Raw genomic sequence first — 57,671 nt, forward strand, 5'->3', positions numbered from 1 at the left:
TCGTGCTGTCGCAGGCGCAACTGGCAGCCAAGGTTTCCGTCAGCGATGCCGAGGCCCGCAAGTATTACGAAACGCATGCGGCCGAGTTTGCCAGTGAAGAGCGCCGTGTTTCGCATATTCTGCTGACGGTCGATCAAGCAGCCAAGCCGGAAGTCAAAGCCAAGGTCAAGGCCGAGGCTGAGGCGCTACTCAAGGAAGTGCGTGCGAATCCGGCTCGCTTTGCCGAGCTGGCCAAGACCCGCTCGCAGGATCCGGGTTCGGCCGCCAATGGCGGGGATCTGGGCTTCTTTGCCCGTGGTGCCATGGTCAAGCCATTTGAAGATGTTGCTTTCAGTCTGAAAAAAGACCAGATCAGCGAGGTCGTTACGACCGATTTCGGCTATCACATCCTCAAGCTGGACGAGATCAAGACTACCGATTTTGATGCCGTCAAAGCGCAAATCATCGAGCAGATGAAGCGTCAGAAGGCGACTAGCGAATATCGTGCGGCCGCTGAAAAATTAGCCGATCTGGCTTATCAGCATGGCGACTCGCTCAAGGCGATTACCGATGCGCTGGGGCTGCCGGTGGAAAAAACCGGCCTCTTGGAGCGTGGCAAGCCGGGGGACGGCATGGCCGCTAACCCCAAGCTGCTGGAAGCGGTGTTCTCGGATGACGTGCTGAAAAAGAAGCACAATAGCGAACCGGTCGAGGTGGGTAACAATACGCTGGTCGTGGCACGTGTGGCCGAGTATCAGCCTGCGCATCAGCAGACGCTGGCCGAAGTGACACCGCTGATCCGTAGCGAACTGCTGCAAAAAGAAGGGGCCAAGCAGGCTGAGGAGAAAGGGAAGGCTTTGCTGGCCGAACTTAAAGCCGGCAAGGCGGCTTCGGTCACGGGCTGGGGTGAGATGGTGCCGGTTTCGCGCCGCGCGCCACAGGGTTTACCGCTGGCTGATTTGCGTGCCTTGTTTGCCGCACCGGCCAAGGTGCTGCCGGCCTACGTGGGTATCAAGCATGATAACGGTGACTATGTGATCTACCGTATCGATAAGCTGGTACCGGCTAAAAATGATAACCCGGCGGAACTGGCCCAGCTGTCGGCCGTGATCGGCGAGATGTCATCCAATGCGCTGGTCAGTGCCTATCTGGAGAGCTTGCGCCAGAAGTATCCGGTGACGCTGAGTCAGCAACCCGCCGAGTAAATCTTGAGCGGGAATGCAAAAACGGGCGCCAGAAATGGCGTCCGTTTTTGCATGGTGAACCGGCCTTAGAGCGAGGGGAGCAAGCCGGGCAGGGCGTAACGGTTGTAACTGGCGCGCGCGATCAGCGCGACCGCGCGTTCGATATCCGCTGCGAAATAACGGTCCTGATCGTAAAACGCGACCTCGGTGCGCAGTAGCGCCTTGGCGTCTTCCAGTGGGGGCGAACTGGTGGCCGGTGCGCGGAAGTCCAGCCCCTGGCAGGCGGCCAGCAGTTCGACCGCCAGAATGCCGGTAGTGTTGTCGGCCATGTCGCGCAGGCGGCGTGCGGCAAAGGTGGCCATGGAGACATGATCTTCCTGATTGGCCGAGGTTGGCAGGCTGTCGACCGAAGCGGGATGGGCCAGTGACTTGTTTTCCGATGCCAGTGCTGCACCTGTGACCTGAGCAATCATAAAGCCGGAATTGACGCCGCCGTTATTGACTAGGAAGGGAGGCAGCTTGGACAGGTTGCTGTCTATCAGCAGCGCCATGCGCCGCTCTGACAGGGCGCCGATTTCGGCAATGGCCAGCGCCAGATTGTCGGCGGCAAAGGCAACCGGTTCGGCATGGAAATTGCCGCCGGACAGGATGTCGTTATCGTCGGCAAAAACCAGCGGGTTGTCGGACACGGCATTGGCTTCGATCTGCAAGACGCCGGCCGCATGGCGAATCTGATCCAGGCAGGCACCCATGACCTGCGGCTGGCAGCGCAGGCTGTACGGGTCCTGCACCTTGTTGCAGTTGGCATGGCCTTGGGCGATGGCGCTACTCTCGCCCAGCAAGCTGCGATATAGACGGGCGGCGTCCATCTGCCCCTGATGACCGCGCACCGCATGGATGCGTGCATCAAACGGGCGGCGGCTGCCTTGCGCCGCTTCTACCGACAGGCTGCCGGCTACGCTGGCGGCGATATACAGATCTTCGGCGGCGAACAGGCCTTCCAGCGCAAGCGCGGTCGAAGCCTGTGTGCCGTTAAGCAAGGCCAGCCCCTCTTTGGGGGCCAGCGTGATCGGGCTCAGCCCGGCCAGATGCATGGCCTGCGCGCCGCTGATGCGCTCGCCGGCAAGCAAGGCTTCACCTTCCCCTATCAATACGGCACTCATATGTGCCAGCGGCGCCAAATCGCCCGAGGCACCGACCGAACCCTTTTGCGGAATCAGCGGGTAGATTTGCTGGTTGAACAGTGTGATCAGCGCTTCGATGACCTCCAGGCGCAGGCCGGAGTAGCCGCGTGCCAGCGAGTTGATCTTGAGCGCCATGACCAAGCGCACGGTGCTGAGGGGCATAGGCTGGCCGATGCCGGCGGCGTGGGACAGCACAATAGAGCGCTGCAGCAGTTCCAGTTCTTCGGCGGCGATCTTGGTATTGGCCAGCAAGCCAAAGCCGGTGTTGATGCCGTACACGGTACGTCCTTCGGCCAGTACCTGTTGTACGGTTGCGGCAGAGGCGTGGATGGCGGCGTGGGCTGCAGTATCCAGCGATAGTTGTAGTGCCGGCTCACGCGCGATCTGGCGCAGCTGAGCCAGGCTTAGCTGGCCGGGGATGATGTTCAGGCAAGTCATGGTGTCTTCTTAATCGTGTCTGTTGGCGCTGCCGGTGCCGGCTGCGTATTTTATCTAGGATTGGTGCGGCTCTTGCAGCATCGGCAGATCCAGCCCTTGCGCCTTGGCACAGTCGCGGGCGATGGCGTAGCCGGCGTCGGCATGGCGCATCACGCCGGTGGCCGGGTCGTTGTGCAAGACCCGCGCGACGCGGCGGGCAGCCTCATTGCTGCCGTCACAGACGATGACCACACCGGCGTGCTGGGAGAAGCCCATGCCGACGCCGCCGCCATGGTGCAGCGATACCCAGGTCGCGCCGCCGGCGGTGTTAAGCAGCGCGTTCAGTAGCGGCCAGTCGGAGACCGCATCCGAGCCATCCAGCATGGCTTCGGTTTCGCGGTTGGGGCTGGCGACCGATCCCGAGTCCAGATGGTCGCGCCCGATCACGATCGGTGCTTTGAGTTCGCCGTTTTTCACCATCTCGTTAAAGGCCAGGCCAAGGCGGGCACGGTCTTTTAATCCGACCCAGCAGATGCGCGCCGGCAGGCCCTGAAAGGCGATGCGCTCTTTTGCCATGTCCAGCCAGTTGTGCAGATGTGGGTTGTCCGGGATCAGCTCTTTCACCTTGGCATCGGTCTTGTAAATATCTTCCGCATCGCCGGACAGCGCGACCCAGCGGAACGGACCGATGCCTTCGCAAAACAGCGGGCGCACATAGGCCGGTACAAAGCCGGGGAAATCAAAGGCATTGCTGACGCCTTCTTCCAGCGCCATCTGGCGGATATTGTTGCCGTAATCCAAGGTGGCCGCGCCGCGCGACTGCAGTGCCAGCATGGCGCGTACCTGTACCGCCATCGACTGGCGCGCCGCAGCAAATACTTCGCCGGGGGCGCTTTTTTGCGCCTCGCGCCATGTGCTGATGCTCCAGCCCTGCGGCAGATAGCCATGGATAGGGTCATGGGCCGAGGTCTGGTCGGTGACCACATCCGGTGTAATGCCGCGCGCCACCAGTTCGCTAAACACATCGGCGGCGTTGCCCAGCAGGCCTACCGAGACTGGCGTGCCGGCCTGCCTGGCCTCTTCCAGCATGGCCAGCGCCTGATCCAGCGTAGCGGCTTTGCGGTCTACATAGCGGGTTTTCAGGCGGAAATCGATGCGGGTCTCGTCACACTCGACTGCCAGCATGGAAAAACCGGCCATGGTGGCCGCCAGCGGCTGGGCGCCGCCCATGCCGCCCAAGCCGCCAGTCAGTACCCAGCGCCCTTTGGCCTCGCCCGCGAAATGCTGGCGGGCAACGGCGACAAAGGTTTCGTAAGTGCCCTGTACGATGCCTTGCGAGCCGATATAGATCCAGCTGCCGGCCGTCATCTGGCCGTACATCATCAGGCCTTTTTTATCCAGCTCGTTAAAGTGCGCCCAGTTGGCCCAGTGCGGTACCAGATTGGAGTTGGCGATCAGCACCCGTGGTGCATCGGCGTGGGTTTTGAATACGCCGACCGGCTTGCCGGACTGCACCAGCAGCGTTTCGTCGTCTTCCAGCCGGGTCAGCACTTCAAGAATCTTGTCGTAACTCTCCCAGTCGCGGGCTGCGCGGCCGATGCCGCCGTAGACCACCAGACTTTGCGGATGCTCGGCGACTTCGGCGTCGAGGTTGTTCTGCAACATGCGAAATGCCGCTTCGGTCAGCCAGCTCTTGCAGCTGAGGGTGGTGCCGCGCGGGGCACGGATGTGGCGGCTCGGGTCAAAACGCGCATCGTTCATGCTTGCTCCTTGGTATCGTGTCCGCGCGCTAAGTGGCGGGTAATGGTCCAGGCCAGCCGGGCGGCGGTTTTGGCGCCATGGCTGTCCTGATCGTATTTGGGGTTGAATTCAACAAGATCGGCACCGGCAAGCTTGCCGCTTTGGGCAATTTGCACGATCAGGGTTTCAATGACCGCACTGTCCACGCCAAAGCCGGCCGGAGCGGATACGGCCGGCATTTGTGCCGCCGGCAGGACATCCAGATCCAGCGTCAGGTAAAGAAGATCGACATTGCCGATAAATTCGGCCAGTTGCTGGCGGATTTCGGGCAGTTGCCATGCGGTCATAGCCGTATCCAGCCGCCACTTGGCCCCCAGTGTCAGTGCAGTATCGAATAGCGCGCAGGTGTTGGCCGGTTCGGCGACACCCAAGCACAGATAGTGGAAGTCCAGGCCTTTTTGCGCGCAGTCGGCGGCGATTTGTGCAAACGGCGTGCCGCTGCTGGCGGCATCTGCATGGCGCAAATCGAAGTGGGCATCAAAATTGATGATGCCGATACGCTTATGCGGGTAGGCACGAACGAGCCCAAGCCAGTGGCCATAGGCGGTTTCATGGCCGCCACCCAGTACCAGCGGCAAGTGTCCGTCTTGAGCGATGGCGCAGACGCGTTCTGCCAACGCTTGCTGAGCCGCTTCAAGCGCTTCGCCTTCGCAGCGAATGTCTCCTGCATCGTAAAGCGGCAGGGTCGGATGCCAGGCCAGATTGGCTAGCATCTGGCGCAAGACGGCAGGGCCGGCGGCGGCGCCGGGGCGCCCCTGATTGCGGCGTACCCCCTCGTCACAGGCAAAGCCCAGCAAGGCGATGCCGGCGGCGCCGTTACTGCTTAGCGGATGAACCGCCTGATGCCAGCGCCGTGCGCGCTCGCCTTCCGCTGCGTCTATGCGTCCGCGCCAGACGCGCATATCGATTTGCATGGTCATCCTTTGCTGTATTGCGCTTTGCCGCGAAATACGCGGCAAGCCAGAGGGTTGGTGCCCAGGCTGTAGGCGAGCTCGGCCGGGTGTTCGATATCCCACAAGATGAAATCGGCGACGCAGCCTGCAGCCAGACGGCCGTGGCTGGCGCTGCGTCCCAGTGCCTGTGCCGCGTGGCGGGTGACGCCAAGCAATGCTTCTTCCGGACTCAGTCCGAATAGTACGCAGGCTTGGTTCATGGCCAGCCGGATAGAGGCAAACGGGCTGGTGCCCGGATTCAGGTCGCTGGCCACCGCCATGGCGACGCCGGCTTTACGCAGTTTGGCGACCGGCGGCGCCTGAGTTTCGCCAAGGAAGTAATAGGCGCCGGGCAGCAGTACGGCGACGGTGCCGGCAAGTGCCAGTGCTGCGACACCGGCATCATCCAGATATTCGACATGGTCGGCCGACAGACCTCCAAACTCTGCCACCAGCGCGCTGCCGCCCAGGTTGGAGAGTTGTTCGACATGACCTTTGACACGCAGACCATAATGCTGCGCGGCCAGAAAGAGTTCGCGCGCTTGCGCCAGGCTGAAGCCGACGCTTTCGCAAAATATGTCGACCGCCTCGGCCAGGTTTTCCTGCGCCACGACCGGCAGGATAAACTGGCACACATGGCGGATATAGCCGTCGGCATCGCCGGTAAACTCCGGCGGCAGGGCATGAGCCGCTAGCAAGGTGGTGGCGACTTCGACCGGCAGGCTGGCGCCCAGCTTGCCGGCGGCGCGTAACTGCTTGATTTCATCGCCCAGCGTCAGGCCGTAGCCGGACTTGATCTCGACCGTGGTGACGCCTTCGGCCATCAGCGCCTTCAGTCGCGCCAGGCTGGCGAGCGCCAGTTCGTCTTCATCCAGTTGGCGCGTGGCGCGTACGGTGGAGAGTATGCCGCCTCCTTCTGCCGCAATTTGCTGATAGGGCACGCCTTGCAGGCGCTTTTCCCATTCGGCGGCACGGTTGCCGGCGTAAACCAGATGGGTGTGGCAGTCGATCAGGCCGGGCGTGATCCAGCGTCCCCGTGCATTGATGATTTCCCCGCGTTGGGCAAAGGCGCTTTGCGCGGCTTTTTGTGGCAGCAAATCATGAATCAGCCCGTCACGCAGCCAGAGTGCGTACCCCTCCAGTGCGCCATAAGGCGCGCGCTGCCGGGCATCGCAAGTGGCGAGACGGGCATTGATCCATAGCGTATCGCGGGAGGGCGGCATGATGCTTTTCCGGCTGTTTAATTGTATATACAATTGCGCAAATGGCGAAGGCAGTCAAGTTTTCCGGTTTGATCGTCGTGAGGGCGACGGATTGCTAAGCGGTTTGCAAAGAGGAGAGGTCGGAACGGGGAGGCTACCGCCTGCTGTTGATGGCTTTCAGCCAAGCGGCCGGTTTTTTAGGTACTAAAGCGCGCCCGGGCCGACTTGCGGCGGCACGCATACCTGAGCGTTGTTTTTTTGTCTGTGCATTACTTCGGGACGCGTGCTTGCGAGCGCAGCTTGTATTTGTTGCCCGGGTGCAGCAGGCGGGCGAAGCTGACTAAATGTTTGCCCGACCAGGTACGGCGCAGTACGCGCAGGCAGGGACTATGTGGCGGCAGTTTCAGTAGCGCCTGCTCGGCCTCGTCGGGCAGCACCGCCTCGACCGTATGTTCAATATCGGACAAGGGGCAGGTGTGCAGCAGATAGGCGCCAGGGGTCTGCAAGGTAAAGTCCTGCGCCAGATAATCGGGTACCCAGCGCGGATTGAGATAGCGGTCTTCTATCTGCAAGGGGGCTTCGCCTTCGAAATGGACGATCAGCGAGTGAAAGACGGGTGCGCCGCTTGGCAGACCCAACCGTAATGCCACCTCATCGCTGGCGGCTTCTGTTCGTACGAAATGGACTTCGGCGTGATAGCTGTAGCCGCGCGCGCTGATTTCATCGGCAATATTGCTGATGCCCAGTAGCGGAGACTCGGCCTGACGCTTGGCGACATAAGTGCCATCGCCGGCGTGGCGCACCAGAATGCCTGCTTCGGCCAAATCGCGCACGGCTTTGTTGACGGTCATGCGCGATACGCCGAACTGGCGCGCCAGTTCGACTTCGGCGGGGACTTTGGCGCCGGGCGTGAAACGGCGTTCGCGGATGCCGTCGAGAATAAAATCGCGGATGTGCAAATATTGCGGCTTGCTGGTGTTTGGGCTCATGCCCTGATTGTAACGTGCCCGCCGCTGTTCTGCCGTAGCTGAGATATGTGTGGAATTGGCAGTTTTTTGTTTTTAATTAAACGATTTAACAATAAATTATCATAATATAATCTGATAGTATTTAGTGTGTATGCCAGCCTTGCCTTGTAGCCTGACTCTGACAACGATTGCCTATTGGAGTATTCAATGTTTGTTTCTATCCGAAGCCTGAAGCAATTCCTGCGGCCATTAAGCACAGCCACGCAGCGTGGGGTCGATCTGACCTTGGCTTTACCGGAAGAGCGCTCTGCGCTTTCGGATATGGCCGGCCTGATTAACCGTCTGTTTCGCCATCTGCATCAGGCGATAGGTAAAATTGCTGGCCATGCCATCAATTTGTCGCAATTGGCGACGCCCTTGTCGGACATGGCCGGCAAGCTTGAAGTTCGTGCCCAAGCGCAGCAGCAGTACGCCGAGCAAATAGGCCGCGCCAGTCAGGAGCTGTCGGTCACGGTGCAATCGATTGCCAATAGCGCGGCCGAGGCATCGGCTTTTTCTGGTGAAGTGGCGCAGGCGGTGAGTAATGCCAACGCCAGTGATCAGCAAAATCGCCGGCAAATAGAAGCCATAGGCAGTAGCACCGAGACACTGACCCAGCAAATGGGTTTGCTGAAAACCAGCTCGGACTCGATCGGTGAAGTCGTCGAGCTGATCAAGAATATTGCCGACCGTACCCGTTTACTATCGCTGAATGCCGCGATTGAAGCGGCGCGTGCCGGTGAAGAGGGGCGCGGCTTTGCTGTGGTTGCGGATGAGGTGCGCAAACTGGCTGACCAGACGACACAGGCTACCCAGAGCGTGGAAGCACTCTTGGCCAATATCCAGCAGCAGGTGGCGACTTCGGGCGAGACTATGCAGCAGATGGCTTGTCTGGTGCAGCAGGGTATTGTGGTGTCGGGGGAGGCCGGCGAATCGATCAAGGCGGCTTCGCGCGATATTACGGTTCTGATCGAGCATGTGCATGTGATCGCCGACGCCAGTGGCGCGCAAAATGCCAAAGTAGCAGCCATCGCCAGCCAGATAGACGGTGTAGTGGAAGGGGCAAGGCAGCAACTGGATGATGCCCATGCCTTGGCGCATAGCGCTGCCAAGGTACGTGAAGACAGCGATGCCTTGCTGGGGGAAGTCGGCAAATTCCGTCTGGAAGGCCACCAGCAAAGCCGTGACCGGATCGCACAAGCGCTGCAAAGCTGGCAGCTGGAGCATCTGGATGGCGAGGATTTGGATCGTAAGCTGGTGGCTTTGTGCCGGCAGGAGCCCGCGCTGGAAATGGCGTGCGTGACCGATGCCAGAGGGCGTCAGGTTTCCGCCGATGTGGCGCCCGGCCATTTCGATGTGTCCGGCCGCAATAACGACTGGCATAACCGGCGCTGGTTTCAGGACGCAGTCAAGGCGCAGGCCTTGGTGGTGTCCGATCTGTATCGTTCCGTTGATACCGACCAGTATTGCTTTACCCTGTCCGCTCCTTTGTTTAATGCGGCCGGGCAGCTCTTAGGCGTCTTTGAGGGCGATGTGCGCTTTAACCATATTGTTGCTTAAACACTAAAAGGCGAGTGCCGGGAGCTGGCTTGTAAGTATGCCCTGCATCAGCTCACGCATGAGTTGCGCGAAACGGTGGCTTCGTTCCGTCTCTAACGCTGGTTGGGAAAGCGTGCGCGTAAGCGGCAAGTTTAACGTCTGTGCAGCAGGCACAAAAAAGCGGCGGGCTGAATGCCCGCCGCTTTTATCTTGCCTTGCGCTTATAGCTTGCCGGCAACAAAGCTTTCGACGCTGGCTACGGCTTGTGCCAGGTTTTCGACCTGGGTGCCGCCGGCCTGAGCGAAGTCCGGACGACCGCCGCCTTTGCCGCCAACTTGCTGGGCGACAAAGTTAACCAGTTCGCCCGCCTTGAGCTTGCCGGTCAGATCCGCCGTTACGGCAGCGACCAGCGACACCTTGCCCTCGCCGGCGGTGGCCAGCAGGATGATGCCCGAGCCCAGCTTGTCCTTGAGCTTTTCGGCGGTTTCCTTCAGGCCGGCATTGTCGACGCCTTCCAGTTCGGTCGCGATCAGCTTGATGCCTGCAACTGTCTTGGCGTTGTCGGCCAACTCGGCGCTGGCCGCCGCCGCCAGCTTGACCTTGAGGCGGGACATTTCCTTTTCCAGCGCCTTAAGATCCGACTGCAGGGCACCGATCTTGGTCACGACTTCGCCCGTGCCTTGTGCCTTGAGCGCGGCAGCGGCCTGCTTCAGCAGGGCATCCTGTTCCTGCGCCCAAACCACGGCGCCCTCGCCGGTGACCGCTTCGATGCGGCGCACGCCGGCGGCGATGCCGCCTTCGGACACGATCTTGAAGAAGCCGATATCACCGGTGCGGTTTACATGGGTGCCGCCGCACAGTTCCATCGAGTGCTCGCCCATCTTCAGTACGCGCACTTCGTCGCCGTACTTCTCGCCGAACAGGCCGGTGGCACCAGCCTTCATGGCATCATCGTAAGGCATGACTGTTGCCGATACTTCGGCATTATGCGCCACCATGCGGTTGACGATGCGCTCGATCTCGGCGATCTGCTCACTGCTGAGCGCTTCGCCATGCGAGAAGTCGAAGCGGGTGCGCTCGGCCGTGACCAGCGAGCCTTTTTGTGCCACATGGTTGCCTAGTACATGGTGCAAGGCGCTGTGCAGCAAGTGGGTGGCCGAGTGGTTGCGTGCCGTTGCGAGGCGGGTATGCAGGTCGATGGTGGCGGTTACGCTGTCACCCAGCTTGAGTTCGCCGCGCGCCAGTATCCCCTTGTGGCCGAAGACGGCCGACTGGATTTTCTGGGTATCGGTGACATCGAACAGGGCATTGATGCCGCCGGTTACCGCGATCGTGCCGCTGTCGCCAATCTGGCCACCGCCTTCGGCGTAGAACGGGGTATTGTCCAGAACGACAATGCCTTCCTCGCCGGCGACGAGGCGTTCGACCGGCTGGTTGTCCTTGTAAAGGGCCAGTACGCGGGCATCGGTGCTGTCGTGGCGATAGCCTTCAAAGCAGGTGTCGGCACCGCTGTAGTCGACATTGCCGGTCATCTTGAAGCTGGAGGCGGCGCGGGCGCGTTCGCGCTGGGCGTTCATTTCCACTTCGAAACCGGCCAGATCGACTTCGATATTGCGTTCGCGGCCGATGTCGGCGGTCAGGTCAACCGGGAAACCGTAGGTGTCGTACAGCTTGAATACGGTGGCGCCATCCAGAGCCTTGCCGTCTTTCAGTGCAGACTCCAGCAGGCCCATGCCCTTGTCCAGCGTCTCGGCAAACTTGATTTCTTCTTGCTTGAGCGCGTCTTCCACTTCGGCCTGCTTCATGCGCAGTTCCGGATAGGCATCGCCCATCTCGGTGGCCAGATCGGCTACCAGCTTGTGGAAGAACAGGCCTTTTTGGCCCAGCTTGTAACCGTGGCGGATGGCGCGGCGGATAATGCGGCGCAAGACATAGCCGCGGCCATCGTTGGACGGGATCACGCCATCGGCGATCAGGAAAGAGCAGGCGCGGATATGGTCGGCGATGACCTTGAGCGAGGGCTCATCCATGCTGAAAGCGACGCCGGTTTCACGGGCAGCAGCCTTAAGCAGCGCCTGGAACAGGTCGATTTCATAGTTGGCGTGCACGCCCTGCATCACGGCCGAGATGCGTTCCAGGCCCATGCCGGTGTCGACCGATGGCTTGGGCAGCGGATGCAGCGTACCCGACTCGTCACGGTTGAACTGCATGAACACGTTATTCCAGATCTCGATAAAACGGTCGCCGTCTTCTTCCGGGCTTCCCGGTGGGCCACCCCAGATATGGTCGCCGTGGTCGTAGAAAATCTCGGTGCACGGGCCACACGGGCCGGTGTCGCCCATGGTCCAGAAGTTGTCGGAGGCATAGGCGGCGCCCTTGTTGTCGCCAATGCGTACGATCTTGTCGGCCGGGATGCCGATTTCCTTGTTCCAGATTTCGAATGCTTCGTCATCCGTCGCGTAGACGGTGACCATCAGCTTTTCCTTGGGCAGCGCCAGCCAGTCTTTGCCGGTCAGAAACTCCCACGCGTAGTGGATGGCATCGCGCTTGAAGTAGTCGCCGAAGCTGAAGTTGCCCAGCATTTCGAAAAAGGTATGGTGACGGGCGGTGTAGCCGACGTTTTCCAGGTCGTTATGCTTGCCGCCGGCGCGTACGCATTTCTGGCTGGTGGTGGCGCGGCTGTATGGGCGCTTGTCAAAACCGAGGAATACGTCCTTGAACTGGTTCATGCCGGCATTGGTAAACAGCAGGGTCGGGTCTTCCCACGGTACCAGCGAGCTGGAGGACACGATCTGGTGGCCTTTGGAGGCGAAGAAGTCGAGGTACTTCTGGCGGATTTCCGAAGTTTTCATTTTTGGATAGTGTCGCAATGCAAAATTGAGAGCCCCAGTATGCCGGGGTGCAGAGTAAGCTGGGCTTGATTTTGGCAAGGCTGATGCGGCGGTGCAAGCCTTGCGCGGTGCTGGAGCGCGATTTTTGCGGCAAACCGCGAAAAATAGGCGCTGAAAGTGCGCCCGTCAGTCATCCGCGCCATCGTCACCGGCAAAATCATCCAGCGCAGAGCCGGATAAAACCTTGCTGATCACATCCATGGGGAAGCCGCGCGCGGCCAGAAAGCGCATCTGCTTGGCTTTTTCCTGCTGGGTTTGCGGCAGGCTGCCGAATTTGCGCTGCCACACATCGCAGGCCACGGCCAGGTCATCATGGCTTTCGATGGCGCCGGCGATGGTGTCCTTGTCCACGCCTTTTTCCCGCAAGGCCTGGGTCAGGCGCCGGCTACCCCAGCGCCGGCCCTTGATTTCGGCAAACTGGCCGGCAAAGCGCTCGTCCGACTGCCAGTGGCGCTCGGCCAGTTCAGTCAGTACCGCTTCTATTTCTTCCGGGTTTTCGGCATGGGGTTTGAGGCGTTGCTGTAATTCGCGCCGCGAATACTCGCGGCGCGACAAAAGCTCGACAGCTCGCGCTTTCAGGCTTTTTTCCATGCGGCTACTTTAGAATGCGTCGTTGGCAAGTTCGTCGCCATCGGCCGCATCTTCGGTAATCTCGACCTTGATGCCGACCGTGTCGCGGATCTTGGCTTCGATTTCCTGTGCCACAGCGGCATTGTCCTTCAGCCACAGGCGCACATTGTCCTTGCCCTGGCCGATCTTGGCGCCGTTATAGCTGTACCAGGCACCGGACTTCTCGATAAAGCCGTGTTCCACGCCCATTTCAACGATCTCGCCTTCGCGGCTGATGCCTTCCCCGTACAGGATGTCGAAGTTGGCCTGGCGGAAGGGCGGCGCCACCTTGTTCTTGACCACTTTGACGCGGGTTTCGTTACCCAGCACTTCGTCGCCTTTTTTGATGGCGCCGATGCGGCGGATATCGAGACGGACCGAGGCGTAGAACTTGAGTGCGTTGCCGCCGGTAGTGGTTTCCGGGTTGCCGAACATCACACCGATCTTCATGCGGATCTGGTTGATGAAAATCACCAGCGTATTGGTGCGCTTGATATTGCCGGTCAGTTTCCTGAGTGCCTGGCTCATCAGACGGGCTTGCAGGCCGACGTGGCTGTCGCCCATTTCGCCTTCGATTTCGGCCTTGGGTACCAATGCCGCCACCGAGTCGATCACGATCACATCCAGACCGCCGGAGCGTACCAGCATGTCGCAGATTTCCAGTGCCTGTTCGCCGGTGTCAGGCTGCGAGATCAGCAGATCTTCAACCTGAACGCCCAATTTTTGCGCATAGATAGGATCGAGTGCGTTTTCCGCATCGATATAGGCGCAGCTGCCGCCCAGTTTTTGTGCTTCGGCGACGACCTGCAGACACAGCGTCGTCTTGCCCGAGGATTCCGGACCGTAGATTTCAACCACGCGGCCGCGCGGCAGACCGCCCACGCCCAGCGCCAGATCGAGACCGAGGGAGCCGGTCGAAATGACTTGCAGGTTTTCGTTGATCTGGTTGTCGCTCATACGCATGATGGAGCCCTTGCCAAACTGCTTTTCAATCTGGGCAAGTGCTGCGGTCAGGGCTTTGCTTTTTTCTTCGGCGCGCTTGTTGTCGTTGGCCATGCTCTCTCCAAAACGGCGGTGGGTCATCAAGTGGACGATTATCGCATATTTGGCCGTGACGCTTCAGGGCATTGGACCGGATGATATTTAATCTTATTCGCGCGCTTGTACCGCGCTTGATTTTACCGGCCTTGCGCCCATTTATAGGCATAACTAATGCTGTGCCCGAGAGCCTCTATGCTGAATGAACGTGCCCAACGCCTGCTCAAGACCTTGGTTGAGCGCTATATCGCCGACGGCACACCCGTGCCCTCGCGCACTTTGGGGCAGTTGTCCGGTTTGGAGCTCTCCAGCGCGTCGATACGCCATGTATTGTCGGATATGGAGGCGATGGGGCTGATTTCTTCGCCGCATACCTCGGCGGGCAGAGTGCCGACCGCGCGCGGCTATCGTGTTTTTGTCGACAGGCTCTTGACGCTGGGGCCGCTGGAGTCGGCGCTGGTGCGCGAGCTGGAGGACAATCTGCATCCGGACAGCCCGCAGCAACTGGCGCAGGCCGCCTCCAGGCTGTTATCCGATCTGACGCAATTTACCGGCGTGGTTGTGACGCCCAAACGCGCGGATGTGGCGTTTCGCCAGATGGAGTTTTTGCGCCTGTCCGAGCGGCGGGTGTTGCTGATACTGGTGACCATGGATGGCGATGTGCAAAACCATATCATTGCCAGCGAGCGCGATTACAGCCCGTCCGAGCTGACCGAAGCCGCCAATTTCATCAATATGCATTATGCCGGACAGGCGCTATCTAGCGTGACGGTGCGCGTCGAACATGAGTTGCGTGAACTTCAGGGCGATATCAGTAGTCTGATGGCCCTTGCAATCAATCTTGGACGGCAGGCCATGGTCGAGCAGACCGGCGCGGTGGTGATTGCCGGTGGCAATAATTTGTTGAATGTGCGGGACTTGTCCGAAGACCTGACCCGCTTGCGTGAATTGTTTTCGGTGTTCGAGCGCAAGACCGAACTGCTTAAGCTGCTGAACCAGAGTCAGACGGCCCAGGGTGTGAGCCTGTATATCGGCGAGGAGTCGGGGGTGACCACACTGGGCGAATGCACGGTGGTCAGCGCGCCTTACAAGATCAACGATCAGGTGGTCGGCGCGCTTGGCGTGATCGGCCCGACCCGGATGAATTACGAACATATCATTCCGATTGTCGATATCACCTCGCGTCTGGTGTCCAGCGCACTCTCTTATAAACATTAAGCCAGGCAGCGCTTTTGCCTGGTGTGAATGCGGATACTTCCGATGAAAAAATGGCTTTTCTTTCCGCTGGCGGCATGCTCGCTGTTGGCGCATGCCGACGCGGCCTTGCTGGCGCGCCCCGATGTCCAGCGCTATATCGACGAGCAGGTGGCCACGGGTGAGTTTGCCCGCCCCGATCTGGAGGCGCTGTTTGCCAACGTAGAACTCAAGCCTTCCATTATTACCGCGCTGGATAAGCCTTCCACTTCGCGCCCGTGGTATCAGTTTTATCCCAATTTCCTGACCGGCAAAATGGTTGATGGCGGCGTGGCATTCTGGACGCAGCATGCCGCGCTGCTGAACAAGGTCGAGGCGCGTTATGGCGTGCCGCCGGAGATGGTGGTGGCCATTTTGGGCATAGAAACCCGCTATGGCGGCAATACCGGCAGCTTTCGCGTGGCCGATGCGCTGACCACCATCGGTTTTGATTACCCGCGCCGCGCCGCCTATTTCCGCGGCGAGCTGACCGAGTTTCTCAAGCTGGCCAAGGAAGAGGGCAAGAATCCGCTGCTCTTGAAGGGGAGCTACGCCGGTGCCATGGGTTGGCCGCAGTTCATGCCTTCGAGCTACCGCAAATGGGCGGTCGATTTCGATGGCGACGGCAAGCGCGATATCTGGAGCAGCCCGGCCGATGTCACGGGCAGCATAGGCAACTACTTCAAGCTGCATGGCTGGCAAAAGGGCGACGATGTGGTGATTCCGGCTGATGTGGTGCCGGGGCCGCAGATCGACAAGCTGGTGTCGGACAAATTCAATCTGCACTACACCGTGGGCGAGTTGAAGAAAATGGGCGTGATTCCGCGCGCCGAAGTCGCCGACAATGTGCCGGCGGTGCTCTTCCCGCTGGAAGTCGCGCCGGGCGAGGTGCAGTACTGGCTGGGTCTGGGCAACTTTTACACCATTACCCGCTATAACCGCAGCACGCTGTATGCCAAGGTGGCGCAGGAGCTGGCCGAGCAGATACGCGAGGCCTATCTGGCACAACAGGCGGCCGCAGCGCCCGGGGCAAAGTCTTGAGGCGGGTGCCGTGGGCGCTTAGCGTGTTTTCGCCTGCGCTCTTCTGCTAGAATCGCTCCCCATGAGCTATCAAGTCCTCGCCCGCAAGTGGCGTCCCAAGCGGTTTGCCGATCTGGTCGGCCAGGAGCACGTGGTGCGTGCATTGTCCAATGCACTTGGCAGCGAACGCCTGCACCATGCTTATCTGCTGACCGGTACGCGCGGTGTGGGCAAGACCACCATCGCCCGGATTCTGGCCAAGAGCCTTAATTGCGAGACCGGCATTACCGCCGAGCCTTGCGGCGTGTGTGCGGCTTGCCGCCAGATTGACGCCGGACGTTATGTCGATCTGCTGGAGATCGACGCCGCGTCCAATACCGGCATCGACAATATCCGCGAAGTGCTGGAAAACGCGCAATACGCGCCGACGCTGGGGCGCTTCAAGGTTTACATCATCGATGAAGTACACATGCTGTCCAAGAGCGCGTTCAACGCCATGCTCAAGACGCTGGAAGAGCCGCCGGCGCATGTGAAATTCATTCTCGCCACCACCGACCCGCAAAAAGTGCCGGTCACGGTGCTGTCGCGCTGCTTGCAGTTCAGCCTGCGCAATATGACCCCGCAGCAGATCGCGGGCTATCTTGCCCATGTGCTGGAAGTGGAGGACGTGCCCTACGAGACGCCGGCCTTGTCCTTGCTGGGGCGCGGTGCCTCCGGCTCCATGCGCGATGCCCTGTCCTTGCTGGATCAGGCCATTGCCTATGGCGAGGGCGATGTGAAAGAAGAGGGCGTACGCGCCATGCTGGGTGCGGTCGATTGCAGTTATCTGTTCGGCCTGTTGCGCGCACTGGCCGATGCCGATGGTCCGCTATTGATGCGTGAGGCCGAGCAACTGGCCGAGCGCGGCATTGGCTTTGATAGCGCGCTGACTGAAATGGCGGTGTTGCTGCAGCAAATTTCCATGGCGCAAATCGTGCCGCAGGCCATTTCGCCGGATGAACCCGAGTACGACGCCATCTTCGCGCTGGCCGGGCTGATGACGCCGGAAGATGTGCAGCTTTACTACCAGATTGCCGTGCATGGCCGTCGTGATCTGGCTTTGGCGCCGGACGAACATGCCGGCTTTAATATGGCCTTGATCCGCATGCTGGCGTTTCACCCGCTGAATCAGCGCGAGCCAGTTCCCACTGCTGCCCGTACCCAGGCACCGCTGGCGGCACACACGGCCGTTGCCGGGCGTGAAGCCATGGATCAGGCGCGTGCCAAATTGGCGCAGCAGGTCGGCGGCGCACGCGCGCCGGCGAGCCCGCGCTCAGCCGCAGCCGTAGCGCCTGCTGGCAGCCAGCCTGCGCCCGAGCCCGAAATAGAGCCCGAGCCTGCGCCTGCTTTGCCGCTGCCGGCCAAAGCGCTGCCAAGCATCGCGCTCAAGGGCGAAGATAGTGGCGACGATGGCGACGAAAATGGCCGCGAAGGTGATGTCCTGCCGCCGGATCTGCCCGATTACGCCATGCAGGACGATGACGAAATCTATATCACGGCTGACGAGTTGCCGCAAAAACCGGCGGCTTTTGATGGCAACTGGCTGGCGCTGGTGGCCGAGATTGGGCCGCGCATGGGAACCGTGCGCATGCTGGCGCAAAACGCCGTGCTGAAAAGCTGGCAGGGCGGGGCGCTGGTGTTGGCCGTACCGGAAAGCTTCCGCCATCTGGCCAGTCGCGACTATCAGGATAAACTCAGGGCGGTACTGGCCGAGCACTTCGGCCATGCTCTGGAGCTGAGCGTAACGGTCGAAGAGACCGGTGCAGAAACCCCCGCCATGCGCGATGCGCGTAACCGCCATGAATTGCGGCAGGAAGCGCGTGTCGTGCTGGAAAATGATCCCGTGGTGCAGCAACTGGTGCGCGAATTCGACGCGACCTTGCTCACCGATACTATCCAACCCGCTCAGGAGTAAGTTTTATGTTCGGTAAAGCCGGAATCGCGGGCCTGATGAAACAGGCTCAGCAAATGCAGGAAAACATGAAAAAGGCACAGGAAGAACTGGGCTCGGTCGAAGTCGAAGGCCAGTCCGGTGCGGGTCTGGTCAAGGTCACCATGACTTGCCATCACGACGTTAAGCGCGTGAGTATTGATGATTCCTTGCTGGACGATGTCAAGGAAGACAAAGAAATGCTGGAGGATCTGATTGCCGCCGCCGTCAATGACGCGGTACGCAAGGCCGAGTCCACCACGCAGGAAAAGATGGCCGGCTTCTCGCAGGGTCTGAACCTGCCGGCTGGCATGAAGCTGCCATTCTGATCTGAATCAGGGCGGGCGGCGGAGTCGGGGATTTCGTTGCCTGCCCTTTGTTGTGCCGGCTGTAGGCCACCGCGGTGCCTTGCCTGCTGCCGCGTATGCGGATCCCCGAACCCTTATCCCGGATCCCTTCTTATGAAAAACCCGCCCGCTCTCGACCATCTGATTGCCGCCCTTAAAGTGTTGCCCGGTGTCGGCCCCAAATCGGCACAGCGTATGGCCTACCATTTGCTGCAGCGCGATCAGGAAGGGGCCGGGAAACTGGCGCGCGCCATCGACCGTGCGCTGACCCACCTGACCCATTGCGAACGCTGCAATACCTTTAGCGAAACGCCCTTGTGCAATCTGTGCAGCGACGCGGCGCGGCGCCAGGATTTGCTGTGTGTGGTGGAAATGCCCACCGACCAGCTGATGCTGGAGCAGGCGCAATGCTTTGACGGCTTGTATTTTGTGCTGATGGGGCGGGTGTCGCCGATGGAGGGCTTGGGACCGCGCGAGGCCAATCTGGACCGCTTGCTGGTGCGGGCGCAGGATGGCGTGGTCGAGGAAGTGGTCATTGCCACTAACTTCACCGCCGAAGGCGAGGTCACTGCGCATATGATTAGCGAGCTGCTGAAGGCGCGCGGTATTCGGGTTAGCCGCATTGCCCGCGGCATGCCGGTGGGCGGAGAGCTGGAACATATCGATCTGGGCACGCTGGCGCAGGCGGTCTATGAACGCCGTAGTGTCTGATTTGCCACACTTCATACCTATGGCGAGTGTCCGGCTATGGTCTGTTGTTTTGCCCGCATGTATTAATTTTGGGTGATAACAGGCTTTTTCTGTCTTTACACCCTTGTGTCCATGCTGGTTTGTGCGATGATGATGCAACGCCGCAAGCGTTATGCATCACTGGAAAGCTGCAGCAATTCATCTTGAATCAGCGTACAGGAGCCAGCATGAATCGAAGTCTGTTTCTGATGGAAAGGGATCGCATCAATGCGATGCGTGCCATTCGTAACCGTGCGGTAGGTGGACCGGTACGCTGTACCGAGCAGGACAGGCTGCGCAATGATGCCAGAAAAGAGATCGAATCCCGGCGCTGGGACAATGAAATGGGCCTCAAACACGACCGCTGATCAAGCGGTCTTTTTTTGAGTCCGCATCCAGAGGGGAGTGGGCTTATCGGGGGTTAAAGAGACACAAAAATGCTTATTAATTGCTAATTGACCGGTAATTAATGATAATTGCATTTTGCGACGTATCTTGATTGCTCTTGCAGGAGCACCCCATGAGCCACCCTGTCCAACCCCATCAAGCGACGGCCTCCCATCACGCATTGTGGAACGCGGCTTTACCCGTTTATGGCTGGCCTGCCGGTGCAAAGCTGGCGCTGGCGCTCACGGTTTTACTGGCCTGTGGCCAGGCCTTACCTGCGTTAAAATTTTTCCCCTCGCCGCTACATTATTTGCCGCTGCATAGCGGCCTCGAGTTTTTCTCCATGGCGGTGTCCGTTATGGTGTTTTCTCTGGCTTGGAGCTTGCGCTACGAGGGGAGCAACAGCAACCGAATGATATTAGGCGTGGGGTTTCTTGCTGTCTGCCTGATCGACTTTGGCCATATGCTCTCTTATGCCGGTATGCCTGAGCTGATTACCCCTAGCGGGGCGGAGAAAGCGATTAATTTTTGGCTGGCTGGGCGTTATGTGGCTGCCCTTGTCTTGCTGTATGTGGCATTGCGGCGAGATAGGCACTGGTCTGAGCCCACTTGTTATGCGGCGCTCGCTGCGGCCTGTGCATTCGTGCTTGGTGTCTGGTTTATCGGTTTGCTGCGTAGCGAATGGCTGCCGCGCACTTTTATTGCCGGGCAAGGGCTGACGGATTTCAAGATCGGCAGCGAGTATGTGTTGGCATTGCTGTATGGCAGTGCCGCTGTCTTATTGCTGCGCCGGGGGGTGCGCACGCGTAAAAAAGGCCCGCAGCTGCTGGCTGCCGCGGCCTGGATACAGGCGCTGGCCGAATTGTTTTTCACCTTGTATGGCGACGTGACCGATCTGTTCAATTTGTTGGGTCATGTCTACAAGGTGCTGGCTTATCTGATGGTGTATCGCGCGATCTACACCTCGGGCATCAGTGCGCCTTACCGTCAGCTGGATATCGAGCGTGTACGTCTGCGCACCTTACTGGCAACGCTTCCCGAGCCGGTGTGGCTGAAGGATGCCGACGGCTATTACCTGGCCTGCAATCACGCATTTGAGCGCTTTTTTGGCGCGCGTGAAGCCGACATTATCGGTAAGACGGATTACGATTTTGTCAGCATGGAACAGGCTGATTTTTTTCGGCGACAAGATCATGCTGCCATGCAAGCGGGTGGCCGGAGCCGGAACGAAGAGCAGCTGACATTTGCTGTTGGTGGCTATCAGGGTGTATTCGAAACCAGCAAGACGCCGATGTATGCATCCGATGGTGCACTCATAGGCGTGCTTGGCGTGGCACATGATATTACCGAGCGCAAACAGGCAGAAATCCTGTTGCAGGATAGTGAAAAACATTTTCGCACGCTGGCCAATAGTGGCAGCGCCCTGATCTGGACGTCGGACCGGACGCAATTGCTGAATTATTTCAACGAGCCCTGGTTGCGTTTTACCGGGCGCACGCTTGAGCAGGAACTGGGTTTGGGTTGGCTGTCTGGGGTACACCCCGATGATGTTGCTGCCTGTTCGGAAGCGGGGCGTTCAGCCTTTGTCCTGCGCAAAGCCTTTAGCCGGGAATATCGTTTGCGCCATGCCGATGGCAGCTATCGCTGGGTGCGTGACGAGGGCAGCCCGCGCTACGATAGTCAGGATAACTTTCTGGGCTATCTCGGATTTTGCTGGGATATGACCGAGTACAAGCTGGCAACGGAAAAAATCGAGCAACTGGCTTTTTACGACGCGCTGACCCAATTGCCTAACCGGCGTCTGATGCTTGACCGTTTGGCGCAAGCACTCGCGGCTTGTGCCCGTTATCAGCGTCAAAGCGCTTTGCTGGTGATGGATCTGGATAACTTCAAGATGGTCAATGACAGCATGGGGCATGCCGCCGGCGATCAGTTGCTGCTTGAAGTTGCCACCCGTTTGCGTAGCGCGCTGCGCGAGTGCGATACCGTCGCCCGCTTGGGTGGAGACGAGTTTGTCGTGATTTTGCCGGATCTGGAGGGGCGTTTGCCTGCACGTCAGGCGGCAGAGGCCGTGGCACAGAAACTACTGGATCGTGTGAATGAGCCTTATGTTTTGGCGCTGGATGAGGCCGGCAGCATGCGGATGCATCAGTGTTCAGCCAGCATGGGTGTGGTGCTGTTTGATGATGCATCGTTATCGGTCGATGAGCTTTTAAAGCGCGCGGATGCTGCGCTTTATCATGTCAAGTCCAGCGGGCGTAATGCCCTGAGTTTTTTCGATGCCAATATGCAGCAGGTGATTGCCAGGCAGAGTCAGCTTGAGCAGGGTTTGCGCCGGGCGCTGGAAGAAGGCCAATTCGAGCTTTACTACCAGCCACAGGTTGATATGCAAGGCCGCATACAGGGAGCCGAGGCGCTGATTCGTTGGCACCATCCCGAGCGTGGCTTGGTGTCGCCAAATGATTTCATTCCACTGGCTGAGCAAAGCGGGCTGATTATTCCTATCGGCTTATGGGTGCTGGAAAGCGCCTGCCTGCAATTGGCCCGTTGGGCGCGCAACCCGCCATTGTCTGGCTTGTCGCTGTCGGTGAATGTCAGCTCTTGCCAGTTCAGTCATCCCGATTTTGTCGAGCAGGTACTGGCGCTGGTGGGTAAGCATGCAGTGTGCGCGCAGCGGCTGAAGCTTGAATTGACCGAGAGTCTGGTGCTAGACAATGCCGAAGAGGTGGTCAGCCGTATGCATGCACTGAAGGCGTATGGCATAGGTCTGTCGCTGGATGACTTCGGTACCGGTTATTCCTCATTGTCCTATCTGAAAAATCTGCCGCTTGACCAGCTCAAGATAGACCGCTCATTTGTCAGTGATTTGCTTACTGATCCGACCGATCTTGTGATTGTGTGTGCCATGCTGGCGCTGGGGCGTAGTCTGGAAATTGGTGTGATTGCAGAGGGCGTGGAAACGGTAGATCAGCGCGACTTGCTGGCCTCATCCGGCTGTCTGGTCTATCAGGGTTATCTGTTTAGCCCGCCGCTGCCCCTGACACAGTTTGAACAGTTGGCGTGCCGGCCGGCCTGTCTTGTTGTGGATTGATGCGGGTGTTGGAATTGTCCGGCCTGTTCTTGAAAGGAAGTGCGCCATGCTGCGTGGTATTGATATAAACAGGAGGGCGCATGGATAGACCCATCGTCCGTTTGCTGCTGGCTTGTGGTGTGATTGTGTCGCTGAGTATGGGTATACGTCACGGCTTTGGCTTTTTTCTGCCGCCATTGACACAGGAATTTGGCTGGGGGCGTGAAGCGTTTGCGTTTGCCATCGGCTTGCAAAATCTGGTGTGGGGGTTGGCGCAGCCTTTTGCCGGCGCGCTGGCCGACCGCCATGGCCCGGGCCGGGTACTGACTGCCGGTGCGTTGCTCTATGCCTTGGGCCTGTCGCTGATGACGCTGTCCGCCACACCGGGCTTGTTTGCCGGTTCTGCCGGCCTGGTACTGGGGCTGGCCTTGTCCTGTACCACGTATAGCGTGGTTTTTGGCGTGGTTGGCCGTATCGTGCCGGCAGCCTACCGTTCACGCGCGATGGGGCTGACCGCAGCAGCCGGCTCTTTCGGCCAGTTTGCCATGGTGCCGGCCACACTGGGCTTGATAGACGGCTTGGGCTGGTTGCCGGCACTGCTGATTCTGGCGGCCATGAGTTTGCTGATTCTGCCTTTTGTGCGCATACCGGCGGCAATGGATGCCAAACGCCCGCTCAGGGCGAGTGGCTCGATACTGAGCGGTATGGTGCGGGTGTTTACGCTGGCATGGCAGGAGAAGGGCTTTCGCCTGTTAATGGTCGGCTACTTTGTCTGCGGTTTTCAGGTGGTGTTTATTGGAGTGCATCTGCCGGCCTATCTGAAAGATCACGGCCTGTCCGGTGCGACCGCCAGTCTGGCGCTGGCTTTGATTGGCCTGTTTAATATCTTCGGTACCTTTACTGCCGGCGAGTTGGGTTCGCGGCGAAGCAAACCACACTTGTTGGCCGGTATTTATTTCACCCGCGCCATCGTGATCGGACTGTTTTTGCTGTTTCCGCTGTCCACCCTGTCGGTCTCGCTGTTTGCCGCCGCGATCGGGTTTTTATGGCTGTCTACCGTGCCCTTGACCAATGGCTTGATTGCCACCCAGTTTGGCGTGCAGCATCTGGGCATGCTCTCCGGTGCGGTGTTTTTATCGCACCAAGTCGGCAGTTTTCTCGGCGTCTGGCTGGGCGGGCTGGTGTACGACATGAGCGGCAGCTATCTGCCGGTATGGCTGATAGCCATGGCGCTGGGCGTGGTGGCTGGGCTGGCCAGTCTGCCGATACGTGAGCAGCCATCGCGCGTGATGCAGCAAGCAGAGGCCGCAGGGTGAAGCCTGTCTTGTGCGTGGGGGCGTGTGTGCTGCTGGCTTTGCTGTTTTTCGCCTATTTACAGCCGGCATTTATCATCGATGCCGCCAATGTGATTGCCACGTGTGGTTAGCAGCAGGGATGGGATGTGCCCTTGTCAGGTGGGATATAGCGGGATATAGCCGGAAATGGCGGTGAGGGCCGCGCTTTTATGGCCATGGCGCTTGCGACAGTCGTCCATCTCGCACACACTTATGCCATCGGTAAACCGTAGTTTGTGATTGTGAAAGAGTCATGTGTCAGACCATCTACTAAAACAGCATCGCGATGCGATCGATGCGATCGATGTCGAAATCCTCCATTTGCTTAACCAGCGTGCACTGCATGCGCGCGAGATCGGTGAAATCAAGGGCGGAGGCGTAATCTACCGGCCCGAGCGCGAAGCACAGGTTCTGCGGCGCATTCAGGATCTGAATCCGGGTCCGCTGCCGGACGAGGCCGTGGCGCGCCTGTTTCGCGAAGTCATGTCCGAGTGTCTGGCGCTGGAAAAGCCTTTGTCCATCGCTTTTCTCGGGCCAGAGGGGACGTTTAGCCAGTTGGCGGCGACCAAGCATTTCGGCCATGGTGCCCATGTGGTGGCCTGCGCTTCCATCGACGAGGCATTCCGCATGGTGGAAGCGCGCACCCTCGACTATGTGGTCGCGCCGGTGGAAAACTCGACCGAAGGTGCGGTCGGACGCACGCTGGACTTGATGGTGACGACCCCGCTCAAAATTTGCGGCGAGGTCGTGCTGCGCATTCACCATCACCTGTTGCGCCAAACGCCGGGTCTGGCCGGCATCCGCCGCGTTTATTCGCATGCCCAGTCGCTGGCCCAGTGTCACGAATGGCTGAACAAAAACCTGCCGCCCGAGGTTGAGCGGGTATCGGTTGCCAGTAATGCAGAGGCGGCGCGTCTGGCCAGTCTGGACCCGACTGCCGCGGCTATTGCCGGGCAGGCTGCGGCCGAGCGCTTCAATCTGGAGAAACTGGCGGGCAGCATAGAAGACGAACCCAATAACACGACGCGGTTTCTGGTCTTGGGTTTTCAGGATGTGGGTGCAACCGGCAAGGACAGAACCTCCATCGTGGTGTCTGCACCCAACCGCCCCGGTGCGGTGCACCAGTTGCTGGCACCGATTGCCGCCAGCGGCGTATCGATGAGCAAGTTCGAGTCGCGTCCTTCGCGCGCCGGGCTGTGGGATTATGTGTTTTTTATCGATCTGGAAGGGCATTGCAGCGAACCCCATGTCGCTCAAGCGCTGGAAGCACTGCGCGCATGCGCATCCTACGTCAAGCTGCTGGGTTCTTATCCGCAAGCGGTGATCTGAGCAGCCGCGTTTTATCCAGGCTCTTGCATCCAGCCAGGCGCAAGAGCCTGCCAATTTTCAAGTGGTGTACATGAAATCTATTCAATCGATTTGCCTGTTTTGCGGTTCGCGCCATGGCGAGCGTCCCGAATATGCCGAGGCTGCCCGTGCATTCGGCGCGGAGCTGGCCAAGCGCGGCATTACCCTGGTGTATGGTGGCGGCAATGTCGGGCTGATGGGGGTGGCTGCCGATGCCTGTCTGGCAGGTGGCGGCAAGGTCATCGGCGTGATTCCCGAATTTTTGAAGTCCAAGGAAGTGGCCCATCTGGGGCTGACCGAGTTGCATATCACCGACAGCATGCATGCGCGCAAAGCTAAAATGGCCGAGCTGTCCGATGCCTTTATTGCCTTGCCCGGCGGCTTTGGTACGTTTGACGAACTGTTTGAAATCCTGACCTGGGCGCAACTGGGGGTACACGACAAGCCGGTCGGCCTGTTGAATGTGGCCGGCTTTTTCGACCCGCTGTTAGCCATGACCCGGCATGCGGTGGATGAGGGCTTTGCCCGCCCGGAAAATTTGTCGCTGTTTGCCGCTGAAAAACATCTGCCTGAGTTATTGCATGCGCTGGAAAACCATCAGCCGCATCACACGCTTAAATGGGTGGACGCCAAGAAAGGTTAAAGCACCTCGCCGTCCGTGCGGGGGCTCACAATCATCAACAAGGAAAACCATCATGAATCTGGCTGAACGCGCCCCCGACTATATCCGTGCCATTGCGCCTTATCAGGCCGGCAAGCCCATTTCCGAACTGGCACGCGAGATGGGGCTGGATGAGGCGGCCATCGTCAAGCTGGCTTCCAATGAAAACCCGCTGGGTTTGCCGCCCAAGGCGCGTGCAGCGCTGGAGGCGGCGCTGTCCGATTTGGCGCGCTATCCGGACGGTAACGGTTTTGCGCTGAAAGCGGCCATCGCCGAACGCTTTGCCCTTGCGCAGGATCAGGTGCTGCTGGGTAACGGCTCCAACGATATTCTCGAACTGGTTGCGCGCACCTTTTTGCGTCCCGGCGACTCGGTGGTGTTCTCCGAATACGCTTTTGCCGTCTATCCCTTGGTGACGCAGGCGACCGGTGCGCGCGCCATTGAGGTCAAGGCGCGCGACTACGGGCACGATCTGGACGCGATGCTGGCGGCGATCGAGCCGTCGACCCGGCTGGTGTTTATCGCCAACCCCAATAATCCGACCGGTACGCTGATCAAGCCCGGTGCCTTGCTTGAGTTTCTCGAAGCCGTACCCGAACAGGTGATGGTGGTGCTGGACGAGGCTTATACCGAGTATCTGGCACCCGAATTGCGCGCCGATGTGATTGGCTTTCTTGCCCGTTTCCCCAACTTGCTGGTGTCGCGCACCTTTTCCAAGGCCTATGGTTTGGCCGGCCTGCGCGTTGGCTTTGCGCTGGCCAGCGCCGACATCGTCGCCATGATCAACCGCGTGCGCCAGCCGTTTAATGTGAATAGTCTGGCACAAGCCGCAGCGGTCGCCGCGCTGGATGATGCGGATTTTCTGGCGCGGGCGGTGGCGCTGAACCGTCAGGGCATGGCGCAGCTGACTGCGGCGCTGGCGCGGCTGGATTTGCCCTATATCCCGTCGTTTGCCAACTTCGTGACCTTCCATGTGGGCGACGCTGCGGCGCTGAACCACTATTTCCTGCGCCACGGCGTGATTGTGCGTCCGCTCGCGTCTTACAACATGAAAAACAGCTTGCGCGTGAGCATCGGGCTGGAAGCAGAAAATGCCCGCTTTATCGAAGTACTGGAAGCCGCGCTACGCTAGGCGCAGACTTGGACTTTATGGATAAAGAGGGAGGGAACACATGATTATCGTAATGGCCCGCGGTGCGGGTGAGGCCGCCATTGCCGCCGTGGTGGGCAAGATCCGCGCCCACGGCCTGTCCGAGCATGTGTCGCGCGGCACCGAGCGCACCATTATCGGTGCGGTGGGGGACGAGCGGGTATTGTCGGCCGATATGTTCGAACTGATGGACGGGGTCGAGCGCGCCATGCGTGTGCTCAAGGACTACCGCCTGGTCGCGCGCGAGGTGCATGGCAGCGACAGTATCGTGCATGTGCGCGGCATTCCCTTCGGCGGCAAACAGCTGCAGCTGATTGCCGGGCCCTGCTCGGTCGAAACCGCGGCGCAAATGGATGCGGCCGCAAGTGCCGTCAAGGCATCGGGTGCGCGTCTGTTGCGCGGCGGGGCCTTCAAGCCGCGCTCCAGTCCGTACAGCTTTCAGGGCCTGGGTGTGGCCGGCCTGGATTTGCTGCTGGAGGCAGGGCGCGCGCATGGCTTGCCGGTGGTCACCGAGTTGATGGATGTGCGCCAGCTGGACACTTTTCTCGAGTACGACGTCGATGTAATCCAGATCGGTGCGCGCAATATGCAGAATTTCGACCTGCTAAAAGAGGTCGGGCGCATCAATAAGCCGGTGGTGCTTAAGCGCGGCATGGCGGCGACGGTCAATGAGTGGCTGATGGCGGCCGAATACATTGCCGCCGGCGGCAACCACAATATTATCTTCTGCGAACGCGGTATTCGAAGCTTCGAGCCGGCCTGCCGCAATATGCTGGATGTGTCGGCTATTGCGCTACTGAAGCGCGAAACCCATCTGCCGGTGATCGCCGACCCCAGTCACGCTGGCGGCAAGGCGTGGATGGTGCCGGCGCTCTCTATGGCGGCACTGGCTGCCGGTGCCGACGGCCTGATGATAGAAGTGCACCCGCAGCCGGCCGAAGCCTTGTGCGATGCCGATCAGGCACTGGATCCGCAAGCGTTTGCCCAACTGATGCAGCAACTGGCTGTGCTGGCCCCGGCTTTGGGGCGTGAACTGTAAAGGGGAGTCAAGATGGCAGGAGCGCTGAATGTATCACTGCAGCAAGTCGAGCATTACCGTTTTGCCAACGCGTTCGGTCATGGAGCGCCGGTGTTGATGACTGACGAGCCGCCCCCTCTGGGAGAGGATAGCGGCCCTTCGCCATCGCAGCTGCTGGTCGCGGCAGCGGCCAATTGCCTGTGTGCCAGCCTGCTGTTTGCCTTTGGCAAGTTCAAGCAGGATGTTGCGCCCTTGAGCGCCGAGGCCAGTTGCGTGCTGGGGCGTAATGCAGAGCAGCGTCTGCGCATCGAATCGATCGCCGTCACACTGAAACTGGGCAAACCGGCGGCAACGCTTGCTCAGCTAGAACGGGTATTGGCCAGTTTCGAGAACTATTGCACGGTGACCCAGAGCATACGGCAGGGCATCACGGTAGACGTGGTGGTGCTGGATGTGGATGGCTCCCGGCTGAAATAGTGGTGGGGTCGATGGGGTCTGGCGTGGGAATGCCGGTGTTTGGTGGTTAATTTTACAAAATTGATGAATAGGGCAACTTATAGCTAAGTTTCTATTTATTCGTGCAATAAAATTAATATTTTTTGCATTATTTTGATTAAGGTGGAATTGGCAGGCAGTTAAAATGCAGCTACCGCTTTATTCGATGATGATGCTATGCCTGCGACCCCTTGCGTCTTGTCCCGCCTGACTTACCCCATGCTGGTGCTGTCCATTTTGATGTGGTCGAGCAACTTCATTGTCGGGCGCGCACTGGGGGGCAGTATTGGGCCATTTACGTTGGCTTTTGCCCGCTGGATGCTGGCGCTTTTGTGTCTGCTGCCTTTTGCCTTGCCTCGTTTGCGCCAGAGTTGGCCGCTTGTCCGCGCACAGTGGCGGGTGTTGTTGATGCTGGGTCTGACCGGGATTGCCCTGACCAATACGCTGCTGTATATCGCTTTGCGTCATACCCCCGCCACCAATGCGGTGGTGCTCAATAGCCTGACGCCGGTCTTGGTGCTGGTGCTCGGTGCCGTGCTCAGTCGCCAGCGTCTGACACGCAAGCAGCTAGCCGGCATGTTGCTAGCTTTGGGCGGGGCGCTGGTGATTGTGCTGCGCGGAAACTGGCATGCCTTGCTGGATTTTCACTTGGGCATCGGCGATGTGGGGGTGTTGGGCGCCGGTCTGTGCTGGGCTTGTTATACGGTAGGCTTGCGTAAGCTTAAGCCCGGCATTCCCGCCGTGCTGCAGATGACGATTTTGTTTGCCATCGGTGTGGTGCTGTTACTGCCTTTTGCCGGCTATGAGTGGTATCGCGGCCAGAGCCTGCCTGCGGCCGGCACGGGCACGCTATTGGCGCTAATCTATCTTGGCGTTTTTCCGTCCATTCTGGCTTTTCTGATGTACAACCGCGCCATTGCCGAGATCGGCAGTGCACGTGCGGCCAGCTTTCTTTATCTGATGCCTGCATTCGGCGCCCTGTTGTCCATTCTGTTGCTGGGGGAGGCGGTGTATGCCTACCACGTGCTGGGGCTGGCGACCATCTTCGCCGGTATTGCTGTCAGCGCGCTGCCGGATGGGGTTTATCGCCGTTTCCTGTTTGAAGTCGGGCGCAAAGCGGCGTGATGCCTTACAATGAGCTACTTTGTAACGGGCGGCCTTGAGCCGCCCTTTTCAGTTGGAGTGGTTTCATGGAATCTGTCCGTATATCCAAGCGCCTTGCCGAACTCGGGCTGTGTTCGCGCCGTGAGGCAGACAGCTATATAGAGCAGGGCTGGGTCAAGGTGGACGGGCAAGTCGCCGTGCTTGGGCAAAAAGTGCTTGCCGGTCAGCGTATCGATCTGGATAAGCGTGCCAGTCAAGCGCAGGCGCGCCGGGTCACGGTGCTACTGAATAAGCCCATCGGTTATGTGTCCGGTCAGGCAGAAGACGGCTACGAGCCGGCCTCGGTCCTGATTACGCCGGACAATCAGTGGAAGGGCGACCAGAGCGGTATCCGCTTTGCCCGCGAGCATCTGAAAGGGCTGGCGCCGGCCGGACGTCTGGATATCGACTCCATTGGTTTGCTGGTGCTCACGCAAGATGGCGTGGTGGCCAAACATCTGATCGGGGAAAATTCTTCGGTTGATAAAGAGTATCTGGTACGGGTGTCCGGCGCCTTGTCGGCACAGGGTCTCGCGCTGCTGAATCACGGGCTGGAGCTTGATGGCAAGAAGCTGCTGCCGGCGCAGGTTGCCTGGCAAAATGAAGACCAGTTGCGTTTCGTGTTGCGCGAAGGCAAGAAGCGGCAGATTCGCCGCATGTGCGAGCTGGTGGGCTTGCGGGTGATCGGCCTGAAACGGGTACGTATCGGCAAGGTTATGTTGGGCGATTTGCCGGTAGGCAAGTGGCGTTATCTGGCGGCTGGCGAGAAGTTCTGATTGGGATGGGGTAGGTAAAATGAGCAAGCTGTGGCAATGGATCATGAATATCCTGGGTTTGGGGCACGAGCAGCGCGAGCTGGAGGTTTACTACCAGACGCTGGTGCAGGTGGCTGAACCCAAAATAGAATTATTGCCCGGCTGGCGCGACCGCCTGAAAACAGGCGTTGTGCATTCGCGAGCCTATGCCGAGACCCTGGCCGGCAGTCTTGCCCCCGCGCTGGACTTGTCGCCGCAAGGCTATAACGTTGATCGCCGCGTGGGGCTCTTGTTTGCCACACCGGATGTTTTGCTTGGCGTGCTCGATGGCAGCAAGGCCTTGCGCGAGTATTTCCTGCATGCAAGCCATGGCGATGAAGCCTATGCCTTGCTGGTGATGCAGTGCTACCAGAAGCGCCATTTCGGTAGTGCTTTGCGCAATGGCCAGTTGCTGGATGATGTGGCGCAGACGGTGGTCAGTTTTGGCGGACACCGCCTGGTCGGTATTTGCAATAGCGAACCCGGTTTGCGTGAGGAGGCGGTGCAGCGGGCGTTTCATGCTCTCGCGGCCGTGGCGGCGCGGCGTATCGCCTTGCAAGTCGGGCGCTTGCAGAGTCTGAGTACGGAAAAAACCCAGGTTGAGCTTAAGCTGGCGACCCTGGCGGGTAAGGCAGTGGTGGTGGATGCTACGCCAGGAAATGAGCGCCTGCCTGACTCGCGCTCCGAGTTGCTGGCCTATCTTGCCGAGATCGATCAGGAGTTGGCTGAGCTGGCGCCAATAGCGACGCTGGAGGGCAAGCTGGAGGCTGTGAAACGGGTCAGCAATGCGCCGGAGCAATATCTGGCGGTACGCAATGAACAGTTGCTGCTTGACCGTATGGGCGTCGTGCGCTCGCCCGGTGATGGCGAAGACGGTATTGCCCTGAGTATGGAAACGGTAACCTTTGGCCGTATCGAGCCGATGGAGCGGGTCATCGTGCCGGTGCGTATCACCCGCCAAGCTTTGAAAGCCTGGCGCGAGCGTCTGACTTAAAGATCGATACGGATCAGCGGTACCGTCATTTCTTCGCGGCTTACGCCGCCATGGGCGCCTTGCAGACAGACAGTCTTCTCGCCTTGCAAGGTGTCGCGCAAGGTATAGCCCGGTTTCATGACGAGCACCGCATCGCCGATGCGGCTCGCCAGCGCCGGGTGGTAGGGCGCCGGGCCGAATACGCCGGCCTCTATCAATTCTTTACCCCTGAGTACCCAAGCCTTATCGGCCAATTCTTCGCGTGCCAGTTCGATAAATGCCCCGGCTTCTGCGTCGTGGGTGTGGCAAAAGCGTACCCGTCCTTCGCCGGATAGTGGCCGGCACAACTTGCCGCGCAGCTTGGCGGAGAGCTGCTCCCACTGCAGGCGCTGGTTTTTGGGCGTGCTGGTAAAGCCATGGTCAGCGGTGATAATCAGCGTCATCGGCCGGCTACGCTTGCGCTGGCAAAAGCGTTCTATCTCTTCGTCTAGCAGATTGAAACTGCGGCTGATGGCCCAGTCGTTAGGCCCGACATCATGCATTTCATGATCCAGTTGGGCGGTATAGGCATAGATAAAGCCGGGTTTTGCTTGTTGGGTGCCGAGTTCATGCAGTTGTTCGAATAGCTGGCCCCAGTGGGTGTGGCCGATACGTTTGGCGCGCCCGGTATGGTGGATGCTATACGGCGAGTGAATCAGGCGTTGCGGCAGCAGGGCATAGGCCGGGCGCTGGATCTGATCGAACCATGAGCGCGCCTGAAATAAATGTTTTGCCAGTGTCTGCGGGCTTTGCCGGGTGTTTTCGCTATAGCGGGTCGTCAGCGGCAGTGGCAGGACAATGGATTGGCTGTCTGCATCCCACATTTCCCAGCCGCTGAGTCCGTGCTGCGCAGGTGCTGCACCCGTTTGCAAGGTGGTGATGGCACTGGCCGTGGTCGAAGGAAAGACCGAAGTCAGTGTGCCTTGCTGATGGGCGCGCAAAAACGAGTGCGGGCCGTGACGCGCCAGCTGGCTGTCGCCCATGCCGTCAACGACCAAGAGCACCATATCGCGCTCATCAGCCTGCAGATCGGCAAGTGCGGTGCCGGACAAAGGCGGATGCAAGGCGGGAGCCCCCAGCGCATGGGCCAGTGAAGCGACCAGATTGGTCAGGCAGTGGCCGGTGTAGTCGGGCCAGTGGCATTCGTCGGAGAGCAGGCGAATCATAGGCGACGCAGCTTTAGAAGGGGGTTGTTGCCGTATTGGCTGGCATTCAGGCAAAAAAACGGCATCCGAAGATGCCGTTTTTAATGCGCTATCAGTCGTTGTAGGAGCGACGTTCGCTGCCGCCGCTACCCGGACGACGGTCGCCTTCGCGACGCGGGCCACCACGGCTGGCACCGTTGCCGCTACCTGGGCGACGGTCGCCGTAGCTGTTGCCTGCACCCGGGCCGCCACGACGCTGCTGGGTGTGACGCTTAGGACCACCTTTTGGCGGACGACGGGTCGGTTCCATGCCTTCGATCACGCCTTCAGTGATCTGACGCTTCAGATACTGTTCGATGCGACGTACGCGGTGGAACTCTTTCGACTCGGCGATGGTGATGGCAACGCCATCACGACCGGCACGACCGGTACGGCCGATACGGTGCACATAGTCTTCCGCCTGCTTTGGCAGATCGTAGTTGATTACGTGGGTGATGGTCGGTACATCGATACCACGGGCTGCGACGTCGGTCGCTACCAGAACCTTGATGCGACCGCGACGCAGGTCGTTCAAGGTACGGTTACGCCAGCTTTGCGGCATGTCGCCGTGCAGGCAGGCTGCCTGATAGCCTTTGTCGGACAGCTTGTCGGCCAGCTCTTCCGAACCAATCTTGGTTGCGGTGAAAATCACCAACTGGTCAAAGCCGGCTTCTTTCATGATGTGGTCGAGCAGACGTTCCTTGTGACGGTTGTCGTCTGCGTACAGCAGATGCTCTTCGATATTGCCGCCGGTTTCGGTGCGGGCAACTTCAATGCGCTGCGGATCGCGGGTCAGCTTGCGTGCCAGATTGCCGACGGTGCCATCCAGCGTAGCCGAGAACAGTACGGTCTGGCGTGCAGCCGGCGTCGCGGCCACGATGGTTTCGATATCTTCGATAAAGCCCATGTCCAGCATGCGGTCGGCTTCGTCCAGTACCAGCATTTCCAGACGCGAGAAGTCGATGCGGCCCGAGCGCATGTGATCCATCAGGCGGCCTGGCGTGGCGACCATCAGGTCGATAGGACGGGTCATGGCGCGGATCTGGAAACCGAATGGCGAGCCGCCAACCAGGCAGACCGTACGCAACCAGCGCAGGTTTTTGCCGTATTCCAGGGCATTTTTTTCAACCTGCTGGGCCAGTTCGCGGGTTGGGGTCAGTACCAGTACGCGCGGGCCATTGCTCTTGACGTCGGTGCGCTGGGTCATTTTGGTCAGGGCAGGCAGCAAGAAGGCTGCGGTCTTGCCCGAGCCGGTCTGTGCGGAAACCAGCAGATCCTTGCCGGCGATGGCGGCAGGGATGGCTTCAAGCTGAACTTGAGTCGGGTCGGTGTAACCTGCGTCGTCAAGTGCGCTCAGAATGGAGGGGTCAATACCCAGTTCGGAAAACTTCATATTATCCTTTCGTGCCGGATGTCCGGCGTGCAGTGCCTGTAGGTTGGCGCTTATTCGGCCCGATGCGAAATCACAACTCTGGGGGCCGTACATCATCGGCACTAACCAGGCAAAGCGGCGAACAGCGGTCCGTACGAAAGGACATGGCAAGGTCGAAGCTTAATAACGGTCAGGGACGATGAAACTATGCATCCGGAGCCGGCAATGGAGCGGCAGGCCCGGCGGTGATGTGAGGGGCGCAAGATACGCGAAAATACTTGATCTTGCAAGTGTGTTTTGCAAATAAGGGTGGCTAAGTAATTGATTTTCTATCAGGCCTTGGTCAGGTTGAGAAAAATTTCTAACGCATGGCCGGTGATAGGCTGTTTGACGTACGGGTCGTAAAAAAGGGCGACCAAGTCGCCCAAGGGAGGAGAAAATCAACGCGCTTGCCGTTCAGGCCAGATTTTGCTGGCGCAGGGTCTTGAGTGCCTGGACGAAGGCTTGCATTTCAGCCGGTGTGCCCAGCGTCAGGCGGTTCCAGCCATCGGTATGGTCGAATGGACGGCCCACCATAATATGCAGTTTTTTCATGTTCTCGCGATAGGCTGCGCTGCTGCTGTTTACGCGGTGGAAAATGAAGTTGGCGTGTGATGGCAGATAGGGCAGCTTCAATTCGTCCAGCGCCTGGGTCACAATCTTGCGCGACTGGGCGGTGGTGTTCAGGCTCTGGCGGATAAAGGCCGTATCTTGCAGCGAGGCATTGGCGGCGATGGCACCCGCCAGATTGGTGTTGTCGATGGAGGCCCAAGTGTCCAGACGGGCAATGATTTCCGGTGCGGCCAGACCGTAACCGATGCGCAGCCCTGCCAGCGCATAGATTTTGGAGAAGGTGCGAGCCACGACCAGGTTTTTCTTGCCGGCCTGTACCAGACGGTCGGCCGAAGCATAGCGCGGGTCGGTGACATACTCGTGGTAAGCCTCGTCCACGATAAAGAACACGCGCTCGGGTGCCGAGTTGATCCAGGCTTCGATATCGGCGGCCGGGGTGATGGTCGCGGTCGGGTTGTTCGGGTTGCACAAATAAACCACGCTCACGCCGGCAAACTTCTCGGTGGCTGCGCGCATGGCCTTCAAATCGATTGCCAGCGTATCTTTTTGCAGCTTCACCTTGGTAATGGTAGTGCCCATAGGCTCGGCATAAAGCTCGGCGTAGTTGAATGTCGGATCCGGGCACACCAGTTGGGTGCCTTTGCCGCAATAAGCATGAATCGCCATCTGGATAACTTCGGAGGAGCCGTTGCCCAGTGTCACTTGCTTGTCGCTCAGGCCGTTGCCCTTGGCCAGGGTGCTGATCAGCGCGGCACGGGCATCATCCGGGTAGCGAAAGGCAGCAGGCAATTCGCTGACGATGGCTGCTTGTGCCTTGGGTGACATGCCCAGGGAATTTTCGTTGAAGTTGAGTAGCAGGGGCGTCTTGGCGGAAGGGGTGATGACTGCGCTGCCCTGTGCTGCGGCTTGGGCGGGCGCCGCGATGGCGGCGCGCAAGGTGAGGGTAGAGAGTCCCAGCGCGCCCATAAACAGACCGGATGATTTAAGCAGTGTGCGGCGATCCATGTTTATCCCCTAATTTCTCAGAAATGATGTGCGTTTATTCTGAACGGGAATACATTAGTATATATTGATACCTATCAAATATTTGATAAAAAGTTCTTCCAAGTGAAGCTGTCTTCCTGCGCGCGGTACTCTGCACCGCACCAGAAGGGATAGGGCAGCTTTTGCAATAGGGGAAACAGCACATCAAAGGGTAGCTTGCCGCTACCCGGTGCACCGCGCCCGGGAACGTCGGCAAACTGGATGTGACCGATGCGCGGCCACAAGGCCGTCAGCTCGTCGGCCAGTTCGGCACCCATGCGCGCCATATGATAGAGGTCGTATTGCAGCCACAGATTGGCGTGATCCACCCGCGACTGCATCTTGAGCATGGCGTCGCTGCTGTCTATCAGAAAGCCGGGCATGTCGAAGCGGTTAATTGCTTCGAAGGTGCAGCGTACGCCGATATCCGCCAGGCGGCTGGCGGCCAGCTTAAGGTTGCCCGCCAGCGTGTGAAGCGCGGCCTCTGGCGCGATGCCTGCGCCCAGTCGTCCCGGCAGTATATTGACCGCCTCGACGTTCAGTGCTTGAGCCCAGTCGCAAGCCTGCTGCAGTGCGCGGGCAAATTCGGCCTCGCGCCCCGGCACACCGGCAAGGCCTGCACCGCCTTGCATCAGGTCGCCAGCCGGCGCATTAATCAGCACACAGTGCAAGTGATGCCGAGCCAGCAGTTGCTGCCATAGCATCTGTTGCTCGTCATAGGGAAATTGCACCTCTACCGCGTCAAAGCCTGCTTGCGCCACGCGTGCCAGCCGTTCGGCTAGCGGGTACTCATTAAGCAGCATGGAGACATTGGCCGAAAGCTTCAGCATGATGTCGCGCCATAACTATGGATGAGTGAAGACAGGTCAGCATCGGCAAAGCCGCTGGCGGCATGGCGTGCCATTAATTCCCGCGCGCGCTGCGCCAGCGGCAAGGCCGCCTCGCACGCTTCGGCCTGTGCCAAGGCATTGTCCAGATCCTTAAGCAGGGTCGAGACTTTCCATTGCACCGGCTCGAAGCAGCCTTCGGCCATGCGTGGCGCCAGAATCTGTAAAGGAAGCGAGTCGGCAAAGCCGCCGGCCAGCGCCGGTGCCAGTGCGCGGGCATCCACACCGCTGCGTGTGGCCAGATGGACGGCTTCGGCAATCAGCAAGGCATTGCTGGCGACAATTAACTGGTTGCACAACTTGCTGGTCTGGCCGGCGCCGACCTCGCCCATATGGGTCAGCTTTTGCGCCAGCGGCAAAGTCAGCGGGCGCAGCCGTGCCACATCCTGTTCGCGCCCTCCCGCCATAATGATCAGCCGTCCCTGCTCGGCGCCTTGTGTGCCCCCGGACACCGGGGCATCGACCCAGTGCATGCCGTTTGTCTGGTGCAGGCGGCGCGCCATTTCGCGGGTCAGCTTGGGCGAGATGCTGGAAAAGTCGACCAGCAAGGGGGTGTGGCCGTCCGCACTGGCGATGCCTTGCTCACCGAACACGATGTCTTGCATGGCCGCGCCATTCGCTACGCAGCACATGATCATGTCGGCACGGCATGCCGCCGCCGGTGTCGCTACCCACTGAGCGTGTGCGGGCAGAACGAGCTCGGGGCGCGGTGTGCGGTTCCATAGCAAGAGTTGGTGACCCGCCGCAGCCAAGCGGCGGCTCATGCGTGAACCCATCAGGCCGAGGCCGAGAAATGCAATGGTCGCCATAAGAAGGCCTGTGATGCGGTAGTTGATGCGGGTTATGTTAATCAGGATGGCTGCCAATGTCATTACTTGGCGGATGGCTTCTGTTGTGGCGCTGCTTTCGCTAGAATGCGCTCTTTTTTCGGAGGTCGAGCCATGGCTATGCAATACGCCGTCCAGCGTTATGCCGCAACCCGCCCATGGGCCAAGCGCGCGGGACAAATCTTCAGCCAGGCGCTGAAAATGGAACAGGCCAGCGAAGAGCTGGCCGAAGTGGCCCGCCGCGAACTGGATCGTGCTGCCCAGGTTTTTCCGGTGCCGGATGCAGCGCGCCAGAGCGAAGCCATGTTGGCCTTGGCGTATGGCTGCTTTGTGCGTGAGGGGCGCGTGATTGTCCATTTCGAACCGGCGCTGACCACTGCGCTGGCGCATACCCGCTTGCCATCCAATTTGCCGGACACCTTGGCTTTGCCGGCCCGCGCCTGTTTTGTACACGTCGAAGGGCTGGGCGGTGCCTGCCTGTATCACGACGAAGCCGATGCCGCGCTGGATCTGGTGCTGATGGGCGACACCCTGGGGCTGGATACCACCTCATGGCTGCTTGAGGCCGAGGCCATTGCATCGCTGCGCATCAGTTACCCGGGTGAGCTGGCTGAGCAAATCGCGGCCGTGGATGAGGCTTGGCAGCCTTTGCTGGCGGCGGTTATCAATGGCCTGGCGCTGATGACGCAACCGCGCGCCAGTTTGGTACGCGCCTGGGAAAGTGCCGCACCGCTAGCAATGGTGGCACAGGCGAATGATGAAACCAGTCATAAAGCCAGACAAAAGGCGCGCAGCACGCTGCTGAAAGAAGGGTTTTCCGAAGTGTCGTATTGCCGCGTAGCGGATTTGCCTGCGCTGGACGCGCCGCAAACCCAAGGCTACTGGCGGCGTCAGGCTTTTGGAGAAGGCAAGGCGCATTCGCGTCTGGTCTGGGTGTTGCCGCGCTAAGGCATGGCGGCTGACGTAAAGGCCGTTGCTCGCGTACAATCATTTCTCCTGTATTGATTCTTTCCCGGGTTTTGTTGATGCTGTTGGCCTTTATTGCGGTGGTGGTGCTAGGCGGTGCGGCGGGTGCCTTCTGGCTGGTGAAAAGTGGACGCCTGCGCCTGGCCTGGTTGCAGGCGCTGAAGCTGCGTGTGTTCGGTTTTATCTATGCGTCAGATACGCGTGATCAGCCCGATGACTGGAGCCCGAGGCAGACGCTGCCGCATCAGGCTTCCACACCACGGGTCGAGCCCGAGGTCGCGCCCGCCGAGGCCTTGCCTGCGTACGCTGACGAACCCGCTTCGCTGAATGCCAAGCCCGTGATGCCGCAAGCGGTGCAGGTCGCACAGTCCGGCAGCCAGCGCGACTTGCCGGCGGCAGAAATCATTACCACCTTGCCACGCCATTTGCGCAAGAAGCCTGAGCCGGTGCAAGCCAAGCCCCGGCGTAGCGATATACCGGTGATCGGCCTGCAGGACGTGCAGCAGAATATGGCCGAGAGTGCGCGTCGCCAGCGTCTGGCCGCCCGAAACGAGCGCCGCCTTGTCCCTGACGAGACGCTGCCGCTGATTGATCCTGTCAGCGTGCGTGAAAATATCAAGGAGTTGCATCCGCCACGCGCCAGTGTGAAAAAGTCACCTTTGCCCTTGGTCGATGTGGTGCGCCCGGCTAAAGCCGCAGCACCCGTAGCGCAGCCTGCCTTCAAGTTAAGCGGCCAGGTGCTGGATGCGCCGTTCCGTCCGGCGGCTGAAGTGGTGTCACGGCGGCCTGTTGCTCCAGTCGCTCCGGTGCCTGTTTCTCCTGTGCGTACGCGCGTGGAGGCGGTGCTCGCGGATGAAACACCGCAGGTGCCGGCGGCGGTGGCGGATGCTTCGCTGTTTGCGCCCGCTTTGCTTGTCGATCCGCTCCCCGGGATGGTGCCGGCAGATACAGTCGAGCAGTTTGAAGCAGCTTCGCCGGTGCCAGAAGTCGTGGCCGTGCCGCTAGCGCCTCAAGCTACGGCGCCTGCTGCACCGCTGACACCCGCAGCCATGACCCCGTCTGCGCCTGCTGGCGAGCTTAAACAAGTGGATACAGCTATCGCGCCTGTTTTTGTTGTGCCTCCTTCTGCTCCTGTGTCTGTTACCCCTGTACCTGCTGTGCAACACGCCGATGTGGTCTGGCATCTGATCGAAGATGCGCCAGAGACAGAGCCCGCTCCGGTGCCTGCGCCTGCTGCGCTGGTGTGGCAGGTGCTGGATGAGCCGCCGCCGGTCAGTTCTGCTGCTGTAACGGTCGAAGAGCGTGTCGTGCCTGCGCCTGCAGCACCTGTCCAGAACACGGCGGTGCGCGTGCCTAGCTACCTTGCGATTCCTTTGCCGTCGCTGGGCTTGCTGCGTCCAGCCGAAGAAAAGAGCACGGTATGTAATGAAGAAATGCTGCTGGAGCGCGGCATCGTGATCGAGGAGCGTCTGGCCGAATTCAAGGTCAAGGTTTCGGTGGTCGATGCGTATGCCGGCCCGGTGATTACCCGTTATGAAGTCGAGCCGGCAGTCGGGGTGCGCGGCAATCAGGTGGTCAACCTGATGAAGGATTTGTCGCGTGCTTTAGGGCTGGCCTCCATTCGTGTGGTGGAAACCATACCCGGCAAGACCTGCATGGGGCTGGAGTTGCCCAACCCGACGCGGCAAATGATACGGTTGTCCGAGATTCTCTCGGCCGATGTGTTTCAGGATTCGCGCTCCAAGCTGACCTTGTGTCTGGGGCAGGATATTACCGGTGCGCCGGTGGTGATGGATCTGGCCAAGGCACCGCACTTGCTGGTCGCCGGCACCACCGGCTCGGGCAAGTCGGTCGGCGTGAATGCCATGATTGCTTCTGTTTTGTATAAAGCGACGCCGGACGAGGTGCGCTTTATCATGATCGACCCCAAGATGCTGGAGTTGTCGGTTTACAACGATATTCCGCACCTGCTGGCACCGGTGGTGACCGATATGAAACTGGCGGCCAATGCGCTGAACTGGTGTGTTGGCGAAATGGATAAGCGCTATCGCCTGATGAGTGCATTGGGGGTGCGTAACCTTGCCGGTTACAACCAGAAAGTGCGCGAGGCTGAGGCGCGTGGCCAGCGCCTGACCAATCCGTTTACCGTGACGCCGGACGATCCCGAGCCGCTGGAACACCTGCCCTTTATCGTGGTGGTGGTGGACGAATTTGCCGACTTGATGATGGTGGCTGGCAAAAAAATTGAAGAGCTGATCGCGCGTCTGGCGCAAAAGGCGCGTGCAGCCGGCATACACCTGATCCTGGCCACCCAGCGTCCATCGGTGGATGTGATTACCGGCCTGATCAAAGCCAATATCCCGACCCGCATTGCGTTTCAGGTGTCGAGTAAGATAGACAGCCGCACCATTCTCGACCAGATGGGCGCCGAGAGCCTGCTGGGGCAGGGCGATATGCTGTTCCTGCCACCGGGCACCGGTTATCCGCAGCGGGTGCATGGCGCTTTTGTCACCGACGACGAAGTGCATGCGGTGGTCGAGCATCTTAAGCAGTATGGCGAGCCGGACTATATCGACGGTATTTTGACCGGTGAAGCGGTAGCGGATGACGAGTCGCAGACGGCAGGTGCCTCGGCGCAGCGGGTCAGTGAAACTGACCCGCTATACGACGAGGCTGTCGAGATTGTCTTGCGTACGCGCAAGGCGTCGATCTCGTCGGTGCAACGCCAGTTGCGTATAGGCTACAACCGGGCGGCGCGCCTGATTGAAGAGATGGAAGCATCCGGTATCGTGAGTGCCATGGAAAACAATGGCAACCGCACGGTACTGGTGCCGCAGCGGGAGTTTTAAACGTTAATAAAGAAGCCGGCGGATGCCGGCTTCTTTACTTTTAGGTATGGCGTCCGATGCGGTGACGCACCGGTAACGGACTGATGCGGGGTGGCGAGGACTTGGCTTTGCCCTGACGGGTAAACAACAGGCCGGGCAGAGGGCTGCTTGGCGGCGGGTTTTTCATCGCTGAACTCCTGTAGGCACTGCGAAGCAGAGACTTCGCCTTTTTGTTTTGGCACATGCAGGCAGTCAGGGCAAGGCAGGTACAAAAAACGCGACACAAGGTCGCGTTAATTGGTTGTGCTGATCGCGCTTAGCGCAGCGGCCGGCGGCGGGTTTGTTCGCGCTCGCGGATACGTATCGGGATCAGTTTGGCTGCCGGCTTGCGTGGCAGGGTGAAAAAAAGCACCAAGGCGATGGCCAGTGCCAGGAAAAATGGAGTCAACATGTCCATGTGGAAGTCCCCTCTATTGGCCTCAGGGCAGTTGCCCTGACTATTCAAGTGTGGGTGCACAGTGTGAGCGCTGCAAGGGCTTCGATGGAATTTATTTAGCTTCCCAGGAAAATACCGGCAGGCTCAAGTGCCAGCGCAGCGCCAGCATGCGTAGCGTCACGCCCACTATAAAGCCGGTCGTCATGATTACGTTTTCAGGAATACCCAGCTTACTCATCAATAGATAAGCCAGCGCCACAATAAACGACACGCTGGCGTACAACTCCTGCCTAAAGACGACCGGTACGCGGTTGCACAACACGTCACGGATCACGCCGCCGGCGATGCCGGTAATCATGCCGGCCATGATGATGACCGGTTCCGCATACTTCATTTCCAGTGCCACGCTACAGCCTATCAGGGTGAAGGCGACCAGCCCCAGTGCATCTAGAAACAGAAAAACCGGCGACAGGCGGTGGATGGTGCGCGCCAGCGGAATGGCCGCCATACCGGCGAACAGCACCAGATAGATGTATTCGGGGTGTTGCGTCCAGCCTATGGGGAAGCGGCCCAGCACGATATCGCGCACGGTGCCGCCACCTAGCGCGGTCAAAAAGGCAATGACGGCGACACCAAAAATATCCATATTGCGCCGGCCTGCCGCCAGGGCGCCGGTCATGGCCTCGGCCGTAATGGCAATCAGGTAAATAATGGTCAGCATCTGTGTGCTCCGGCAAAGCGGGCAGCGTGGTTGGGTAGAGTATGAAACATGGTGTAAAGGACTCGTGTACGGTTGCACCACCTCGTGAGGTAGCGTGCCTCTCCCCTTGTTCTTTTACCTGAGAGTTTACGGCCTGATGCCGCGTGCCCCTTCGGTGGGCTGTTGCCAGCCTCTCTCCAATCGGCGAATCGTGTGACACCGCAGTCTTTTTGCCTGAGCGATCATGGGAGTTTGCGCCTTCGGCGGGCCGGCTAGGCCTCTCTCCTGCGGGGGAGGGATTTTCGGTGATTCGGCCTGTGGCGTCAATGTATGTAGTGGTTCCGTATTTACGGACACACGATAGATTGTTTTGCTGCCATCCAGTTCTGTTTCACCATCAAGTGCCTATTTGGCCTGGCCAGGCGTGACGACAAGCGACAGGCATGATCGCTTGACTGGAGCGCTCCCGACTTCAGCATGCTTTATCTTCGCCAGAAAGACCTGCAGGTGCGTATTCCGCTACAGAAGAAACAGGGAGCCTGCATCTCTTGGTCGACAGCACCGGCATCAAGATGATGGGTGAAGGTGAGTGGAGGGTGAAAAAGCATGGCGCGGACTATCGCTGCCAATGGCGCAAGCTGCATCTAGGCGTTGATGCACAAAAGCTAGCAATTCGCGCCATGGAGGTTGCCGAAAATCGTACCGGTGACGGCACGATGTTGCTGGAACTGCTGTCGCAAATTCCGCAAACCGAAGCGCTGGCGACGGTGGCAGCAGGTGGGGCGTACGACTGGGGCGTACGACACACGTTTATGTCACGCAGTGATGCCACAGTGCGGGGACGCAGCCATCATTTCACCGCGTCGAAACGGCAGATTCTGCAAAGGAAGTTCACTGGGCAATCAGACTCGGAATGAGTCGCTACGCTCAGTGAGGCATCTGGGGTGCGCCCTCTGGAAAAGGGGCGTGGCTATCATCCCGCCGCTTGGTCGAAGCGAAGATGCACGGTTTCAAGCTGCTGGTAGACCGCGTTAAGTCGTGGGGCCTTGACCGTCAGGTGGCGGAGCTTCAAATCTGTGCAGCGATTCTGAATCGCGTTACAGCGCTGGGCACGCCGCAAACGGTTCGTATGAGATAAGTTCGCCTGAGGATTGGGGTGGCTTGGTCATTTGCTGATTTGTGCAACAAGACCATAAGGTCGGGAGGGGGGCTGGGGGCTTCCCAAGCGGTGTTTTTTGTATGGGTAGAACGTGGGTAGATAAACAAAACGCCCCGAAGGGCGCATGTTTACTATGTCTATGGCGGAGGCTGTGAGATTCGAACTCACGGACGGTTTCCCGTCGGCAGTTTTCAAGACTGCTGGTTTAAACCACTCACCCAAACCTCCTAAAGCGTGCTCGATGCATTGCTGATCGAGTTGCGCATAATAACGGATTATTTGGCCGCGTGCTAGTACCTCATGCGTTGGCCGCCAGCATTTCTGCGGCGTGCTGGCGCGTGGTTTCGGTGATTTCCTCACCCCCCAGCATGCGGGCAAGTTCGCTGACCCGCTGGCTGTCGTCAAGTGGGATGATGCGGCTGACGGTGCGGCCCGCAACTTCTTCCTTGGCGACTTGCCAGTGCGCATCCCCACAGGAGGCGACCTGCGGCAGGTGGGTGATGGCTAATACCTGATAATGGCTACCCAATTCTTTCAGTAGTTTGCCGACCACCTCGGCCACGCGTCCGCCGATGCCAACGTCGACTTCATCGAAAATCAGCGTGGGTACTGCGGCTACCTGGCTGATTACAACCTGCATGGACAGGCTGATGCGTGACAGTTCGCCGCCGGAGGCGACTTTGGCCAGCGGCCTGAGTGTGCTGCCGGCGTTGGCGGCCACCAGGTATTCGATGGATTCCAGCCCGTGAGCACTCGGTTCGGCCAGTGCGGATAGTTCAATGGCAAAGCGGGCGCCGCCCATGGCCAGGCGCTGCATTTCTCCTGCGATGCGGGTGGACAACTCGCCGGCTGCCTGACGGCGCTTGGCGGAGAGGGCTTCGGCTTGGGTGCGATAGCGTGCCAGCGCGCTGGCTTCGGCGAGAGTCAGCGTCTCCTGATCGGTGCTGGCCTCCAGTGCGGCCAGCTGGCGCTGCCAGTCGGCCAGTTTTTCCGCCAGATCCTGCGGCTGGCTGCGGTATTTGCGCGCCACGCTGATCAGGGTGTCGATGCGGCTTTCGATGCGCGCCAGCTCGGCCGGGTCTTCGTCCAGATCCGAGGCATAGTCGCGCAGGCTGTAGACCACTTCCCGCAGCTCGGCATCGACCGAATCCAGCAAGGCCAGTGTTTCGGCCAGGCGCGGGTCGACACCGGCTAGCTTGGAGAGGCGGCTTTGTACTTGGCTCAGGATGGACAGGCAGTTGCCGTCGATCTCGGATAGGGCATCTACTGCGTGCTGGGCGCTTTGCGCCAGTTCGACTGCATTGGCCAGACGCGAGTGCTGCTGGTTAAGCGGGTGCCACTCGTCAGCTTGCAGGTTCAGTTCGCTTAATTCGCCGATCTGCCACGTCAGGCGCTCGCGTTCGACTTCCGATTCGCGGCTCATGCGCTCGGCTTCTTCGCGGGCGCGACGTGCGCCTTGCCAGTCTTGCCATGCTGCCTGCACGTCGCGTGCCAGCGAGACCGAGCCGGCATAGGCATCAAGCAGGCCGCGCTGCATATCGGGGCGCACCAGCGATTGGTGTGCATGCTGGCCGTGAATATCGACCAGATAATCTCCGATTTCCCTGAGCTGGGCGAGGGTGGCAATCTGGCCGTTGATAAAGCTTTTGGAGCGGCCGTTTTTATCCAGGCTGCGCCGTAGCTGCAACTCGCCCTCGTCGCCGGCCAGATCATTGTTGCTCAGCCAGGCGCCCAGTTCAGGCAGGCGCGAAATGTCGAAGACGGCCGATAATTCGGCCCGGTCGGCACCGCTACGCACTTGTGCGCCTTCGGCCCGGTCGCCCAGCAGCAGACCCAGCGCATCGAGAATAATGGATTTGCCGGCGCCGGTTTCGCCGGTGAGCACGGTAAAGCCGCGGTCGAATTCCAGCGTTAAGGCGTCGACAATGACAAAGTCGCGGACGGAGAGCGATAGCAGCATGTTGTCTTCTGTATTGGGTTAGAGCAGGCGTTCGCCCCAGTGCAGCTTGTGGCGCAGCATGTCGTAGTAGTTGTATCCGGCCGGATGCAGAATGCGCAGTGGGTTGCGGTAGCGGCGCACAATGACGCGGTCCATCTCCATCAGGTCGCAGTGCGACTGGCCATCGAAATGCGCACGGGCATCCAGGCCGCGGGTCAGCATGAACTCGACTTCGCAGCTGTCGGAGACGGCAATCGGGCGGTTGCTCATCGATTGCGGGCAGATGGGCACCAGTGCGATGGCTTGCAGCGTCGGGTGCAGGATAGGCCCGCCCGAGGCCAGTGAGTAGGCGGTCGAGCCGGTGGGGGTGCTGATGATCAGACCGTCCGAGCGCTGGCTGTAGACGAACTGGTTATCGATAAAGACTTCGAACTCTATCATCGAGCCCAGACCGCCACGGCTGATCACAATATCGTTCAGCGCCAGCGCACTGACCACTTCGGCGTCTTCGCGCAGAACCGAGGCAGTCAGCAAAATGCGGTCTTCGGGAATAAAGTCGCCGGCGAGGATGGCATCGACGGCTCCCAGCATTTCATGCAAGGGAATGTCGGCCATAAAACCCAGCCGTCCCTGGTTGATGCCGACCAGGGGTACGCGGTAGGGGGCGAGCAGGCGTGCGACCGCCAGCATGGTGCCGTCGCCGCCCAGCACAATAGCAATATCGGCCAGCTTGCCGATATCGTTGCGTGCCACGATCTGATGGGGGCCAGCCTCGTCAGCATTGGCGCTGTCACTGTCTATCAAGACCCCTATGCCTTGGGCGGACAGATGGTCAGCCAGTAGGCGCAGCGAGGTGACAATTTGCGGTTTGCTGTGACGGGCGAACAGCCCGACCTTCTTGAATAGGCAAGTCATGTCCGAATCTTACCGTGTTGTGGCTGATCTGCCAAAACGCTTATGGAATAGTTTGTGCGCGCGAAGCCTCCAGCGCGCATAAATAAAAGCGGATCAGCTCGGCCAGTGTGCTGACGCCCAGCTTGGAAAACAGGCTGGATCTATGCGTTTCTACCGTGCGTGGCGAGACATCAAGCAGCTTGCCTATCTCTTTGCTGGACAGTCCTTCCGCCACCATGTCGAGTACTGCGCGCTCGCGTTCGCTGATGCGGGCGAGGCGATTGGCTACCTCCTGTGTGGCGGCTTTCTTTTCCTGTCTTTGTATGCTTTGGCGGATGGCGCGGCGTACGCTGTCCATGAGCTGGCGTTTGTCTATCGGCTTGCTGATAAAGTCGATGGCGCCGCGGCGGAAGGCGCGGGCACATTGCTCGACATCGCCGTGGCCGGTAATAAAGATCAGCGGTAGCTGGCTATCCAGTTGCTTGAGTTTTTCCTGCAAGGCCAGACCGGACAGATGGGGCATGCGAATGTCGAGTATCAGGCAGCCGATGTCGTTCTTGGCGGGGGCTTGTAAAAAAGCCAGGGCGTCTGCGTAAGTTTCGACATCACTGCCATGGCTCTCCAGCAATAGCGCCAGTGAGTCGCGGATGGCCGGGTCGTCATCAACCAGGTAGATCGTAGGCGTGATATTGCTCATGTGCGGCTTTTCTTTGCGGTTCGGCATGGGGGGTGACGGGGAGTTCGAAGCAAAAGAGCGCGCCCCCATCGGGATGGTTGCTGGCATATATATTGCCATCGAACGATTCGATCAGCGATTGGCTGATCGTGAGCCCCAAGCCTATGCCATGATGTTTGAGGCTGAAAAATGGGGTAAAAATATTGGGCAGCTCTTCGGCGGGAATGCCCGGGCCATTGTCTTGTACCTGCACACAGATGCGTTCGTTCAATACATGGCTACGAATGCTTAACTGGCCCTGTGTGGCCGGCATGGCTTCGATGGCGTTGCGCACTAGGTTGAATAGTACTTGCTCAAGCTGAATGCTGTCGGCGAGAACGTGCGGCAGAGCAGGCTCCAGATGCGTGCTTAAACGGATGTGCTTGCTGGCAAGCTCGCCGGATGCCAGTAGCAATGTATTGCGTATCACCTGATTGATGTCGACCGAGGAGAGGTCGGTGCGCTGGCGGGTCGCCAGATTGCGCAGGCCGCGTATGATGTGGCCGGCTCTTTGTGCTTGCTGCACACTGCCTTGCAATGCGCGCTGCAGTAAGGCCAGATCGGGCTCTTCATCTTCCAACAGAGTCAGCGCAGCCTCGTTGTAGCTGGCGATTGCTGATAGTGGCTGGTTGATTTCATGGGCCATGCCGGATGCCATTTCGCCGATATTGGTGATGCGCGCGGCCTTTGCATACTCGTTGGCATGTTGCTTGAGCCGCTCTTCGCGGTGCAGGATGGATGCGGAGAGCCGTGCGCGCAAGGGCGCCATGTCGCGAATTGCCAGTACGACGCCCAGTTTTTCACCCTGCGGGCCTGTCAGGGGCGATAAAGTGCCTTCAATATACAGGTGCTGGTTGTTGTTGCCGATCAGATGGCAGTGCTGGGGCAGGTTGATGTCCTGTTGCAGTTCCAGGCACAGCTCGACCGGGTCAAGCATCGCTTCGGTTTCAAGCTCGTAATGCAGTTGCAGTGCATGAGACAGTGGGTGGTGGCGTACTTCCTCCAGTGTTGTGTGGGTGAGGGCGGCTGCCTTGGGGTTCATGTATTTGATGATCTGGTGCTGGTCGACCACGATGACTGCATCGTTGATGGCTTGCAAAGTCACGATAGCCTGTTCCCGCTCCTGGCTCAGGTCGCGTGACATTTCATCGTGAAGATGCTGTTTGCGCCGCTGGGTGGCGGCCACAAGGAGCAGCAGATAGCACAGCAGCGCTGAGATGGCCGGTAACAGCAGGAAAGTCGTGGCGTTGAGATTGCCCGGCCTGAGAGTCTCGCTGACCTCCAGTTCATAGGGAAAATAGGCGTGATTGATGCGCAAGCGGGTGTGAAACTGTGGCAAGAGCCAGTTGCTTAGGCTGCTGTTAGCAAGCGGATTTTGGTTGCTGTCGATATCGTCACGCCTATCGTGACTGCCTATCCGGTGCAGGCGGATATTGAGGTGGCTGGTGTTTTGTAGCTGCTCGTGCCGCAGCAACTGGTCTGCCGTAATGGTGAGCAGGACAATGCCGGTAACTTCTTGTTTGTTTTTCGCCGCGTAAACAGCCTGAATATAGGCCAGGCCCATGTGGCCATTACTTAGCGTGAATGGCGGTGAAACTTCTATTTTTCTGCTCTGGATGGCTTGACGGATGGTGGCGCCGAGCAGGGGTGAGTTCAACAGATCCAGACCGAGCATATAGCGCGCCATATAGTTGTCGTAAGGCTCGGCCATGGTCAAGGGAAGATATGCTTCGCGAGCGGGGGCTTTGCTCCAGTATGGCCATTGCCGCCAGTAGTCGGGGTGGCCGGGGGCCGGGTTTGCCGGGTTGTTGAAGTCCCGTATGGTGACGGTTTTGTCGTAATGCAGGCTTTGGGTCGCTTCATAGCGACTGCGCTGTCCGAATTTTATGATGGGTTGGTAGCCCATCATGTAAACAAAAGGGTAATGCGCCTGCATGTAACTGGCGTAGCGTGATATGGCCGTTCGGCCAAAGTCGCTGCGCGAGCGTGCCCCTTCTTCCAGATTGAAAATCATGCTTTCACTGGCTTTAAGCCGTTCCTCCATCGTCTGTTTGAGATGGAGGGCGCTGGCTTGAAACCATTCATGATGGCGTTTGATGCCCAGACAAACGGCAATGCCCAGCAGCGCCAGCGTCAGCAAGAACCAGGCTGCGATATAGCTCAGGCGCAAACGCAGAGGCAGGGCGGCGATGAGTTGGTGTTGGGTTTTCAGTAAAGACAAGAGGCTGGGCATAAGTAAGGTGTGGAATCGTGTGTCTTTGCCTGAAGTCGGATAGAAAGGGCGGCGCGAAAGCAGTTTGGCGCGCACGACGATTAAAGCGGCTGCGCCGGCAGGGCGTAGCTTGGTATTCAGTTTTAATCCCGAGCCAATTTATCGGCGTATAAACGGAAAATTTTGGCCAGTTTGGGTTGGATAACGGCCTGACAATAAGGCGCGTCGCCATGTCGGGCGTAATAAGCGTGGTGTGCGGCCTCTGCCGGCCAGAATGCTTGCGCCGGTTCCACCAAGGTGACGATAGGGGTGCCGATATAGCATGTTTGCTGGGCGTAGCGCATGCGTTCGTGGGCAATTAAGGCTTGTTTTGCGTCCTGCGCGAAAATGGCGGAGCGGTATTGGCTGCCGATATCGTTGCCTTGACGGTTAAGCTGGGTCGGGTCGTGGCTGGCAAAAAAGATATCGAGCAAAACGGAAAAAGGCAGGATGTGTTCATCGAAATGAATGCGTACCGCTTCGGCGTGGCCAGTATGGCCGCTGCAAACCTGGGCATAGTCCGGCTTGGATGTATGTCCGCCGATATAGCCCGGTTCTACCTGCGTGACCCCTTTGAGGCAGCTAAATACGGCTTCGGTGCACCAGAAGCATCCACCTGCCAGAATGGCGATCGCCATAGTTTTTCCCTCGGTTTTTGATCGATGCATGTCGTGTTAACACAGCCGGGCGAAGCGCGGGATGCTGACTCCGTCAATGATGACATCTTCGAAAAACATGGTGTAGGGGCGTACCCATAGTCCGCCCTCGCCATACAGTGGCCGGTATAAAACCAGCCATTCCTCGGTTTCCGAGTGACATACGAGATCAATGACTTCGTAGTCCTGGCCTTTGTAGTGGCGGTAACGGCCGGGCGTGAGTTCGGGTTTGACAGTCATCAGGCTTAACTCCAGAAACGGGCGAGTAAGTGTATATGCCGCGCGCTGATTTGTGGCACCGTGGGGCGTTTGATCCGGTATGGCGTGCTGTCGGTTTGAATCCGCTGTTTGGGCTGTGCAGGCAGGGCTACGCGCGGCGCTTGCAGATTATCGGTGCGCTCGACCACGATGGCAATCGTGCCGTTGTCCAGTTCGACAAACTCGCCGGGCGGAAAGATACCCAAAGTTCGTATCAGCAAGGTGATCAGGTTTGGGTCGATTTGCTGATTTTGATTCTGGTACAGCATGGACAGTGCCTGTTGCGCCGGCATCGGGTTGCGGTAGCTTCTGGGCATGAGCTTGGAGCAGGTGATGTCGACGATGTGCATCAGGTGCGCATATTCGGCAATATCCGCCTGCTGCAGACGGAAAGGATAGCCGCTGCCATTCCATTGTTCGTGATGCATCAGTACCGTTTCATGCCAGAGTGGGTCGGTAATGCCCATCTCCCGTATCAAGGCGGAACTCAGTAACGGATGGAGTTTGATCAGCTGCTGTTGTGCTGTGGTGGGTGGGGCCGCCTGTCGTGCCATTTGATCCTGTGTCGATGCGATGCCGATATTCATGGTGAGCGCCGCGCAGGCTAAAGACTGGCGCGTGTTCGCGTCCAGCGCTTGTGCTTTGCCTAATAAATGAATCAGGGTGGCCGCATTAATGGCATGGCGCGGGGTGTAATGCTCATAAGGCGACAGCAGGATGCTGGCGATGCAGGCATCGGCTTGCTGGTCTATCAACTGTTCCAGTTCGCTGGCGATGGCGTGCAGCTCTACATTAGGGGCAGCGCAATCAAGTGGCGTGTAAAGCAGTGGCAGCAAGCGCCCTTCCAGCCGGGATAGTACGGCAAAAGCCGAGTCGGCTTGACCGTAATCTCTCTGATGAGATACCGGCAGGACGAGTGCGGCGTATTCGTCGCGCTGCCGGGGGCTGAGTCGGAAAATGTTTTCACCATCTTCGCATAGGCGATTGCGGGCAAAGAGCGAGTCCGGCAGTGTCAGGGCTGGCATCTGGAAAATAAGTGGTTAAATTGGGGTGATTATATCGTGAGGCTGGTGTGCCCGTATTGGGCATAGCGCGTTCATGCGGCTAAACCTGCCTTGAAGCGCGGACTTTTGTTGCATCCTTCGTTAGAATCGCGGCTTTTATCAGGGGGTGCCATGGCTATTGTACTGGCTCCGATGGAAGGCATCGTGGACGAGGTGATGCGCGATGTCCTGACGGGCATCGGCGGCATCGACTTATGCGTGTCCGAGTTTATCCGTGTCACCGATACGCTGCTTCCGCTTAAAACCTTCCAGCGCCATGCGCCTGAGCTTTTTCAGGGGGGCGCTACGCGCTTCGGTGTACCTTTGCGCGTGCAGTTATTGGGCTCTGAGCCGCAGGCGCTGGCACATAATGCGCTGCGTCTGGTCGAGTATGGCGCCAAGGTCATTGACCTGAATTTTGGCTGCCCGGCGCCGACGGTCAATCGCCATGGCGGCGGCGCGGCCTTATTGAAGCAGCCGGCACTGATGCATGAAATTGCCAGTGTGGTGCGGACGGCCTTGCCTTCGTCTGTTGCGCTGACCGCCAAGATGCGCCTGGGCTTTGAGGACACCTCGCTGACGCTGGCCTGTGCCGAGGCTTTGGTCAACGGCGGTGTGAGCGAGTTGACGGTCCATGCCCGTACCAAGGTGGAAGGTTATCGGCCGCCTGCACACTGGGAGTGGCTGGCGCGCATTCGCGAACATGTGTCGGTGCCGGTGGTGGCCAATGGCGAGGTCTGGACGCTGGATGATTATCTGGCGATACGCGAAGTTAGTGGCTGCGACACGGTGATGATAGGTCGCGGCTTATTGGCCGCCCCGGATCTGGCGCGACGCATCGCGCATTACCATGCAACGGGTGAAAAATGCCCGCCCGCCTCTTGGGCTCAGGCGATGGTTTGGGTGCTGGATTTTTATGCCCAGTGCCGCGCCAGAGGGGAAGGTACGCCTTACCCCGTCAGCCGCATCAAACAGTGGCTGCCACAAATGAAGCGCAGCTATCCCGAAGCAGAAGCCTTGTTTGCCGCTATTCGCAAGCTGACCCAAGCGGCAGATATTCAGGCTGTTTTGGATGTCGAAGCAGGTCGCTGACTCAGTATTTCTACGGATAGATATTGATTTGTCGGTAGATTATTATAGCGACGCATTCAGATTCTTCCGGTTTGGATGGATTGGTGTCCTCAGCACCGGTCGTTGCACCTCCCAATAGCAAATGGCCCCCTTCATGTTTGAAGGGGGATTTTTTTGCCTTGCATTAAGCCAGACTCGCGTGCGCCCTTGCGTGCGGGAAGCAGCCATGGCGCAGCCGCCGATTACCGTGATAAAGTAAATACTTATTTACCAAGCCGGTGTGTCGCCTTCCACCGGTATCCAGTCAATCAGGAAGGAAATGCCGCGTGACCAAGATAGCAGAACTTGCGCCGACCGAAGTCTGGGAGCACTTCCAGACACTATGTGAAATCCCGCGTCCGTCCAAGCATGAAGAAGCTTTGCGCGACTATCTTAAAGGCTGGGCTGAGTTGCGCGGTCTGGCTGCCCTGCTTGATAGTGCCGGCAACCTGATTATCCGCAAGCCGGCCACGCCGGGTTTTGAAAACCGCCAGGGTGTGGTGCTGCAAAGCCATCTGGATATGGTGTGCCAGGCGAATGCCGATACCGTGCACGATTTTTTCAAAGATCCTATCCGTCCGGTACTGAAGGATGGCTGGCTGGTGGCCGAGAACACCACGCTGGGCGCGGATAACGGCATCGGTGTGGCGTTGGCGCTGGCCGTGCTGCAAAGCGACGATATTGCACACGGCCCAGTCGAAGCGCTGTTGACGGTCGATGAAGAGGCCGGCATGGGCGGTGCGCTGGGTTTGGAACCCGGTTTGTTGCAGGGCGAATTGCTGATCAATATCGACACCGAAGAGTGGGGTGATTTTTATCTGGGCTGTGCCGGTGGCGAGGATGTGAATGTCCGCGCAGATTATGCGGTTGAAGCCATGCCGGCGAATCATCGTGTATTGCGTCTGGGCATCAAGGGCTTGAAGGGTGGCCATTCTGGTTGCGACATCCATCTGGGGCGTGGCAATGCGATCAAGAGCCTGCTGCGCCTGATTAAAACGCTGGAGGCCGAGTTTGATTTGCGGCTGGTGTCGTTTGATGGCGGTACTGCTCGCAATGCCTTGGCGCGTGAAGCGACTGCCGTCGTGGCGCTGCCGGCGGACAAGCTGGCACCGCTGGCGCTGCGTCTGGCCGAGTTCGAGAGCCTGCTGCAGTTCGAGCTTTATGGCGTGGACGAGGGCGTACGCGTCACGCACGAGATGACTGAGGCCAGTAGCGTGATGGCGGTGGCCGATCAGGCGCGCCTGTTGTCGGCGCTGCATGCCGCTCCGCACGGGGTCAAGCGCATGAGCCAGCGCGTCAGCGGTGTCGTGGAAACTTCGAATAATCTGGGTGTGGTACAGATCAAAGAGGGTGCGCTGTTTGCCAACCTGATGGTGCGCTCCTTGCTCGAGTCGGGCACCCAGATGCTGGCAGATGAAATCGTCAGCCTGTTTAGCCTGGCAAAATGCGATATCCAGCGCGAAGGCAAGTATCCGGGTTGGGCACCTAATCCCGATTCGGCGCTGCTGGCGCTATTCCGTCAGGTGTATGCACGCGAGTTCGGTGGCGAAAGCGGCGTGAAGGTGATTCATGCCGGACTGGAGTGCGGCCTGATTGGCTCCAAGTATCCACAGATGGATATGGTGTCCTTCGGTCCCGATATTCAGGGTGCGCATGCGCCGGGTGAGCGGGTGAATGTCGAGTCTGTGGCCAAGGTTTGGGATTTGCTGAAGGCTGTTTTGCAGGCGGTGCCGGTCAAAAACTGATATAGCCTGATTCGTATCCATCTGATGCCCCGCTGCGCGGGGCATTTTGCATGCTGCACGCACACAGGCAGGGCTTTAGTGGCGGGTTGGTGGTAAATGCTTGTATTAGCCAAAGCTGTTATTTGGCCGTTTTTTGTGCGAAAAGGCTGTGGCTTTGATCTGGGTCAATTAAATCTGTAAACCTGCGTCGCATAGGTGAAGTGGGTATTTTGACAAGGCAATGTAGAATCGCTCAAAACCACTAAAACAACGCCACTACAGCAAGCAAGGAAAGCAGATGAAGAATACGGTCAGTCGCGCCACTTTTGATCAGGTGATGGTGCCTAATTACGGTCCTGCCGCGTTTATTCCGGTGCGGGGATCGGGCTCGCGGGTATGGGATCAGTCGGGGCGTGAATATGTAGACTTTGCCGGCGGGATTGCCGTCAATGCGCTGGGGCATTGCCATCCGGAGTTGGTGGCAACCTTGACTGAGCAGGCCGGCAAGCTGTGGCATGTTTCCAATGTGTTTACCAATGAGCCGGCGCTGGAACTGGCGAGCTTGCTGACCGAGCTGACTTTTGCCGAACGCGTATTCTTCTGTAACTCGGGTGCCGAGGCTAACGAGGCGGCTTTCAAACTGGCGCGCAAGTACGCAGCCGATCATTTCAGCTCCGACAAACACCAGATTCTGTCGTGCAAGAATTCCTTCCATGGCCGCACGCTGTTTACCGTCAGCGTCGGTGGTCAGCCCAAATACACCGAAGGCTTTGCGCCGGTGCCGGCCGGCATTGACCATTTCGAATTCAATAATATCGATTCGCTCAAGGCCGCGATCTCGGACAAGACCTGCGCGGTAGTTATCGAGCCGGTACAAGGCGAGGGCGGCGTATTGCCTGCTGATCCTGCTTTCCTTGCGGCCGCGCGCGAACTGTGTGACCAGCATGGTGCGCTGCTGATTTTTGACGAAGTACAGACCGGCGCCGGTCGTTCCGGTTCGCTGTATGCCTATATGGAATACGGTGTGACGCCGGACATTCTGTCCTCTGCCAAGTCGCTGGGCGGAGGTTTCCCGGTGGGCGCCATGCTGACCACGGAAAAAGTGGCACAAAGCTTTGGTATCGGCACGCACGGCTCGACCTATGGCGGCAATCCGCTGGCTTGTGCCGTGGCCAAAAAAGTCATCGAAATCGTCTCTTCGCCCGAAGTGTTGGCCGGTGTACGTGCTAAACATGCGCGCTTTGTTGCCGGCATCGAGGCGATCAATGCCAAGTATTCCGTCTTTAAGGAAGTGCGCGGCATGGGCTTGTTGCTCGGTTGCGTGTTGAACGATGCGTATGCCGGCCGTGCCAAGGATGTACTGAAAGCGGCAGAAGCCCAAGGCCTGATGTTGCTGGTGGCAGGCTTGAGCGTGGTGCGTTTGGCGCCGAGTCTGGTTATTGAGGACGCCGATATCGAAGAGGGCTTGCTGCGCTTCGAGGCCGCACTGGCGACACTCACCGCTTAAAGCGAATAAACGGGGTGTTGCCCACCCCGTTTTCTTCCCCTCACGACAGAATTTGATGCCCGTCGCCAGACAGGCAGGCCGGTGTACGTCTGTTGCACCGGATTTACCCGGGAGAAGTGGATGTTGATCGTACGCCCAGTCAGGATTTCCGACCTGCCCGCCATTGAACGCCTGGCTCTTGCCAGCGGCGTTGGTGTGACCAGCTTGCCTGCCAACCGGGAAAAGCTGTTTGAAAAACTGCAGCGTTCCATCGCCTCGTTCGAAAGCGAAACCATCGCCGATATCGACGCTGCTCATGATTACTACATGCTGGTGCTAGAGGAGGATGGCGTAGTCTTGGGGGCTGCCGCGATTGCGGGTGCTGCCGGTTTTGACGAGCCGTTTTATACCTACCGTAACGAAACCCTGGTGCATGCCTCGCGTGCGCTTAAAGTCAATAACCGCATTCATGCGCTGACTATGTGCCACGACCTGACCGGTATGGTGCAATTGTGTGGTTTCTTTTGCGAACACCCGACGCAGCCTTATGCCGCCCAGTTGTTGTCGCGGGCGCGTTTGATGTTTCTGGCTGGCCAGCGCCAGCATTTTGGCCGGCGCATTATTGCCGAAATGCTGGGCGTGCATGATGCCGCGGGCCAGTCGCCATTTTGGGATGCCATTGGCCGGCGCTTCTTTAATATGGATTTCCCGCAGGTTGAGCAGGCTTTTTCCGAGCATAGCAAGACCTTTGTGGCGGAATTGATGCCGCCTTATCCGATCTATGTGCCTTTGCTGCCGGATGCGGCACAGCATGCCATCGGCCAGGTGCACCCGGCTTTTGAGCAGCCTTGCCGCATTCTGACGCGCGAAGGGTTTGAGGCCGACCAGTATCTGGATATTTTCGATGGTGGTGCGGTGCTGACTGCCGAGATTGACCGTCTGTTTACCCTGAATAATAACGATTGCCTGCCGGTCGAGATCAGTGCCAGCTTGCCGGACAGTGCGCAGGACATGCTGCTATCCAATACGCTATGCAGCGAGTTCCGTAGTGCCGTGGGTAAAGTGGCGCGGGTCGATGGTGTGGCCTGGATCAATCCGGATGTTGCTCGCGCGCTGGATCTGGCCTGCGGTCAGAGCGTACGCATCAGCCCCTTGCAAGGCGAATAAGGAGAATTACCATGATGTTCATTCGCCCCATACGTTTTCAGGATCTGGATGGCCTGATGGAGCTGGCGCGTAGCGCCGGCGTTGGTCTGACTTCGCTGCCGGTGAACGAGGAGCGCCTGACCCGGCGCATTAGCCGTTCCATGCTGAGCTTTGCCGGTGATCTGGAACGTGCCGATCAAGGCTATGTTTTCGTGCTGGAAGACGGCAAGACCGGACGCATTGGCGGTATTTGCGCGCTGGAAGCCGCCGTCGGCCTGAAAGAGCCGTGGTACAACTATCGTGTCGGCACCATGGTGCATGCTTCGGAAGAGCTGGGGGTCTATACCCGGCACGATACCTTGTTCCTGTCGCATGACCACACCGGTTACAGCGAGCTATGCACCTTGTTCCTGCATCCGGACTATCGCGTCAACCGTAATGGCAGCCTGCTGTCCAAGAGCCGTTTCCTGTTTCTTGCCCAGTTTGCCCATTTGTTCGGCAAGATTACCGTCGCAGAAATGCGTGGCGTGTCCGATGCCGAAGGGCGCTCGCCATTCTGGGAGGCGTTGGGCCGACACTTCTTCTCTATTGATTTTGCCAAGGCCGACTATCTGACCGGTATCGGGCAGAAGGCTTTTGTTGCCGAGCTGATGCCCAAGCATCCGGTGTATATCGACTTTCTGACGCCGGAAGCACAGGCCGTGGTCGGCAAAACGCATGAAAACACCCGTCCGGCGGTGGCCATGCTGGAAGCCGAAGGTTTCCGCTACGAGGGTTATGTCGATATTTTCGATGCCGGCCCGACCGTGCAGGCTTACACCCAGGATATTCGTGCGGTGAAAGAGAGCCAGCTTTTGAGTGTGGTGCTGGCTGACCCGCTGCCCGAAGGCGAGCATCCGCATGTCTTGGTTGCCAATACCAGCCTTTCCGGCTTCCGCGTGGTGATGGGGCAGTTCCCGCAAGA

49 protein-coding genes, 1 tRNA gene and 2 riboswitches (2 of these 52 cut by a window edge) are annotated in these 57,671 nt (G+C 59.0%); of the genes, 26 read left to right on the forward strand and 24 right to left on the reverse strand.

Annotated features, from left to right (window positions below):
* Positions 1-1,184: the 3' portion of a SurA N-terminal domain-containing protein gene (locus M3P88_RS06625; protein WP_249615255.1), read on the forward strand. Its footprint begins 643 nt before the window's first position; 1,184 of the gene's 1,827 nt are visible here — the last part of the coding sequence; its start codon lies off the left edge, out of view; the stop codon is at positions 1,182-1,184.
* 65 nt (positions 1,185-1,249) lie between these two features.
* On the opposite strand, the gene hutH is transcribed toward M3P88_RS06625, so the two are convergent.
* From hutH to hutC, 5 genes are all read right to left on the reverse strand, one after another.
* Positions 1,250-2,785, reverse strand: coding sequence for a histidine ammonia-lyase (gene hutH / locus M3P88_RS06630; protein ID WP_249615256.1), 1,536 nt, complete (start codon positions 2,783-2,785; stop codon positions 1,250-1,252).
* A gap of 54 nt (positions 2,786-2,839) precedes the next feature.
* The gene (gene hutU, locus M3P88_RS06635) at positions 2,840-4,525 is read right to left on the reverse strand and encodes a urocanate hydratase (RefSeq protein ID WP_249615257.1); all 1,686 of its coding nucleotides are present in this window, start codon (positions 4,523-4,525) and stop codon (positions 2,840-2,842) included.
* A complete protein-coding gene (gene hutG, locus M3P88_RS06640) occupies positions 4,522-5,478 on the reverse strand; it encodes a formimidoylglutamase (RefSeq protein WP_249615258.1) in 957 nt (318 codons plus the stop codon). The genes hutU and hutG overlap by 4 nt, the downstream gene beginning before the upstream one ends.
* 2 nt (positions 5,479-5,480) lie before the next feature.
* Positions 5,481-6,719 (reverse strand): imidazolonepropionase, encoded by a 1,239-nt coding sequence (gene hutI / locus M3P88_RS06645; RefSeq protein WP_249615259.1) that lies wholly within the window; start codon positions 6,717-6,719, stop codon positions 5,481-5,483.
* 248 nt (positions 6,720-6,967) lie between these two features.
* On the reverse strand, positions 6,968-7,687 hold the full coding sequence (gene hutC / locus M3P88_RS06650) for a histidine utilization transcriptional repressor HutC (protein WP_249615260.1): 720 nt from the start codon (positions 7,685-7,687) through the stop codon (positions 6,968-6,970).
* A gap of 186 nt (positions 7,688-7,873) precedes the next feature.
* Between hutC and M3P88_RS06655 the strand changes: the two genes are divergently transcribed.
* Positions 7,874-9,265: a methyl-accepting chemotaxis protein gene (locus M3P88_RS06655; RefSeq protein WP_249615261.1), complete on the forward strand. Its 1,392-nt coding sequence runs from the start codon at positions 7,874-7,876 to the stop codon at positions 9,263-9,265.
* A gap of 200 nt (positions 9,266-9,465) precedes the next feature.
* Here the strand turns inward: M3P88_RS06655 and alaS are convergent, their stop codons facing one another.
* From alaS to recA, 3 genes are all read right to left on the reverse strand, one after another.
* Positions 9,466-12,096 (reverse strand): alanine--tRNA ligase, encoded by a 2,631-nt coding sequence (gene alaS / locus M3P88_RS06660; RefSeq protein WP_249615262.1) that lies wholly within the window; start codon positions 12,094-12,096, stop codon positions 9,466-9,468.
* A 165-nt stretch (positions 12,097-12,261) separates the two neighbouring features.
* The gene (gene recX, locus M3P88_RS06665; RefSeq protein ID WP_249615263.1) at positions 12,262-12,726 is read right to left on the reverse strand and encodes a recombination regulator RecX; all 465 of its coding nucleotides are present in this window, start codon (positions 12,724-12,726) and stop codon (positions 12,262-12,264) included.
* 9 nt (positions 12,727-12,735) lie between these two features.
* Positions 12,736-13,800 (reverse strand): recombinase RecA, encoded by a 1,065-nt coding sequence (gene recA / locus M3P88_RS06670; RefSeq protein WP_249615264.1) that lies wholly within the window; start codon positions 13,798-13,800, stop codon positions 12,736-12,738.
* Between the two features lie 177 nt (positions 13,801-13,977).
* Between recA and hrcA the strand changes: the two genes are divergently transcribed.
* The 16 genes from hrcA (at position 13,978) to M3P88_RS06750 (ending at position 31,473) form a co-directional block, all read left to right on the forward strand.
* Positions 13,978-15,000, forward strand: a complete 1,023-nt coding sequence (gene hrcA / locus M3P88_RS06675; protein ID WP_160796545.1) for a heat-inducible transcriptional repressor HrcA — start codon at positions 13,978-13,980, stop codon at positions 14,998-15,000.
* Between the two features lie 42 nt (positions 15,001-15,042).
* Positions 15,043-16,056, forward strand: coding sequence for a lytic murein transglycosylase B (gene mltB, locus M3P88_RS06680; protein ID WP_249615265.1), 1,014 nt, complete (start codon positions 15,043-15,045; stop codon positions 16,054-16,056).
* Between the two features lie 61 nt (positions 16,057-16,117).
* A complete protein-coding gene (gene dnaX, locus M3P88_RS06685; protein ID WP_249615266.1) occupies positions 16,118-17,989 on the forward strand; it encodes a DNA polymerase III subunit gamma/tau in 1,872 nt (623 codons plus the stop codon).
* Positions 17,990-17,994: 5 nt separating this feature from the next.
* Positions 17,995-18,333 (forward strand): YbaB/EbfC family nucleoid-associated protein, encoded by a 339-nt coding sequence (locus M3P88_RS06690; RefSeq protein ID WP_124734528.1) that lies wholly within the window; start codon positions 17,995-17,997, stop codon positions 18,331-18,333.
* 132 nt (positions 18,334-18,465) lie between these two features.
* On the forward strand, positions 18,466-19,062 hold the full coding sequence (gene recR / locus M3P88_RS06695; protein WP_249615267.1) for a recombination mediator RecR: 597 nt from the start codon (positions 18,466-18,468) through the stop codon (positions 19,060-19,062).
* 206 nt (positions 19,063-19,268) lie between these two features.
* A complete protein-coding gene (locus M3P88_RS06700; protein ID WP_249615268.1) occupies positions 19,269-19,448 on the forward strand; it encodes a hypothetical protein in 180 nt (59 codons plus the stop codon).
* Between the two features lie 152 nt (positions 19,449-19,600).
* Positions 19,601-22,558 (forward strand): bifunctional diguanylate cyclase/phosphodiesterase, encoded by a 2,958-nt coding sequence (locus M3P88_RS06705; RefSeq protein ID WP_249615269.1) that lies wholly within the window; start codon positions 19,601-19,603, stop codon positions 22,556-22,558.
* Positions 22,559-22,638: 80 nt separating this feature from the next.
* The gene (locus tag M3P88_RS06710; RefSeq protein WP_249615270.1) at positions 22,639-23,853 is read left to right on the forward strand and encodes an MFS transporter; all 1,215 of its coding nucleotides are present in this window, start codon (positions 22,639-22,641) and stop codon (positions 23,851-23,853) included.
* Positions 23,854-24,126: 273 nt separating this feature from the next.
* Positions 24,127-25,200: a prephenate dehydratase gene (gene pheA, locus M3P88_RS06715; protein ID WP_249615271.1), complete on the forward strand. Its 1,074-nt coding sequence runs from the start codon at positions 24,127-24,129 to the stop codon at positions 25,198-25,200.
* 70 nt (positions 25,201-25,270) lie between these two features.
* Entirely contained in the window at positions 25,271-25,861 is a 591-nt protein-coding gene (locus M3P88_RS06720) for an LOG family protein (protein WP_249615272.1), read from the forward strand.
* 52 nt (positions 25,862-25,913) lie between these two features.
* A complete protein-coding gene (hisC, locus tag M3P88_RS06725) occupies positions 25,914-27,011 on the forward strand; it encodes a histidinol-phosphate transaminase (RefSeq protein WP_249615273.1) in 1,098 nt (365 codons plus the stop codon).
* 40 nt (positions 27,012-27,051) lie between these two features.
* Positions 27,052-28,068, forward strand: coding sequence for a 3-deoxy-7-phosphoheptulonate synthase (gene aroF / locus M3P88_RS06730; protein WP_249615274.1), 1,017 nt, complete (start codon positions 27,052-27,054; stop codon positions 28,066-28,068).
* Positions 28,069-28,080: 12 nt separating this feature from the next.
* Positions 28,081-28,524, forward strand: a complete 444-nt coding sequence (locus M3P88_RS06735; protein ID WP_249615275.1) for an OsmC family protein — start codon at positions 28,081-28,083, stop codon at positions 28,522-28,524.
* 195 nt (positions 28,525-28,719) lie between these two features.
* Entirely contained in the window at positions 28,720-29,667 is a 948-nt protein-coding gene (locus M3P88_RS06740; RefSeq protein WP_249615276.1) for a DMT family transporter, read from the forward strand.
* A gap of 65 nt (positions 29,668-29,732) precedes the next feature.
* Positions 29,733-30,461 carry a pseudouridine synthase gene (locus tag M3P88_RS06745; protein WP_249615277.1) on the forward strand — a complete coding sequence of 243 codons (729 nt, stop codon included), beginning with the start codon at positions 29,733-29,735 and terminating at the stop codon, positions 30,459-30,461.
* 19 nt (positions 30,462-30,480) lie between these two features.
* A complete protein-coding gene (locus M3P88_RS06750) occupies positions 30,481-31,473 on the forward strand; it encodes a hypothetical protein (RefSeq protein WP_249615278.1) in 993 nt (330 codons plus the stop codon).
* Here the strand turns inward: M3P88_RS06750 and M3P88_RS06755 are convergent.
* The 5 genes from M3P88_RS06755 to M3P88_RS06775 form a co-directional block, all read right to left on the reverse strand.
* Positions 31,470-32,657, reverse strand: coding sequence for an alkaline phosphatase family protein (locus M3P88_RS06755; protein ID WP_249615279.1), 1,188 nt, complete (start codon positions 32,655-32,657; stop codon positions 31,470-31,472). The genes M3P88_RS06750 and M3P88_RS06755 overlap by 4 nt on opposite strands.
* Before the next feature lie 91 nt (positions 32,658-32,748).
* Entirely contained in the window at positions 32,749-34,068 is a 1,320-nt protein-coding gene (locus tag M3P88_RS06760; RefSeq protein ID WP_124734515.1) for a DEAD/DEAH box helicase, read from the reverse strand.
* A gap of 435 nt (positions 34,069-34,503) precedes the next feature.
* Entirely contained in the window at positions 34,504-35,664 is a 1,161-nt protein-coding gene (locus M3P88_RS06765; RefSeq protein ID WP_249615280.1) for a pyridoxal phosphate-dependent aminotransferase, read from the reverse strand.
* Positions 35,665-35,738: 74 nt separating this feature from the next.
* Positions 35,739-36,512, reverse strand: coding sequence for a hydroxypyruvate isomerase family protein (locus M3P88_RS06770; protein WP_249615281.1), 774 nt, complete (start codon positions 36,510-36,512; stop codon positions 35,739-35,741).
* A complete protein-coding gene (locus M3P88_RS06775; RefSeq protein WP_249615282.1) occupies positions 36,506-37,378 on the reverse strand; it encodes an NAD(P)-dependent oxidoreductase in 873 nt (290 codons plus the stop codon). The genes M3P88_RS06770 and M3P88_RS06775 overlap by 7 nt, the downstream gene beginning before the upstream one ends.
* A 132-nt stretch (positions 37,379-37,510) precedes the next feature.
* Here M3P88_RS06775 and M3P88_RS06780 point away from each other — a divergent pair, with 132 nt between their 5' ends.
* A complete protein-coding gene (locus M3P88_RS06780; protein ID WP_249615283.1) occupies positions 37,511-38,344 on the forward strand; it encodes an AcrVA2 family anti-CRISPR protein in 834 nt (277 codons plus the stop codon).
* A gap of 77 nt (positions 38,345-38,421) precedes the next feature.
* Complete coding sequence (locus M3P88_RS06785) at positions 38,422-41,211, forward strand: DNA translocase FtsK (RefSeq protein ID WP_283773143.1); 2,790 nt, start codon at positions 38,422-38,424, stop codon at positions 41,209-41,211.
* A gap of 40 nt (positions 41,212-41,251) precedes the next feature.
* Here M3P88_RS06785 and M3P88_RS15920 read toward each other — a convergent pair whose 3' ends face one another.
* From M3P88_RS15920 to M3P88_RS06795, 3 genes are all read right to left on the reverse strand, one after another.
* Positions 41,252-41,377: a hypothetical protein gene (locus M3P88_RS15920; protein WP_283773144.1), complete on the reverse strand. Its 126-nt coding sequence runs from the start codon at positions 41,375-41,377 to the stop codon at positions 41,252-41,254.
* Between the two features lie 129 nt (positions 41,378-41,506).
* Positions 41,507-41,647 (reverse strand): hypothetical protein, encoded by a 141-nt coding sequence (locus M3P88_RS06790; protein WP_249615284.1) that lies wholly within the window; start codon positions 41,645-41,647, stop codon positions 41,507-41,509.
* Positions 41,648-41,738: 91 nt separating this feature from the next.
* Positions 41,739-42,347, reverse strand: a complete 609-nt coding sequence (locus M3P88_RS06795) for a trimeric intracellular cation channel family protein (RefSeq protein ID WP_249615285.1) — start codon at positions 42,345-42,347, stop codon at positions 41,739-41,741.
* Positions 42,348-42,444: 97 nt separating this feature from the next.
* Positions 42,445-42,536: riboswitch (glycine riboswitch) on the reverse strand.
* 2 nt (positions 42,537-42,538) lie between these two features.
* A riboswitch (glycine riboswitch) is annotated at positions 42,539-42,624 on the reverse strand.
* 241 nt (positions 42,625-42,865) lie between these two features.
* On the opposite strand from M3P88_RS06795, the gene M3P88_RS06800 reads away from it, so the two are divergent.
* Complete coding sequence (locus M3P88_RS06800) at positions 42,866-43,243, forward strand: transposase (RefSeq protein ID WP_349629045.1); 378 nt, start codon at positions 42,866-42,868, stop codon at positions 43,241-43,243.
* Positions 43,244-43,625: 382 nt separating this feature from the next.
* On the opposite strand, the gene M3P88_RS06805 is transcribed toward M3P88_RS06800, so the two are convergent.
* The 8 genes from M3P88_RS06805 to M3P88_RS06840 form a co-directional block, all read right to left on the reverse strand.
* Positions 43,626-43,713, reverse strand: a tRNA-Ser gene (locus M3P88_RS06805).
* A gap of 70 nt (positions 43,714-43,783) precedes the next feature.
* Positions 43,784-45,445: a DNA repair protein RecN gene (gene recN / locus M3P88_RS06810; protein ID WP_249615287.1), complete on the reverse strand. Its 1,662-nt coding sequence runs from the start codon at positions 45,443-45,445 to the stop codon at positions 43,784-43,786.
* A gap of 18 nt (positions 45,446-45,463) precedes the next feature.
* A complete protein-coding gene (locus M3P88_RS06815) occupies positions 45,464-46,339 on the reverse strand; it encodes an NAD kinase (protein WP_249615288.1) in 876 nt (291 codons plus the stop codon).
* Positions 46,340-46,379: 40 nt separating this feature from the next.
* Positions 46,380-47,015 carry a response regulator transcription factor gene (locus M3P88_RS06820; protein WP_249615289.1) on the reverse strand — a complete coding sequence of 212 codons (636 nt, stop codon included), beginning with the start codon at positions 47,013-47,015 and terminating at the stop codon, positions 46,380-46,382.
* Entirely contained in the window at positions 46,981-49,266 is a 2,286-nt protein-coding gene (locus tag M3P88_RS06825; protein WP_249615290.1) for an ATP-binding protein, read from the reverse strand. Before M3P88_RS06825 ends, M3P88_RS06820 begins: the two co-directional genes overlap by 35 nt.
* Positions 49,267-49,388: 122 nt before the next feature.
* Positions 49,389-49,922, reverse strand: a complete 534-nt coding sequence (gene msrA / locus M3P88_RS06830) for a peptide-methionine (S)-S-oxide reductase MsrA (protein WP_249615291.1) — start codon at positions 49,920-49,922, stop codon at positions 49,389-49,391.
* Between the two features lie 36 nt (positions 49,923-49,958).
* Positions 49,959-50,180, reverse strand: coding sequence for a DUF1653 domain-containing protein (locus M3P88_RS06835; RefSeq protein ID WP_249615292.1), 222 nt, complete (start codon positions 50,178-50,180; stop codon positions 49,959-49,961).
* A gap of 5 nt (positions 50,181-50,185) precedes the next feature.
* A complete protein-coding gene (locus tag M3P88_RS06840) occupies positions 50,186-51,223 on the reverse strand; it encodes an HD-GYP domain-containing protein (RefSeq protein ID WP_249615293.1) in 1,038 nt (345 codons plus the stop codon).
* A 150-nt stretch (positions 51,224-51,373) separates the two neighbouring features.
* Between M3P88_RS06840 and M3P88_RS06845 the strand changes: the two genes are divergently transcribed.
* The 5 genes from M3P88_RS06845 to astA form a co-directional block, all read left to right on the forward strand.
* Positions 51,374-52,333, forward strand: a complete 960-nt coding sequence (locus tag M3P88_RS06845) for a tRNA dihydrouridine synthase (protein WP_249615294.1) — start codon at positions 51,374-51,376, stop codon at positions 52,331-52,333.
* 305 nt (positions 52,334-52,638) lie between these two features.
* Positions 52,639-54,096: an aminoacyl-histidine dipeptidase gene (locus M3P88_RS06850; protein ID WP_249615295.1), complete on the forward strand. Its 1,458-nt coding sequence runs from the start codon at positions 52,639-52,641 to the stop codon at positions 54,094-54,096.
* 277 nt (positions 54,097-54,373) lie between these two features.
* Positions 54,374-55,582, forward strand: a complete 1,209-nt coding sequence (locus M3P88_RS06855; protein WP_249615296.1) for an aspartate aminotransferase family protein — start codon at positions 54,374-54,376, stop codon at positions 55,580-55,582.
* 120 nt (positions 55,583-55,702) lie between these two features.
* On the forward strand, positions 55,703-56,728 hold the full coding sequence (locus tag M3P88_RS06860) for an arginine N-succinyltransferase (protein ID WP_249615297.1): 1,026 nt from the start codon (positions 55,703-55,705) through the stop codon (positions 56,726-56,728).
* Positions 56,729-56,739: 11 nt separating this feature from the next.
* Positions 56,740-57,671, forward strand: partial view of an arginine N-succinyltransferase gene (gene astA, locus M3P88_RS06865; protein WP_249615298.1) — the 5' portion only. It continues 106 nt past the right edge of the window; only the first 932 of its 1,038 coding nucleotides appear in the window; the start codon lies at positions 56,740-56,742; the stop codon falls past the right edge of the window.

Origin of the sequence: Craterilacuibacter sp. RT1T, assembly GCF_023502145.1 — a bacterium.
GTDB lineage: Bacteria > Pseudomonadota > Gammaproteobacteria > Burkholderiales > Chromobacteriaceae > Craterilacuibacter.

What these genes read in the sequence shown, in the direction of transcription:
- hutH (WP_249615256.1), bottom strand. Translation starts at nt 2,785, where the DNA reads ATGACTTGCCTGAACATCATCCCCGGCCAGCTAAGCCTGGCTCAGCTG.
- hutU (WP_249615257.1), bottom strand. Translation starts at nt 4,525, where the DNA reads ATGAACGATGCGCGTTTTGACCCGAGCCGCCACATCCGTGCCCCGCGC.
- hutG (WP_249615258.1), bottom strand. Translation starts at nt 5,478, where the DNA reads ATGCAAATCGATATGCGCGTCTGGCGCGGACGCATAGACGCAGCGGAA.
- hutI (WP_249615259.1), bottom strand. Translation starts at nt 6,719, where the DNA reads ATGCCGCCCTCCCGCGATACGCTATGGATCAATGCCCGTCTCGCCACT.
- hutC (WP_249615260.1), bottom strand. Translation starts at nt 7,687, where the DNA reads ATGAGCCCAAACACCAGCAAGCCGCAATATTTGCACATCCGCGATTTT.
- M3P88_RS06655 (WP_249615261.1), top strand. Translation starts at nt 7,874, where the DNA reads ATGTTTGTTTCTATCCGAAGCCTGAAGCAATTCCTGCGGCCATTAAGC.
- alaS (WP_249615262.1), bottom strand. Translation starts at nt 12,096, where the DNA reads ATGAAAACTTCGGAAATCCGCCAGAAGTACCTCGACTTCTTCGCCTCC.
- recX (WP_249615263.1), bottom strand. Translation starts at nt 12,726, where the DNA reads ATGGAAAAAAGCCTGAAAGCGCGAGCTGTCGAGCTTTTGTCGCGCCGC.
- recA (WP_249615264.1), bottom strand. Translation starts at nt 13,800, where the DNA reads ATGGCCAACGACAACAAGCGCGCCGAAGAAAAAAGCAAAGCCCTGACC.
- hrcA (WP_160796545.1), top strand. Translation starts at nt 13,978, where the DNA reads ATGCTGAATGAACGTGCCCAACGCCTGCTCAAGACCTTGGTTGAGCGC.
- mltB (WP_249615265.1), top strand. Translation starts at nt 15,043, where the DNA reads ATGAAAAAATGGCTTTTCTTTCCGCTGGCGGCATGCTCGCTGTTGGCG.
- dnaX (WP_249615266.1), top strand. Translation starts at nt 16,118, where the DNA reads ATGAGCTATCAAGTCCTCGCCCGCAAGTGGCGTCCCAAGCGGTTTGCC.
- M3P88_RS06690 (WP_124734528.1), top strand. Translation starts at nt 17,995, where the DNA reads ATGTTCGGTAAAGCCGGAATCGCGGGCCTGATGAAACAGGCTCAGCAA.
- recR (WP_249615267.1), top strand. Translation starts at nt 18,466, where the DNA reads ATGAAAAACCCGCCCGCTCTCGACCATCTGATTGCCGCCCTTAAAGTG.
- M3P88_RS06700 (WP_249615268.1), top strand. Translation starts at nt 19,269, where the DNA reads ATGAATCGAAGTCTGTTTCTGATGGAAAGGGATCGCATCAATGCGATG.
- M3P88_RS06705 (WP_249615269.1), top strand. Translation starts at nt 19,601, where the DNA reads ATGAGCCACCCTGTCCAACCCCATCAAGCGACGGCCTCCCATCACGCA.
- M3P88_RS06710 (WP_249615270.1), top strand. Translation starts at nt 22,639, where the DNA reads ATGGATAGACCCATCGTCCGTTTGCTGCTGGCTTGTGGTGTGATTGTG.
- M3P88_RS06720 (WP_249615272.1), top strand. Translation starts at nt 25,271, where the DNA reads ATGAAATCTATTCAATCGATTTGCCTGTTTTGCGGTTCGCGCCATGGC.
- hisC (WP_249615273.1), top strand. Translation starts at nt 25,914, where the DNA reads ATGAATCTGGCTGAACGCGCCCCCGACTATATCCGTGCCATTGCGCCT.
- aroF (WP_249615274.1), top strand. Translation starts at nt 27,052, where the DNA reads ATGATTATCGTAATGGCCCGCGGTGCGGGTGAGGCCGCCATTGCCGCC.
- M3P88_RS06735 (WP_249615275.1), top strand. Translation starts at nt 28,081, where the DNA reads ATGGCAGGAGCGCTGAATGTATCACTGCAGCAAGTCGAGCATTACCGT.
- M3P88_RS06740 (WP_249615276.1), top strand. Translation starts at nt 28,720, where the DNA reads ATGCCTGCGACCCCTTGCGTCTTGTCCCGCCTGACTTACCCCATGCTG.
- M3P88_RS06745 (WP_249615277.1), top strand. Translation starts at nt 29,733, where the DNA reads ATGGAATCTGTCCGTATATCCAAGCGCCTTGCCGAACTCGGGCTGTGT.
- M3P88_RS06750 (WP_249615278.1), top strand. Translation starts at nt 30,481, where the DNA reads ATGAGCAAGCTGTGGCAATGGATCATGAATATCCTGGGTTTGGGGCAC.
- M3P88_RS06755 (WP_249615279.1), bottom strand. Translation starts at nt 32,657, where the DNA reads ATGATTCGCCTGCTCTCCGACGAATGCCACTGGCCCGACTACACCGGC.
- M3P88_RS06760 (WP_124734515.1), bottom strand. Translation starts at nt 34,068, where the DNA reads ATGAAGTTTTCCGAACTGGGTATTGACCCCTCCATTCTGAGCGCACTT.
- M3P88_RS06765 (WP_249615280.1), bottom strand. Translation starts at nt 35,664, where the DNA reads ATGGATCGCCGCACACTGCTTAAATCATCCGGTCTGTTTATGGGCGCG.
- M3P88_RS06770 (WP_249615281.1), bottom strand. Translation starts at nt 36,512, where the DNA reads ATGCTGAAGCTTTCGGCCAATGTCTCCATGCTGCTTAATGAGTACCCG.
- M3P88_RS06775 (WP_249615282.1), bottom strand. Translation starts at nt 37,378, where the DNA reads ATGGCGACCATTGCATTTCTCGGCCTCGGCCTGATGGGTTCACGCATG.
- M3P88_RS06780 (WP_249615283.1), top strand. Translation starts at nt 37,511, where the DNA reads ATGGCTATGCAATACGCCGTCCAGCGTTATGCCGCAACCCGCCCATGG.
- M3P88_RS06785 (WP_283773143.1), top strand. Translation starts at nt 38,422, where the DNA reads ATGCTGTTGGCCTTTATTGCGGTGGTGGTGCTAGGCGGTGCGGCGGGT.
- M3P88_RS15920 (WP_283773144.1), bottom strand. Translation starts at nt 41,377, where the DNA reads ATGAAAAACCCGCCGCCAAGCAGCCCTCTGCCCGGCCTGTTGTTTACC.
- M3P88_RS06790 (WP_249615284.1), bottom strand. Translation starts at nt 41,647, where the DNA reads ATGGACATGTTGACTCCATTTTTCCTGGCACTGGCCATCGCCTTGGTG.
- M3P88_RS06795 (WP_249615285.1), bottom strand. Translation starts at nt 42,347, where the DNA reads ATGCTGACCATTATTTACCTGATTGCCATTACGGCCGAGGCCATGACC.
- recN (WP_249615287.1), bottom strand. Translation starts at nt 45,445, where the DNA reads ATGCTGCTATCGCTCTCCGTCCGCGACTTTGTCATTGTCGACGCCTTA.
- M3P88_RS06815 (WP_249615288.1), bottom strand. Translation starts at nt 46,339, where the DNA reads ATGACTTGCCTATTCAAGAAGGTCGGGCTGTTCGCCCGTCACAGCAAA.
- M3P88_RS06820 (WP_249615289.1), bottom strand. Translation starts at nt 47,015, where the DNA reads ATGAGCAATATCACGCCTACGATCTACCTGGTTGATGACGACCCGGCC.
- M3P88_RS06825 (WP_249615290.1), bottom strand. Translation starts at nt 49,266, where the DNA reads ATGCCCAGCCTCTTGTCTTTACTGAAAACCCAACACCAACTCATCGCC.
- msrA (WP_249615291.1), bottom strand. Translation starts at nt 49,922, where the DNA reads ATGGCGATCGCCATTCTGGCAGGTGGATGCTTCTGGTGCACCGAAGCC.
- M3P88_RS06835 (WP_249615292.1), bottom strand. Translation starts at nt 50,180, where the DNA reads ATGACTGTCAAACCCGAACTCACGCCCGGCCGTTACCGCCACTACAAA.
- M3P88_RS06840 (WP_249615293.1), bottom strand. Translation starts at nt 51,223, where the DNA reads ATGCCAGCCCTGACACTGCCGGACTCGCTCTTTGCCCGCAATCGCCTA.
- M3P88_RS06845 (WP_249615294.1), top strand. Translation starts at nt 51,374, where the DNA reads ATGGCTATTGTACTGGCTCCGATGGAAGGCATCGTGGACGAGGTGATG.
- M3P88_RS06855 (WP_249615296.1), top strand. Translation starts at nt 54,374, where the DNA reads ATGAAGAATACGGTCAGTCGCGCCACTTTTGATCAGGTGATGGTGCCT.
- M3P88_RS06860 (WP_249615297.1), top strand. Translation starts at nt 55,703, where the DNA reads ATGTTGATCGTACGCCCAGTCAGGATTTCCGACCTGCCCGCCATTGAA.